The sequence below is a fragment of the Pseudomonas sp. Z003-0.4C(8344-21) genome (genome assembly GCF_900104975.1).
GTDB lineage: Bacteria > Pseudomonadota > Gammaproteobacteria > Pseudomonadales > Pseudomonadaceae > Aquipseudomonas > Aquipseudomonas granadensis.
This window is the reverse complement of the sequence record NZ_LT629756.1, coordinates 742673-800343: the sequence shown is the minus strand read 5'-3', so window position 1 is coordinate 800343 and position 57671 is coordinate 742673. Positions and strand designations below refer to the sequence as shown.

Annotated in this window: 50 protein-coding genes (2 of these 50 running past the window's edge); 26 read left to right on the top strand and 24 right to left on the bottom strand. The window is 60.8% G+C overall.

Annotated elements, in window-relative coordinates; genetic code table 11:
* Positions 1 to 52, top strand: the final stretch of a protein-coding gene (locus BLU24_RS03680) for a glutathione S-transferase (protein ID WP_093097633.1). It extends 578 nt beyond the left edge of the window; 52 of the gene's 630 nt are visible here — the last part of the coding sequence; its start codon lies off the left edge, out of view; it ends in the stop codon at positions 50 to 52.
* A 205-nt stretch (positions 53 to 257) separates the two neighbouring features.
* On the opposite strand, the gene creD is transcribed toward BLU24_RS03680, so the two are convergent.
* The 4 genes from creD to rloA2 all read right to left on the bottom strand — a co-directional run bounded on the left by creD (position 258) and on the right by rloA2 (position 4472).
* Positions 258 to 1625, bottom strand: a complete 1368-nt coding sequence (creD, locus tag BLU24_RS03670; RefSeq protein ID WP_093097628.1) for a cell envelope integrity protein CreD — start codon at positions 1623 to 1625, stop codon at positions 258 to 260.
* A gap of 176 nt (positions 1626 to 1801) precedes the next feature.
* On the bottom strand, positions 1802 to 3220 hold the full coding sequence (gene creC / locus BLU24_RS03665; protein WP_090286954.1) for a two-component system sensor histidine kinase CreC: 1419 nt from the start codon (positions 3218 to 3220) through the stop codon (positions 1802 to 1804).
* Positions 3220 to 3900, bottom strand: a complete 681-nt coding sequence (creB, locus tag BLU24_RS03660; RefSeq protein ID WP_093097625.1) for a two-component system response regulator CreB — start codon at positions 3898 to 3900, stop codon at positions 3220 to 3222. The genes creC and creB overlap by 1 nt, the downstream gene beginning before the upstream one ends.
* 68 nt (positions 3901 to 3968) lie before the next feature.
* Positions 3969 to 4472 carry a retropepsin-like aspartic peptidase RloA2 gene (gene rloA2 / locus BLU24_RS03655; RefSeq protein WP_090286958.1) on the bottom strand — a complete coding sequence of 168 codons (504 nt, stop codon included), beginning with the start codon at positions 4470 to 4472 and terminating at the stop codon, positions 3969 to 3971.
* A 280-nt stretch (positions 4473 to 4752) separates the two neighbouring features.
* Between rloA2 and BLU24_RS03650 the strand changes: the two genes are divergently transcribed.
* Positions 4753 to 5640: an acyltransferase gene (locus BLU24_RS03650; protein WP_093097622.1), complete on the top strand. Its 888-nt coding sequence runs from the start codon at positions 4753 to 4755 to the stop codon at positions 5638 to 5640.
* Between the two features lies 1 nt (position 5641).
* Here the strand turns inward: BLU24_RS03650 and BLU24_RS03645 are convergent, their stop codons facing one another.
* Positions 5642 to 6199, bottom strand: coding sequence for a DUF2780 domain-containing protein (locus tag BLU24_RS03645; RefSeq protein ID WP_093097619.1), 558 nt, complete (start codon positions 6197 to 6199; stop codon positions 5642 to 5644).
* 149 nt (positions 6200 to 6348) lie between these two features.
* Between BLU24_RS03645 and BLU24_RS03640 the strand changes: the two genes are divergently transcribed.
* From BLU24_RS03640 to BLU24_RS03625, 4 genes are all read left to right on the top strand, one after another.
* A complete protein-coding gene (locus BLU24_RS03640) occupies positions 6349 to 6984 on the top strand; it encodes a sigma-70 family RNA polymerase sigma factor (protein ID WP_093106415.1) in 636 nt (211 codons plus the stop codon).
* Positions 6981 to 7655 (top strand): anti-sigma factor, encoded by a 675-nt coding sequence (locus tag BLU24_RS03635; RefSeq protein ID WP_093097617.1) that lies wholly within the window; start codon positions 6981 to 6983, stop codon positions 7653 to 7655. The genes BLU24_RS03640 and BLU24_RS03635 overlap by 4 nt, the downstream gene beginning before the upstream one ends.
* Before the next feature lie 241 nt (positions 7656 to 7896).
* The gene (locus BLU24_RS03630; protein WP_093097614.1) at positions 7897 to 8076 is read left to right on the top strand and encodes a hypothetical protein; all 180 of its coding nucleotides are present in this window, start codon (positions 7897 to 7899) and stop codon (positions 8074 to 8076) included.
* Between the two features lie 77 nt (positions 8077 to 8153).
* The gene (locus BLU24_RS03625) at positions 8154 to 8366 is read left to right on the top strand and encodes a cold-shock protein (protein ID WP_093097612.1); all 213 of its coding nucleotides are present in this window, start codon (positions 8154 to 8156) and stop codon (positions 8364 to 8366) included.
* A 54-nt stretch (positions 8367 to 8420) separates the two neighbouring features.
* Here the strand turns inward: BLU24_RS03625 and fdhA are convergent, their stop codons facing one another.
* The 8 genes from fdhA to BLU24_RS03585 form a co-directional block, all read right to left on the bottom strand.
* On the bottom strand, positions 8421 to 9620 hold the full coding sequence (fdhA, locus tag BLU24_RS03620) for a formaldehyde dehydrogenase, glutathione-independent (protein WP_090286964.1): 1200 nt from the start codon (positions 9618 to 9620) through the stop codon (positions 8421 to 8423).
* Between the two features lie 202 nt (positions 9621 to 9822).
* The gene (purU, locus tag BLU24_RS03615; protein WP_093097610.1) at positions 9823 to 10680 is read right to left on the bottom strand and encodes a formyltetrahydrofolate deformylase; all 858 of its coding nucleotides are present in this window, start codon (positions 10678 to 10680) and stop codon (positions 9823 to 9825) included.
* Positions 10681 to 10951: 271 nt separating this feature from the next.
* Positions 10952 to 11584 carry a sarcosine oxidase subunit gamma gene (locus BLU24_RS03610; RefSeq protein WP_093097608.1) on the bottom strand — a complete coding sequence of 211 codons (633 nt, stop codon included), beginning with the start codon at positions 11582 to 11584 and terminating at the stop codon, positions 10952 to 10954.
* Between the two features lie 157 nt (positions 11585 to 11741).
* On the bottom strand, positions 11742 to 14759 hold the full coding sequence (locus tag BLU24_RS03605; RefSeq protein ID WP_093097606.1) for a sarcosine oxidase subunit alpha: 3018 nt from the start codon (positions 14757 to 14759) through the stop codon (positions 11742 to 11744).
* Entirely contained in the window at positions 14756 to 15085 is a 330-nt protein-coding gene (locus BLU24_RS03600) for a sarcosine oxidase subunit delta (RefSeq protein WP_016772830.1), read from the bottom strand. Before BLU24_RS03600 ends, BLU24_RS03605 begins: the two co-directional genes overlap by 4 nt.
* Positions 15086 to 15099: 14 nt before the next feature.
* Positions 15100 to 16350, bottom strand: coding sequence for a sarcosine oxidase subunit beta (locus BLU24_RS03595; RefSeq protein WP_003177603.1), 1251 nt, complete (start codon positions 16348 to 16350; stop codon positions 15100 to 15102).
* Positions 16351 to 16370: 20 nt separating this feature from the next.
* Positions 16371 to 17624 (bottom strand): serine hydroxymethyltransferase, encoded by a 1254-nt coding sequence (gene glyA, locus BLU24_RS03590; RefSeq protein ID WP_090286973.1) that lies wholly within the window; start codon positions 17622 to 17624, stop codon positions 16371 to 16373.
* A gap of 284 nt (positions 17625 to 17908) precedes the next feature.
* Complete coding sequence (locus BLU24_RS03585) at positions 17909 to 18619, bottom strand: TraX family protein (protein WP_093097604.1); 711 nt, start codon at positions 18617 to 18619, stop codon at positions 17909 to 17911.
* 126 nt (positions 18620 to 18745) lie between these two features.
* On the opposite strand from BLU24_RS03585, the gene BLU24_RS03580 reads away from it, so the two are divergent.
* Together BLU24_RS03580 and BLU24_RS03575 are read left to right on the top strand one after the other, a co-directional pair.
* A complete protein-coding gene (locus BLU24_RS03580) occupies positions 18746 to 19786 on the top strand; it encodes a threonine aldolase family protein (RefSeq protein WP_090286977.1) in 1041 nt (346 codons plus the stop codon).
* Between the two features lie 345 nt (positions 19787 to 20131).
* The gene (locus BLU24_RS03575) at positions 20132 to 20665 is read left to right on the top strand and encodes an REP-associated tyrosine transposase (RefSeq protein WP_093097602.1); all 534 of its coding nucleotides are present in this window, start codon (positions 20132 to 20134) and stop codon (positions 20663 to 20665) included.
* A 79-nt stretch (positions 20666 to 20744) separates the two neighbouring features.
* Here BLU24_RS03575 and gbcB read toward each other — a convergent pair whose 3' ends face one another.
* Positions 20745 to 21845 (bottom strand): glycine-betaine demethylase subunit GbcB, encoded by a 1101-nt coding sequence (gene gbcB, locus BLU24_RS03570; protein ID WP_093097600.1) that lies wholly within the window; start codon positions 21843 to 21845, stop codon positions 20745 to 20747.
* A gap of 296 nt (positions 21846 to 22141) precedes the next feature.
* Here gbcB and gbcA point away from each other — a divergent pair, with 296 nt between their 5' ends.
* The gene (gene gbcA / locus BLU24_RS03560) at positions 22142 to 23437 is read left to right on the top strand and encodes a glycine-betaine demethylase subunit GbcA (RefSeq protein ID WP_039757637.1); all 1296 of its coding nucleotides are present in this window, start codon (positions 22142 to 22144) and stop codon (positions 23435 to 23437) included.
* A 927-nt stretch (positions 23438 to 24364) separates the two neighbouring features.
* Here gbcA and etfB read toward each other — a convergent pair.
* The 6 genes from etfB to BLU24_RS03530 form a co-directional block, all read right to left on the bottom strand.
* Positions 24365 to 25135 carry an electron transfer flavoprotein subunit beta gene (gene etfB / locus BLU24_RS03555; protein ID WP_093097598.1) on the bottom strand — a complete coding sequence of 257 codons (771 nt, stop codon included), beginning with the start codon at positions 25133 to 25135 and terminating at the stop codon, positions 24365 to 24367.
* A 9-nt stretch (positions 25136 to 25144) separates the two neighbouring features.
* Positions 25145 to 26365, bottom strand: coding sequence for an electron transfer flavoprotein subunit alpha (gene etfA / locus BLU24_RS03550; RefSeq protein ID WP_093097596.1), 1221 nt, complete (start codon positions 26363 to 26365; stop codon positions 25145 to 25147).
* Positions 26365 to 28314, bottom strand: coding sequence for a dimethylglycine demethylation protein DgcB (gene dgcB, locus BLU24_RS03545; RefSeq protein ID WP_093097593.1), 1950 nt, complete (start codon positions 28312 to 28314; stop codon positions 26365 to 26367). Before dgcB ends, etfA begins: the two co-directional genes overlap by 1 nt.
* Before the next feature lie 113 nt (positions 28315 to 28427).
* Complete coding sequence (dgcA, locus tag BLU24_RS03540) at positions 28428 to 30488, bottom strand: dimethylglycine demethylation protein DgcA (RefSeq protein WP_093097591.1); 2061 nt, start codon at positions 30486 to 30488, stop codon at positions 28428 to 28430.
* Positions 30489 to 30503: 15 nt separating this feature from the next.
* The gene (locus tag BLU24_RS03535; RefSeq protein WP_005792152.1) at positions 30504 to 31034 is read right to left on the bottom strand and encodes a DUF5943 domain-containing protein; all 531 of its coding nucleotides are present in this window, start codon (positions 31032 to 31034) and stop codon (positions 30504 to 30506) included.
* Between the two features lie 105 nt (positions 31035 to 31139).
* Positions 31140 to 32117, bottom strand: coding sequence for a dipeptidase (locus tag BLU24_RS03530; RefSeq protein WP_007962626.1), 978 nt, complete (start codon positions 32115 to 32117; stop codon positions 31140 to 31142).
* A gap of 231 nt (positions 32118 to 32348) precedes the next feature.
* Here BLU24_RS03530 and BLU24_RS03525 point away from each other — a divergent pair, with 231 nt between their 5' ends.
* Both BLU24_RS03525 and BLU24_RS03520 read left to right on the top strand, forming a co-directional pair.
* A complete protein-coding gene (locus tag BLU24_RS03525) occupies positions 32349 to 32750 on the top strand; it encodes a lysozyme inhibitor LprI family protein (RefSeq protein ID WP_093106410.1) in 402 nt (133 codons plus the stop codon).
* Between the two features lie 47 nt (positions 32751 to 32797).
* The gene (locus BLU24_RS03520; protein ID WP_093097589.1) at positions 32798 to 33214 is read left to right on the top strand and encodes a DUF3010 family protein; all 417 of its coding nucleotides are present in this window, start codon (positions 32798 to 32800) and stop codon (positions 33212 to 33214) included.
* 143 nt (positions 33215 to 33357) lie between these two features.
* On the opposite strand, the gene BLU24_RS03515 is transcribed toward BLU24_RS03520, so the two are convergent.
* Positions 33358 to 34302: a GlxA family transcriptional regulator gene (locus tag BLU24_RS03515; RefSeq protein WP_093097587.1), complete on the bottom strand. Its 945-nt coding sequence runs from the start codon at positions 34300 to 34302 to the stop codon at positions 33358 to 33360.
* Between the two features lie 191 nt (positions 34303 to 34493).
* Here BLU24_RS03515 and BLU24_RS03510 point away from each other — a divergent pair, with 191 nt between their 5' ends.
* The 6 genes from BLU24_RS03510 to BLU24_RS03485 all read left to right on the top strand — a co-directional run bounded on the left by BLU24_RS03510 (position 34494) and on the right by BLU24_RS03485 (position 40024).
* A complete protein-coding gene (locus BLU24_RS03510; RefSeq protein ID WP_093097584.1) occupies positions 34494 to 35438 on the top strand; it encodes a choline ABC transporter substrate-binding protein in 945 nt (314 codons plus the stop codon).
* 119 nt (positions 35439 to 35557) lie between these two features.
* Positions 35558 to 36445: a 3-keto-5-aminohexanoate cleavage protein gene (locus BLU24_RS03505; RefSeq protein WP_093097582.1), complete on the top strand. Its 888-nt coding sequence runs from the start codon at positions 35558 to 35560 to the stop codon at positions 36443 to 36445.
* A gap of 138 nt (positions 36446 to 36583) precedes the next feature.
* Complete coding sequence (locus BLU24_RS03500) at positions 36584 to 37549, top strand: L-carnitine dehydrogenase (RefSeq protein WP_093097580.1); 966 nt, start codon at positions 36584 to 36586, stop codon at positions 37547 to 37549.
* A 228-nt stretch (positions 37550 to 37777) separates the two neighbouring features.
* The gene (locus BLU24_RS03495; protein WP_093097578.1) at positions 37778 to 38254 is read left to right on the top strand and encodes a thioesterase family protein; all 477 of its coding nucleotides are present in this window, start codon (positions 37778 to 37780) and stop codon (positions 38252 to 38254) included.
* A gap of 24 nt (positions 38255 to 38278) precedes the next feature.
* A complete protein-coding gene (locus BLU24_RS03490; RefSeq protein WP_093097575.1) occupies positions 38279 to 39442 on the top strand; it encodes a gamma-butyrobetaine dioxygenase in 1164 nt (387 codons plus the stop codon).
* A 318-nt stretch (positions 39443 to 39760) separates the two neighbouring features.
* On the top strand, positions 39761 to 40024 hold the full coding sequence (locus BLU24_RS03485; protein WP_016772808.1) for a hypothetical protein: 264 nt from the start codon (positions 39761 to 39763) through the stop codon (positions 40022 to 40024).
* Positions 40025 to 40136: 112 nt separating this feature from the next.
* Here the strand turns inward: BLU24_RS03485 and BLU24_RS03480 are convergent, their stop codons facing one another.
* Together BLU24_RS03480 and BLU24_RS03475 are read right to left on the bottom strand one after the other, a co-directional pair.
* Positions 40137 to 41240 (bottom strand): GlxA family transcriptional regulator, encoded by a 1104-nt coding sequence (locus BLU24_RS03480; RefSeq protein WP_090287006.1) that lies wholly within the window; start codon positions 41238 to 41240, stop codon positions 40137 to 40139.
* Between the two features lie 515 nt (positions 41241 to 41755).
* Complete coding sequence (locus tag BLU24_RS03475; protein WP_093097572.1) at positions 41756 to 43132, bottom strand: L-serine ammonia-lyase; 1377 nt, start codon at positions 43130 to 43132, stop codon at positions 41756 to 41758.
* Between the two features lie 436 nt (positions 43133 to 43568).
* Between BLU24_RS03475 and BLU24_RS03470 the strand changes: the two genes are divergently transcribed.
* The 3 genes from BLU24_RS03470 (at position 43569) to choV (ending at position 46614) form a co-directional block, all read left to right on the top strand.
* Positions 43569 to 44516 (top strand): choline ABC transporter substrate-binding protein, encoded by a 948-nt coding sequence (locus tag BLU24_RS03470; protein WP_090287010.1) that lies wholly within the window; start codon positions 43569 to 43571, stop codon positions 44514 to 44516.
* Between the two features lie 77 nt (positions 44517 to 44593).
* Positions 44594 to 45439: a choline ABC transporter permease subunit gene (gene choW / locus BLU24_RS03465; protein WP_016772805.1), complete on the top strand. Its 846-nt coding sequence runs from the start codon at positions 44594 to 44596 to the stop codon at positions 45437 to 45439.
* On the top strand, positions 45436 to 46614 hold the full coding sequence (choV, locus tag BLU24_RS03460) for a choline ABC transporter ATP-binding protein (RefSeq protein WP_090287012.1): 1179 nt from the start codon (positions 45436 to 45438) through the stop codon (positions 46612 to 46614). The genes choW and choV overlap by 4 nt, the downstream gene beginning before the upstream one ends.
* Before the next feature lie 246 nt (positions 46615 to 46860).
* Here the strand turns inward: choV and BLU24_RS03455 are convergent, their stop codons facing one another.
* A complete protein-coding gene (locus BLU24_RS03455) occupies positions 46861 to 48801 on the bottom strand; it encodes a BCCT family transporter (protein ID WP_231990216.1) in 1941 nt (646 codons plus the stop codon).
* Between the two features lie 484 nt (positions 48802 to 49285).
* Here BLU24_RS03455 and betI point away from each other — a divergent pair, with 484 nt between their 5' ends.
* From betI to mdtD, 6 genes are all read left to right on the top strand, one after another.
* The gene (gene betI, locus BLU24_RS03450) at positions 49286 to 49906 is read left to right on the top strand and encodes a transcriptional regulator BetI (RefSeq protein WP_093097566.1); all 621 of its coding nucleotides are present in this window, start codon (positions 49286 to 49288) and stop codon (positions 49904 to 49906) included.
* 61 nt (positions 49907 to 49967) lie between these two features.
* A complete protein-coding gene (betB, locus tag BLU24_RS03445) occupies positions 49968 to 51440 on the top strand; it encodes a betaine-aldehyde dehydrogenase (protein WP_093097563.1) in 1473 nt (490 codons plus the stop codon).
* A gap of 136 nt (positions 51441 to 51576) precedes the next feature.
* Complete coding sequence (gene betA, locus BLU24_RS03440) at positions 51577 to 53280, top strand: choline dehydrogenase (RefSeq protein WP_093097561.1); 1704 nt, start codon at positions 51577 to 51579, stop codon at positions 53278 to 53280.
* Positions 53281 to 53558: 278 nt separating this feature from the next.
* Positions 53559 to 55001, top strand: a complete 1443-nt coding sequence (locus tag BLU24_RS03435) for a TldD/PmbA family protein (RefSeq protein ID WP_093097559.1) — start codon at positions 53559 to 53561, stop codon at positions 54999 to 55001.
* Complete coding sequence (locus tag BLU24_RS03430) at positions 55001 to 56338, top strand: TldD/PmbA family protein (protein WP_093097557.1); 1338 nt, start codon at positions 55001 to 55003, stop codon at positions 56336 to 56338. Before BLU24_RS03435 ends, BLU24_RS03430 begins: the two co-directional genes overlap by 1 nt.
* A 145-nt stretch (positions 56339 to 56483) precedes the next feature.
* A protein-coding gene (gene mdtD, locus BLU24_RS03425) for a multidrug transporter subunit MdtD (RefSeq protein ID WP_090287025.1) crosses the window boundary here: on the top strand, positions 56484 to 57671 show its 5' portion. The gene runs 240 nt beyond the window's last position; only the first 1188 of its 1428 coding nucleotides appear in the window; the start codon lies at positions 56484 to 56486; the stop codon falls past the right edge of the window.

Sequence of the window (57671 nt, the reverse complement as noted above, 5' to 3'; positions counted from 1 at the left end):
TTTTGAAGTGAGTCAGCGACCGTCCATGGTCGCGACAATGCCCAAGCCTTAAATCGGCAGCGCCTGTTCCGGCCCCATCGCTGGCAAGCCAGCTCCCACATTGGATCGGGACAGATCGCTGACCTGTGTGTCGGTACATATCCTGTGGGAGCTGGCTTGCCAGCGATGGCACCACCTCGATTCCACTGGCAGAAATCCCACAATCCGCGTCACCAACCCGTCCTTCCAGCGCTGCTCTTCGCGCAACCCTACCCCGCTCATTCCACCACCCCCAGATCAAACTCCAGCGGCTTCGGCGGTTTCTGCGCAAGCGCATACCAGTCCAGCCGGCGCGTCAGCACCATGAACACCCCGAGCAGTCCGAACAGCAACAGAGAGCCCATCAGCAGCGCGTAATCCTCAGCGCTCAGCAATCCATAAAGCAGGCCATACAACGCTGCCAGCCCGGCGGAAAAACTCAAGCCGTGACGCACGCTGCGCAGCACATGGCAGACGTAAAAGCCGATCAGCAACACGCAACCACTGGCCGACAGCAGATAGGCCAGGGCAAAACCGATGTGCTCGGACAGCGACAACAGCAACAGGTAAAAGAACGCCAGCGCCACACCGACCAGCGCGTACTGCACCGGGTGTACCGCCAGGCTCTTGAGTACTTCGAAGAGGAAGAAACCGGCGAAGGTCAGGACGATGAACAGCAAGGCGTATTTGATCGCTCGGTCGCTTTTCAGGTACTGATCGACCGGGTCGATGAAGCTGACGCCAAAGCTGCGGCCGTTCAGCCCATCGCAGTCGCCGACGATGCAGCGGTCCATCGCCTCTTGCAGGTTGGTGGAGAAAAACGAGGTCTGCCAATCCGCGCTAAAACCCTCATCGTTGATTTCACGCTTGGCCGGCAGGAAGTTGCCAACGAAGCTTGGGTGCGGCCAGTTGGCCTTGAGGCTGACGCTGCTGGTCTTGCCCACCGGCAATACTTTCAACGAGCCGGTGCCTTGCAGGCGCAGGTCGAAGGCAAAGCTCAGTTGCGTAACTTTGTCGGTGTCCAGCGCTGGCAGCGTTACGTGCACACCTTCACCGATCCAGCCCACTTCCGACCCCGGGACAAAGTCTAGGCGCTGGCCATCGACTTCCAGTTTCAGGGCATTTTCGATGCCGCGGATATCGCTGATGCCTACCGCCAGGAATGGCAGGTCGAACTGGTAATCGGTGAAATTCTCTTTGATGCCCAATTGCGCCGGCACAGTGAAATGACCGTTGATGCGGTTGTCGGCGTGGAACAGCCGCGCCTCATAAATGCCGCGCTTGCGCAGCTCGGTTTCCACCTGTCCGTCGAGTTCGAAACGCTCCGGCAGAAAGTACAAGCGCCCACGTTCTTCGCCGACTTCTTCGTAGCGCTGATTGGTTTTTTCGTTGGTCTTCCAGGTGCGCACGACCTTGCGATACGGCACCACCATCACCGGCCCGCTCAGCTGCTGGCTATAGCTGGAGCTGCGGGCGATGTCATCGAGCACACCGTCGCGCAACTGTTGGCGCTCGTCGATGACGCCGTCGATCATCAGCAGCGGTATCAGCAACAGCAGGATCAGCAAGGCGATGGCGCCGAGCTTGATGGTCAGATTTCGGTTCATGGGACTCTCCCTGTTTGGATGGGGAGAGTCTGCTGAGATGGTGTGGGGGGTTTATGGGGAAATTATGGAGATTGTGTGGAGAATGCGCCGGCCCTATCGCGAGCAGGCTCACTCCTACAATTTGAAATGCGATCACCTGTAGGAGTGAGCCTGCTCGCGATGGCCGCGACTCGGTCTCAAGGCAGGCGCAATGAAACTTCCACACCGCTTTCGACATTGCGAATGCTCAGTGATCCATCATGCAACTTGACCACTTCTTCAACGAAGTTAAGCCCCAACCCGGTGCTCTTGCGCCCACTGTCCGGGCGCGGCAATGAGTAAAACCGCTCGGTCAGGCGCGGCAAGGCGTAATCGGGAATCGGCGCGGTTTCGTTGAACAGTCGCACCTCGATCTGCTCGCCAACCCGCTCGGCACTCAAGCGCAACAATCCCTGCGCCGGAGTAAAATCCAGAGCATTTTCCAGCAGATTGCCCAACGCCTGACGCAGCAGAAACGGCTCGCCAATCAGCAACAGATCTTCGCCAATCGCTTGCTCGACACGCAGTTGCTTGCCCTCGATCCGCGCGGCCTGCGCCCGCAGTAACTCTGCGACCAACAGCGCCAGCGGCACTGCCACACGCTCTTCCAGGCCTTGACGCTGTTCGACCTGCGCCAGATTGAGCAAGCGTTCGATCAGCTGCTGCATCCGCGCGCTTTCGCTGTCGATGTTGCTGACAAAGCGCAGCCGCTGGAGGGGAGGCATATCGCTTTGCAGCAACTCCGACGCGCCACGAATCGCCGCCAACGGACTTTTCAGTTCGTGTGTCAGCGTGTGCACATAGCGCTCGACATAGGCTTTGCCCTCAAGCTGAGTGCGCATCTGCTCCACTGCAGTGGCGAGCTGTTGCAATTCGCCGCCGCGGTAATGCGGCACTTCCACGCGCCGGCCCTCGCTCACCGCCTGGGCATAACCGGTCAGCCGGTGCAGCGCACGGCTCAACCACCACGACAGCAACGCGCCAAACAACAGGCCAAGGCCGATCAGCGCGGCGCCGTAAACCAGCAAGCGCCGCTCGGTGCGATCGACGTAAGGCTGCAACGAGCTGTTCGGTTTGGCCACGGTGACCACCCCGATGATCTTGCCGTTGTCGCGGATCGGCGCGCCGACGTGCATCACCGAGGAGTTCGGATCGTCAGGGTCGCTGCGGCTCGAGCGCGCACCGTATTCGCCGCGCAAGGTCAGGTAGACGTCATTCCAGCGCGAGTAATCCTGGCCGACCGCGACGCCGCTGGAGTCGAGCACGACGATGCCTTTGGCGTCGGTCACGTAGATCCGGTGGTTGACCTGATTCTTCGGCAAGCCCCAGATCGTCGCCTGCGGCTGGCGCTCGCCATAGGCGCGCAGCAATTGCGGCCAGCGGTTCTCGCTGAGGGTGCCGGCCTTGAAGTCGTCGCGCAGGATCTCCGCCATCAGGTTGGCGGTGTCGACCAGGGTTTCTTCGGTGGACTGGCGCACGCCGGGGCGGATTTCTTCCATTACCGTGTTGAGCACGAAATACCCGGTCAGGCCGACGAACAGCACGTACACCAAAAAAATCCGCAGCCCCAGCGACATCAGCTGTGCCCCGGGCTGTAGCTGTAGCCGAGGCCGCGATGGGTCTGGATCGGCTCGGCGTCGGCGCGCACCAGGCGCAGTTTGGCGCGCACGCTTTTGATATGGCTGTCGATGCTGCGCTCGTAGCCGGCGTCGGCGGCCACGCCCAGCGCGTCGAGCAGTTGCTCGCGGCTGAAGACCCGCTCGGGTTGTTCGAGCAAGCACTGCAACAGGCGGAATTCGTGACGGGTCAGGCTCAAGGTCTGGCCGCGATAGATGATCTGCACCCGATCGGCATCGATACGAAACAGTGCCGAAGCACCTTCGACCGCCGGGCGCGGCGCCATGCGTTTGAGGATGGCCTTCACCCGAGCGGCAACTTCACGCGGGCTGAACGGCTTGACCACGTAATCGTCAGCGCCGATTTCCAGGCCGACCACGCGATCGATCTCGGCATCCCGTGCGCTGAGAAACAGCACCGGCACTTCGCTGAAACGCCGCAGCTGTTTGCAGGTCTCGAAGCCGCTGATGTCCGGCAGGCCGATGTCGAGAATGAGCAGATCGGCCGGCGTCTGCCGCTGATGTTCCAGCGCCGCCGCGCCGAGGCTCAGCCATGTGGTGCTGAAGCCTTCGCCCTGCAGGGCGAAAATCAGCGTATCGGCAATCGCCGCTTCGTCTTCGACAATCAGGATATGAGGCATGGCGTCCGAGCCCGTAGGTTAAGTGCGCGAACGGTGCCCCAAGCCTGACGTTACGTCAATGAGACCACTTAGCAGTCCGGCTTGTCGGCAGTGAAGCGCCGCGCCGGATTCACTGCTGCGCCAAACTCACGCAAGGCCTTGGCACCGATCAGCAACGGATAGTTGAAGTGGCTGCGGTCGGTCAGGTTGACCTCAACGGTGCGCTTGACGTTGCCCAGACACAGTTCCAGATCGACCACCGGGCGCTTGGCGACGTCGGTGCTTTCGCCCTCGTCTTCTTCGTCCGAACGGCTCTTGATTTTGCTGATTCGCGCAACCTTGTGTTCGTAGACCTTGTTGCTGGCGTCCTTGGTGGCCAGGCGGAAACGCACCCAGTCGTCGCCATCGCGGGTGAAGGTTTCGATGTCCTTGGCTGACAGCGAGGCGGTCAGCGCACCGGTGTCCATCTTGGCCTTGAGCACTTCACCGCCGATTTCCGGCAGCGCGATGTATTCGTAGCGCCCGTACAGGGTCGGCTCAGCGGCCATGACCGGCAGGGCGACGAGGGCAAACAGTGCAAGGAGGGATTTCACGTAAGGGGCTTCCTTGGAAATTGAAGGGCGGCAGGCTGGGATTTTAGACACCCGTTGAGTCATTCGTTCGCTTCCCGGACCGCTTCGCGAGCAGGCTCGCTCCCACATTGAAATGCATTCCCCTGTGGGAGCGAGCCTGCTCGCGAAGAGGCCGGCAGCTTCAACACGACTCTTGAGCCAAGCATACCGACCAAAAAGTGAAACATTCGTCACCACCGATTTGGCCTGTCGCGCGAAGCTGCTTATCATGGCCCGCCCCTGACACTTTGTAGAGTTGCCTATGCGCCGCCTGCTCACCGGCTGTTTCGTCACCCTGCTGCTATTGCTCAACACCTTGATCCTGATCGGGCCGTTGATGGTGTTTGCCTTGCTCAAACTGGTCGCACCGGGGCGCTGGCGCGATTATGCGTCCGGGGCGGTGATGTGGATTGCCGAGACCTGGGCCGAGATCGACAAGCTGATCTTCCAGCTGTGCATTCCGACGAAATGGGACATTCGTGGCGGCGACGATTTGCGTCGCGACACTTCGTATCTGGTGGTCAGCAATCATCAATCGTGGGTCGACATCCCCGCGCTGATCCAAACCCTCAACCGGCGTACGCCGTTCTTCAAGTTTTTCCTCAAGAAAGAGCTGATCTGGGTGCCGTTTCTGGGGCTGGCATGGTGGGCGCTGGATTACCCGTTCATGAAGCGCTACACCAAAGCCTTTCTGGCGAAGAACCCGGAATTGGCAGGCAAGGATCTGGAGATCACCAAAGCCGCCTGCGAGCTGTTCAAGCGCCAGCCAGTAACGGTGGTGAATTATCTGGAAGGCACCCGTTACACCTTGGCGAAAAGCACACAGCAGACTTCACCATTCAATCACCTGCTCAAACCCAAGGCCGGTGGCGTGGCGTTTGTATTGGCGGCGATGGGCGAACAGCTTGATGCCATGCTCGACGTCACGGTGGTGTACCCGCAGGAGAAGATTCCGGGGTTTTGGGATCTGATCAGCGGCAACGTGCCGCGGGTCATCATCGACATCAGGACCCGCGAACTCGATCCCGCGCTGTGGCAGGGCGATTACGAGAAAGACCCGGTATTTCGCGAACGCGTCCAGAACTGGGTCAACCAGCTCTGGACCGAGAAAGATCAGCGCATCGCCGAATTGCGCAACGAGCGCCGTTGACTCAGCTGCCGGTGCCGGTGCCCCAGATATTGCCCAGGCTGCTCAGCAGCGAACCGCCGACACCCTGCTGACCGAGGTATTGCAGGAGCACCGGGGCAAACTGGCCGATCATGCCGCTGTCCATGCCAAGCGCACTGAACGCATTGTTCAGGTCGTTGCTGTCCTTGACGTTGCCCAAGGCGTTTTCCAGCCCGGCGGATTTGCCCGACGAACCGAGCAACGCACCCAACGCCGCCAGATTGCCGCTGCCACCGGACAACTTGTCGATCCCCGGCACTTCCTTGGCCAGTTGCGAATAGTCGGTGCTGCTCAACTGGTTCTTCGCCAGTCCGAGCATCGCACTGGTACCGCCCACTGCTTGCTCCGGCGTCACGTCCAGAGCACTCAGGGCACTGAGCAAACCGGCGGTTTCCGAGGTTGGCGCCGCCGCAGCGGCCTTGTCGCCACCCTGCATGCCCGAGACCGCACCGGCCACGTCATTCAGGCTGAAACCGGCAAACACCGGGCCGGCGGCCAGGGTCAGGAGCGATGCCAGGGCAAAACCGCGTGAACTCTTCATTCAGACATCCTCTCGAGCTGTGAAAACCACCCGGTCGACGGGCAGTAAAACTGCCGGTTTGACCGGGTATCCAGGCGCATGTTCCGGCGCGGCGCATCCATTTTCATCTGGTCTGCGTATATAAAACGTGAAATCCGGACGCCGACATGATGAATGGCACAAGCCCTGTCGCTGAACTAGCCTGTGAACAGTTCGAGCCTCGCCGTCGTGCGCTCACGCTTGTCTGGAGAATGGTCATTTCCATCGCCGACACCGATCAGTTGCGCCAGCTCCTCGCCCAGTGTTCGCTAGGGGATCGGCGTGCTTTTGAAACGCTGTACCGCAGCGTCGGCCCACGCCTGCACGGCGTGGCGCTGCGCTTCATGGGCCGCGCCGATCTGGCCGAAGAGGTGCTGCAGGAAAGCTTCGTGCGCATCTGGCACAACGCCTCGCGCTACGAGGCGCACTTGTCGGCGCCGCTGACCTGGATGATCAACATCACCCGCAATCAAGCCATCGATCAATTGCGCAAGCAGCGCGAGCGGCCGCTGAGCGAGGTTGAGCAAGACGCGCTGTCGGATGAAAGCCCCTCGGCGCACGAGCAATTGAACAGCGCCCGTGAAGCCCAAGCCTTAAACCGCTGCCTGGAAACCCTCGACGGCATGCAGCGCCAATCGATTACGGTGGCGTACTTTCAGGGATTGTCCTGTAGCGAACTTGCCGAACATCTGGCCACGCCCCTGGGAACCGTCAAATCGTGGATTCGCCGAGGCCTGGAACGCCTGCGCCGGTGCCTTGAAGCATGAACTACCAGACCCCTGCCCTGCGCCGCGCCCTCGCTGCCGATTATGCAATCGGCTTGATGCCCGCGCCGGCGCGGCGGCGCTTTGAACAGTTGCTTGTGGATGACGCGGCACTGCGCAGCGAACTGGCGCACTGGCAGGAAACCCTCGCCTCTCTCACCGAAGCACTACCGGAACGCCCCGTGCCCGACCGCGTCTGGCACGGCATCACCGCGCGCATCGAACCGCAAGTGCTGCACGTCCCCGAGAAACGGCCGTTGTGGAATTGGCTGCGGCTCACAGTGGCGGCGTGTTCCATCGTCGCGCTGGTGTTCATTGGCGCGCTGTACGACCGAGACGACGCTCGTTACAGCGCCACGCTGTTAAGCACGGATGCAAAACCGGCGCTAAAGGTCGAAGCGCATGCGGATTATCTGCAGGTCGAACCGCTGACACTTGCAGCGGTGGAGGCGGACCGCAGCCTCGAATTGTGGGCGATTCCCGACGGTGGCACGCCGATCTCGCTGGGTGTGGTTCCGATCGGGGGCAAGGGCAAGGTCGAGTTGAGCGAGGCGCAGAAAGGGTTGATCGGCAAGCCGATTACGTTGGCGGTAACGCTTGAGCCGAAAGGTGGGTCGCCGACTGGGCAGCCGACAGGACCAGTTCTCTATCAAGGCGCTTTAGCAGCCCTCTAATGCAAAGATCAAAAGAATCGCAGCCTTCAGCAGCTCTACATAAATCCTGTGCAGGAGCTGCCGGAGGCTGCGACTTTTTAGGCCATCAGTTGCTTAACTAGCAAATCGATATCTCAAAATCAACTAGAAACCTGTCAGATCTGACAGGTGTCCGAACGTCGGCGCTCGAATAAGCTTTTGGTGTGTAAACGGTACGAAGAAAGCGAGGTGCAACTACGGTCATTCAACGGGAGATACGGAGATGAAAAAGCAGTGCAGTCCGCGCGATCAACTGCTCGAATCAGATGTCCCGCCGATCATCTTTTGCATCAGTCCGGACGATCCGATCATCAAACATATCAAAGCGGGGCAGAAGGTGACTTATGACCTTGTGCGCGGGGACAACGGTCGTTATTACGCTGTAAATCTTAAATTGGCTTAGGCCGAGGACACGCTTGATAGCCCTCAACCTTGGTTTTGTACTGTTTTAGCCATTCCATAAAGTCAGGAAGCACGAACATGTCAAACAGACAAACCGGTACCGTTAAATGGTTTAACGATGAAAAAGGCTTTGGTTTCATCACGCCAACAAATGGTGGTGATGATCTTTTCGTCCATTTCCAAGCCATCCAATCGGATGGATTTAAAAGCTTGAAGGAAGGGCAAACTGTTTCTTATGTCGCAACGCGAGGACAGAAAGGAATACAAGCGGGAGAAGTTAAAGTCGAATAGGAGACATCAAGAAACGGCGCCTGAATGGCGCCGTTCTTGCGTTGCAATAAAACCCTACGCCGCACTAAACAACTTATGCGGATCAATCACAAACTTCTTCGGCACGCCCGCATCGAACTCGCCGTAACCTTCAGGCGCCTGGTCGAGGCTGATCACCTGCACGCCCACCACTTCGGCAATATTGATGCGATCCCACATGATCGCCTGCATCAGCTGGCGGTTGTACTTCATCACCGGAGTCTGGCCGGTGTGGAAGCTGTGCGACTTGGCCCAGCCCAGACCGAAGCGAATGCTCAGGCTACCCATTTTTGCCGCGGCGTCGACGGCGCCCGGATCTTCGGTGACGTACAGGCCCGGGATACCGATCTTGCCGGCAACACGGACGACGCCCATCAGTGAGTTGAGCACCGTGGCCGGGGCTTCGGCCTTGACGCCGTCGTGGCCATGACCGCGGGCTTCGAAGCCGACGCAGTCGACTGCGCAGTCGACTTCCGGCTCGCCCAGCAGCGCAGCGATCTGTTCGTGCAGCGGGGTGTCCTTGGACAGGTCGACAATTTCAAAACCCTGAGCCTTGGCGTGGGCCAGGCGGATGGTGTTGACGTCGCCGATGATCACCACCGCCGCGCCGAGCAGACGTGCCGAAGCGGCAGCGGCCAGGCCGACCGGGCCGGCGCCGGCAATGTACACAGTGCTGCCCGGGCCGACGCCGGCAGTGACCGCGCCGTGGTAACCGGTCGGGAGGATGTCGGAGAGGCAGGTCAGGTCGCGGATTTTCTCCATCGCCTTGTCGCGGTCCGGCAGTTTCAACAGGTTGAAGTCGGCGTATGGCACCAGCACGTATTCGGCTTGGCCGCCGGTCCAGTCGCCCATGTCGACGTAACCGTATGCGCCACCGGCACGCGCCGGGTTGACGGTCAGGCAGACGCCGGTGTGTTGCTCCTTGCAGGAACGGCAGCGCCCGCAAGCCACGTTGAACGGCACCGAAACCAGATCGCCGATCTTCAGGTTTTCGACGTCGGAGCCTTTTTCGATGACCTCGCCGGTGATTTCGTGACCCAGCACCAGACCGGTCTGCGCCGTGGTACGGCCGCGCACCATGTGCTGGTCGGAGCCGCAGATATTGGTGGAAACCACACGCAGGATCACACCGTGTTCGATCTTCCTGCCGCGCGGGTCCTGCATTTTCGGATAGTCGATTTTCTGTACTTCGACCTTGCCAGCGCCGAGATACACCACACCACGATTGCCAGACATGCTTTCACCTCACTGTTGTTTTTATGGAACCGCGTCGCCCCAAGAAGGGCAGCGCGTTGAGTGCTCGGGTTATTGCTTGTTGGTTTTGCGTTGTTTGTTATGGCCTCATCGCTGGCAAGCCAGCTCCCACAGGTTTCGGGTGGAATCAAATATTGTGTACGACACAAATCCCTGTGGGAGCTGGCTTGCCAGCGATGGCGGCCTAAAGAACGACCGTGCGATTGGCATTGAGAAACACTCTGCGCTCAATGTGATACCCAACCGCCCGCGCCAGCGTCAGCCCTTCGATATCGCGCCCCTTGGCAATCAGGTCCTCGGGGTAATGACTGTGATCCACCGCCTCGACGCCTTGGGCAATGATCGGCCCCTCGTCCAGATCGTTGTTGATGTAATGCGCGGTCGCACCGACCAGTTTCACGCCTTTGTTGTAGGCCTGGTGATACGGCTTGGCGCCCTTGAAGCCGGGCAGCAGCGAGTGGTGGATGTTGATCGCCTTGCCATCGAGCTTGCGGCACAGCTCCGGCGACAGCACCTGCATGTAGCGGGCAAGGATCACCAGTTCGGCGCCGGACTCTTCGATCACCTGCCAGACCTGCCGCTCCTGCGCCGGCTTGTCGTTGGGGTCGAGAGGAAAATGGTAGTAGGGAATCTGGTGCCAGTCGGCCAACGGCTTGAGATCCGGATGGTTGGAGACCACCGCGGCCACATCCATCGACAACTGGCCGATGCGCTGGCGATAGAGCAAATCGTTGAGGCAGTGATCGGCCTTGGACACCATGATCACCACTTTCGGCCGGTAGTTCGGCGCGGTCAGCTCGAACACCATGCCAAAGGCCTGACCGCGCTCGGCCAGGCCGGTGCGGAAGGATTGTTCGTCGAAGCCGTCGGGCTGGCGGAATTCCACACGAATGAAAAAGCGCCCGGAGAGACGGTCGTCGAACGAATGGTGCTCAGTGACGTAGCAGCCCTGCTCGAACAGAAAACGCGTGACCGCGTCCACGGTGCCGAGGACGCTGGGGCAGTCGGCGGTCAGAATCCATGTGTCTGGGGCGCGGCTCATGGTGCGGTGACTCCTGTTCATTGTGCGGGGTGTCAGGTTTTTCCCTCACCCTAGCCCTCTCCCAGAGGGAGAGGGGACTGACCGAGGTGTTCTTTCGAGCTACGCCGACGTGAAATACCGAGTCGTACTCAAGAGCAATTTCGAGCGAGACTCAAATCTCCCATACGCCAGAGATCGGCTCCCTTTCCCCCTCTCCTCCCTGGGGGAGAGGGCTGGGTGAGGGGGAAAAAATCTCCGGCCCTACACGCAAGCAAGCTCAACACAATTCACTTCAGGCCTGAACACTGAGGCCGTACTCGGCCGAAGCATCCTGCAACCACAACCACCAGTAATCCGAGAAGCTGCGGCGAATCAGCAATTCCCAGGTGTCTTCGGCCGTATGGCGGATCATCAGCTGCGACTTGGCGAACACCGTGCCCACCGCTTTGCCGACCGGAAAGTTGTTCGGGTGCACGTCGTAGCTGGTCGACTTCATCAGCACCTGACGCACGTTCGGCCCGCTCAGTTCGAGCAGTTGCTGGCCGCCGCTGACGTTGACGATTGCGATGTGCAGGTCGCCCAGCGCTTCGCGCAATTTCTGCTCGGCGGCGAACTCTTCACCGCTGGGCACGATCAGCAGCCATTCGTCCGGGCCCATCCATTGCAGGCTGGTTTCACCTTTGACGACGACGCTGAGGGCGCCGGGCAGTTCAATGCCCAGCGCCTTGTGCACACCGGCGGCGAAGGCGGCATCGTGGCCATCGCCACGAATGGTCAGGTGGCCGAGGAGTTTTTTCTCACGCACGATCACGCCGGCGTTCTTGCGTCCCTTGCCGACCAGGCTGGCGAGGTCGGCATGGTGCAGCGACGACTCGGCGCGCGCGCCGGTGGTCGGACGTTGCTGGTACACATTGGCTGTGGTCATAAAGCACCTTCTGAATTCTGACTTGAGCCCTGTGTAGGCAGATCTACCGCTATCGCGAGCAGGCTCACTCCTACAAGGGGTACGCGATCACCTGTAGGAGTGAGCCTGCTCGCGATGAAGTCACCGCGGTGCAACTGCACTCCCCAGGAGCCGACCATCAAATGTTCTGCCGCTCGCCCTTCGGATCGAAGAACACCGAAGAAACGATTTCCGCCTCGATCACGCTGCCATCGGCCAGCGGTGCAAACACCCGCTCGCCCATGCGCTTGAGACCGCCCTTGACCACACCCATGGCAAACGAATAACCGAGGGAGTTGTGCGCGTAGCTGGAAGTCACGTGGCCGACCATGCTCATCGGGATCGCCTGCTTGGTGTTGAACACCAGTTGCGCACCTTCCGGCAGCCATTTGGTTGGATCGACCGGTTTCAGGCCGACCAACTGTTTGCGTTGATCACGCACGCAGTCTTCACGGTTCATCCCACGCTGGCCGATCCACGAGAATGGTTTGGTGCGACCCACACACCAGCCCATGTTCAGGTCATCCGGGGTCATCGAGCCGTCGGTGTCCTGGCCGACGATGATGAAACCCTTCTCGGCGCGCAGCACGTGCATGGTTTCGGTGCCGTACGGCGTCAGGTTGTACTGCTTGCCGGCCTCGACGATTTTTTCCAGCACGCCCATCGCATAGTCGGCCTGGACGTTGACTTCGTACGACAGCTCGCCAGTGAACGAGATGCGGAACACCCGCGCCGGCACGTCACCCACCAGACCTTCTTTCCAGGTCATGAACGGGAATGCTTCGTTGCTCAGGTCGATATCGGTCACGGCACTGAGCAGCTTGCGGCTGTTCGGCCCGGACAGGGTCATGGTCGCCCAGTGGTCGGTGACCGAGGTGAAGTAGACCTTCATCTGCGGCCATTCGGTCTGGTGGTACAGCTCCAGCCATTGCAGTACGCGGGCAGCGCCACCGGTGGTGGTGGTCATGACGAAATGGTTGTCGGCCAGACACGCCGTGACACCGTCGTCGAAGACCATGCCGTCTTCCTTGCACATCAAACCGTAACGCGCCTTGCCCACGTCGAGCTTGGTCCAGGCGTTGGTGTACACGCGGTTGAGGAACTCGCGGGCATCCGGGCCTTGAATGTCGATCTTGCCGAGGGTCGAGGCATCGAGCAGGCCGACGCTGTCGCGCACGGCTTTGCATTCGCGCTTGACCGCGGCGTGCATGTCTTCGCCGTTTTTCGGGAAATACCATGGACGCTTCCACTGCCCGACGTCTTCGAACTCGGCGCCGTTCTTCACATGCCAGGCATGCAGCGCGGTGTAGCGCACCGGTTCAAAAATGTGCCCACAGTGACGACCGGCGACGGCGCCGAAGGTCACCGGCGTGTAGTTCGGGCGGAACATCGTGGTGCCCATCTGCGGGATGGTCACGTTCAAGGAGCGTGCGGCAATCGCCAGACCGTTGACGTTACCGAGCTTGCCCTGATCGGTGCCGAAGCCCAGCGCGGTGTAGCGCTTGACGTGCTCGACCGACTCGAAACCTTCACGGGTTGCCAGTTCGATGCCACCGGCGGTGACGTCGTTCTGCAGGTCGACGAACTGCTTCGGCGCACGTGCCGAGTTCTTCTCGTGGGGCACCTGGAACAGCGCCAGGGTCGGTTCTTCGACGCGGCTCAAGGCTTTCGGCAGCACGCCTTCGACAGTCTGGAAACCGGCTTCAGCAGCAGCGCGCACGCCACCTTCGAAACCGTCAGCCAGAGAATCGCCGAGCGCGTAAACGCCATTGACGCCACCCACGCACACGCGTTTCTGCGGCGCCTCTCCCGGTACGAAACCAAGGATGTCTTCACGCCAGATCGGCTTGCCGCCCAGGTGCGAAGCCAAGTGCACCACCGGGCTGTAACCACCGGAACTGGCAACCAGATCGCAGTCGAGCCATTCGCCCGGGCTGGTTACGGCATGCGCTTTCACATCAATCGCCGCAACACGGGCAGCGGTCACGCGCTTGCTGCCACGCGCTTCGATCACAGCGCTGCCGGTGAGGATGCGAATGCCTTTGGCGCGCGCTTCTTCCACCAGCGCACCGCGCGGATTGCTGCGGGCATCGGCGATGGCCACCACTTGCAGACTCGCATCGAGCCAGTCCAGCGCCACACGATAGGCGTGATCGTTGTTGGTCGACAGCAGCAGTTTTTTGCCCGGCGCCACGCCATAGCGACGCACGTAAGTCGACACCGCACCGGCAAGCATGTTGCCCGGCACGTCGTTGTTGCCGTAGACCAGCGGACGCTCATGGGCGCCGGTCGCCAGCACCACACGCTTGGCGCGGACACGGTGGATGCGCTGACGCACCTGGCCGATCGGCGCGCGGTCACCGAGGTGATCGGTGAGGCGTTCGTGAATGGTCAGGAAGTTGTGGTCGTGGTAACCGTTGACCGTGGCGCGCGGCAACAGCAGCACGTCCGGGGTGTTCTCAAGTTCAGCGAGGACGCTGGCGACCCACTCCATCGCCGGTTTGCCATCGAGGCTTTCGCGCGAGTCGAGCAGGCTACCGCCGAACTCTTCCTGCTCATCGGCCAGGATCACTCGGGCACCGCTGCGCGCAGCGGCCAGGGCAGCGGCGAGACCGGCCGGGCCGGCGCCGACGATCAGCACGTCGCAGTGCTGGTTCATGTAGTCGTAGGTGTCCGGATCGTTCTCGGTCGGCGAACGGCCGAGCCCGGCAGCCTTGCGGATGTACTTCTCGTAAGTCATCCAGAACGATTGCGGGTACATGAAGGTTTTGTAGTAGAAACCCGGCGGCATCAGCTTGCCGCCGACCTTGCCGAGAATGCCCATCATGTCGTTGTTGACGCTCGGCCAGCCGTTGGTGCTGGTCGCGACCAGACCCTGGTACAACGCCTGTTGCGTGGCGCGCACGTTGGGAATCTGCGTGGCTTCGGTGGCGCCGATCTGCAGAATCGCGTTCGGCTCTTCGGCACCGGCGGCGAAGATGCCGCGCGGACGCGAATACTTGAAGCTGCGGCCGATGATATCGACGCCGTTGGCAATCAGCGCGGCGGCCAGGGTGTCACCCTCGAAACCTTTGTAGGTCTGGCCGTTGAAGGTGAAGCTCAGCACTTTGTTGCGGTCGATCCGTCCACCGTTGGACAGGCGATTGGTCTGGCTCATACCTTCTCTCCCAGCGCCGTCGTGGCGGTTTTTGCAGTACCAGCCTTGTCGGTGAATTGTGGCTTCTCGCCGATCTTGTAGCTCTCGAGAATCTCGTAGGTCACGGTGTCGCGGGTGACGTTGAAGTACTGCCGGCAACCGGCGACGTGGTCCCACAGTTCGTGGTGCAGACCGCGCGGGTTATCGCGGAAGAACATGTAGTCGCCCCACTCCTCGTCGGTGCAGGCGTTCGGGTCCAGTGGGCGCGGGATGTGCGCCTGGCCGGATGCGTGGAATTCCTCTTCGGAGCGCAGTTCGCCGCAGTGAGGACAGAAGATGTGCAACATGGGGATTTCTCCTGTTAGTGGGCGACGGCAGCAGCGCCGTGTTCGTCGATGAGGGCGCCGTTGTGGAAACGGTCGATGGAGAAAGGTGCGGCCAACGGGTGCATTTCACCCTTGGCCAGGCTCGCGGCAAACACGTTGCCCGACCCGGGAGTGGCCTTGAAGCCACCGGTGCCCCAACCGCAGTTGAAGAACATGTTCGGTACCGGGGTTTTCGAAATGATCGGGCAGGCGTCCGGAGTGGTGTCGACGATGCCGCCCCACTGGCGGTTCATGCGCACGCGGGACAACACCGGGAACATCTCGACGATCGCTTGCACGGTGTGTTCGATCACCGGGTACGAACCACGCTGGCCATAGCCGTTGTAGCCGTCGATACCGGCACCGATCACCAGGTCGCCCTTGTCGGACTGGCTGATGTAACCGTGCACGGCGTTGGACATGATCACGCTGTCGATAATCGGTTTGATCGGCTCGGACACCAGCGCTTGCAGCGGGTGGGATTCGATCGGCAGACGGAAACCGGCGAGCTTGGCCATGTGCCCGGAGTTACCGGCAGTGACCACACCGACGCGCTTGGCGCCGATGAAACCCTTGTTGGTTTCGACGCCGATGCACACACCGTTTTCCTTGCGGAAACCGATCACTTCAGTCTGCTGGATCAGGTCCACGCCCAAGGCATCGGCGGCACGGGCAAAGCCCCAGGCCACGGCATCGTGACGGGCGACGCCGCCGCGACGCTGCACGGTAGCGCCCATCACTGGGTAACGGGTGTTCTTCGAGCAGTCGAGGTACGGAATCTCGTCTGCCACTTGCTTGGCGTTGAGCAGTTCACCATCCACGCCGTTGAGGCGGTTGGCGCTGACCCGACGCTCGGAATCACGGATGTCCTGCAGGGTGTGGCACAGGTTGTAGACGCCACGCTGGGAGAACATCACGTTGTAGTTGAGGTCCTGCGACAGGCCTTCCCACAATTTCATCGCGTGTTCGTAAAGGTGCGCCGACTCGTCCCACAGGTAGTTGGAACGGACGATGGTGGTGTTGCGCGCGGTATTACCGCCGCCCAGCCAGCCCTTCTCGACCACCGCGACGTTGGTGATGCCGTGTTCTTTCGCCAGGTAATAGGCGGTCGCCAGACCGTGCCCGCCACCGCCGACGATGACCACGTCGTAGACTTTTTTCGGCGTGGGCGTGCGCCACATGCGCTGCCAGTTTTCGTGGTGGCTGAGCGAGTGTTTGAAGAGGCCGAAGCCCGAGTAGCGTTGCATAGTCATTTACTCCAGAACGCTCAGCGATAAACCGGGAAGTCTGCGCACAGGGCCGACACCTGTTGGGCAACATTGGCCTCGACATCGGCGTCACCGAGGTTGTCGAGGATGTCGCAGATCCAGCCGGCGAGGGTTTCGCACTGGCTGACCTTGAAGCCGCGGGTGGTCACCGCCGGGGTGCCGATGCGCAGGCCCGAGGTCACGAACGGCGACTGCGGGTCGTTCGGCACGGCGTTCTTGTTCACGGTGATGTGAGCGCGGCCGAGGGCAGCATCAGCGTCCTTGCCGGTCAGGCCCTGACGGATCAGGCTGACCAGGAACAAATGGTTATCGGTGCCGCCGGACACCACATCGTAGCCACGCTTGATGAACACGCTGGCCATCGCCTGAGCGTTGTCGATCACTTGTTGCTGATAGGCCTTGAAGCCTGGCTCCAGCGCTTCCTTGAAGCACACCGCCTTACCGGCGATGACGTGCATCAGCGGGCCGCCCTGGGCGCCGGGGAATACTGCGGCGTTGAGCTTCTTTTCGATCTCTTCGTTGGACTTGGCCAGGATCAGCCCACCGCGTGGACCGCGCAGAGTCTTGTGGGTAGTGGTGGTGACCACGTCGGCGTACGGCAGCGGGTTCGGGTACAGACCGGCGGCGACCAGACCGGCAACGTGGGCCATGTCGACGAACAGCAGCGCACCGACCTTATCGGCGATCTGACGGAAGCGCGGAAAATCCAGAGTCTTCGAGTAAGCGGAGAAACCGGCGACGATCATTTTCGGCTTGGATTCGACGGCGAGACGCTCGACCTCGTCGTAATCGATCAGCCCGGTGTCGGTGTTGATACCGTACTGCACGGCGTTGTAGAGTTTGCCCGAGGACGACACTTTCGCGCCGTGGGTCAGGTGGCCGCCGTGGGCCAGGCTCATGCCGAGGATGGTGTCGCCCGGCTGGATCAACGCCAGGTACACCGCGCTGTTGGCCGACGAACCGGAGTGCGGCTGGACGTTGGCGTAATCGGCGCCGAACAGTTGCTTGGCGCGTTCGATCGCCAGCGCTTCGACCTTATCGACGTGCTCGCAGCCACCGTAGTAGCGCTTGCCCGGATAGCCTTCAGCATATTTGTTGGTCAGGCCACTGCCTTGCGCCTGCATGACGCGCTTGCTGGTGTAGTTCTCCGACGCGATCAGCTCGATGTGATCTTCCTGACGTTGCTCCTCGGCATTCATCGCCGCCAGCAGTGCATCGTCGTAACCCTGGATCTGGTCTTGCTTGCTGAACATCGCGTCTCTCCCAGCGGCATCTGTGCGCCATTCGTCTCGGTAAGGCACCGGCAATCGCAGCGGTGCCCTTTGATGCGATGGTATGACCGGCACAGACAGCTCAAATGCCTGCGCGCGCCACGCAAAGGTGCGTTTACGACATGGCTGGAAATGCGTTTTCCAGACTCGATCTCGAAAACACTGGAGAACCCTGTGGGAGCTGGCTTGCCAGCGATGGCGGTGTCATATCCGACATCGACGGGGGCTGACCCACAGCTATCGCTGGCAAGCCAGCTCCCACAGGGTTAAGCGGTGATTTGACGGATGAGTAGCAGCAGGAGGAAATGCGCGGGGTAAAGGGCGTACGCCCACCGGCGCATCGGTGGCGGCTGAAGATGTCGCCCCTGTCGCAACAGGAACATCCCCAGCATTGGCGCCAACAGACAAACCGCCAGACCAAGAATCGCCACGCGATTGCCGAACCGCGCCGATTCGAGCAATACCTGCCATTGATTGGCAGCGAGACAGATCAGGCCCGGCATCAGAGCGAAATACCAGGGGCGGCGAAACACCCACAGCATCGCGAAGGGCAGCAGAACGCCGAAAAAACCAAACATCAGTCGTTCTGAAAAAACCGCCGCGGCCACCAACGCAGCGGCTGCCAGCAGTCGCGATACCGACGAGGAGTCCTGCCACCCGCGCGCCACCAACAACCCCAGCGCCAGCGTCGGCATCACGTTCAACGTGTCAGGATCAGCAATGTACAAGCGATACGGAATTTCACTGACGGCGCTGAACAGCAACAACCAGCCCAGATAGCGCCACTCCATTTTTCGCGAACCGTCGCGCGAAAGATTCGCCGCCATCGCCAGGCAGAACCACGGAAAGGCCAGTCGCCCCGGCACGTACAGCCAATCGGCGGAAAAGCCGACATATCGCAGGTGATCGAGGACCATACTCAATAGCGCCAGCCACTTGAGCAGATCCAGCGCACCGTCGCGTCGGCTCAGGTGCATAATCGGCTCATAAACTGGTAATTTCCTGCACCCGACATCGCATGTGCTCCCCGGAAGATCTTCGGTAAAGTGCGCATCTTCATTGACCACGAGCCTTCACAAGAGTCTCGATTACGGAAGCCGGCCATGACCGACAAGAGCCAACAATTCGCCAGCGACAACTATTCCGGTATCTGCCCGGAAGCCTGGGCTGCCATGGAACAGGCCAATCACGGCCACCAGCGCGCCTATGGCGACGATGAATGGACCGCCCGCGCGGCCGATCATTTCCGCAACCTGTTCGAAACCGACTGCGAAGTGTTCTTCGCCTTCAACGGCACCGCCGCCAACTCGCTGGCCCTGTCGTCGCTGTGCCAGAGTTACCACAGCGTGATCTGCTCGGAAACCGCCCATGTCGAAACCGACGAATGCGGCGCCCCGGAATTTTTCTCCAACGGTTCGAAACTGCTGATCGCCGGCACCGAAAACGGCAAGATCACTCCGCAGTCGATCCGCGAAGTCGCGCTCAAGCGCCAGGACATTCACTACCCGAAACCGCGTGTGGTGACCCTGACCCAGGCCACTGAAGTCGGCAGCGTCTACACCCCGGAAGAAGTCCGCGCGATCAGCGCCACCTGCAAGGAGCTGGGCCTGCATCTGCACATGGACGGCGCGCGGTTTTCCAACGCTTGCGCGTTCCTCGGCTGCTCGCCCGCTGATCTGACCTGGAAGGCCGGCGTCGATGTGCTCTGCTTCGGCGGCACGAAAAACGGCATGGCGGTGGGCGAGGCGATTCTGTTCTTCAACCACAAACTGGCCGAAGACTTCGATTACCGCTGCAAACAGGCCGGGCAACTGGCGTCGAAAATGCGCTTCCTGTCGGCGCCATGGGTCGGCATTCTGGAAAACGGCGCCTGGCTCAAATACGCCCGCCACGCCAACCACTGCGCGCAACTGCTGGCCGAGCTGGTCAGCGACATACCCGGCGTCGAACTGATGTTCCCGGTCCAGGCCAACGGCGTGTTCCTGCAACTGTCGGAACCGGCCATCGCCGCGCTGACTGCGAAGAACTGGCGGTTCTACACCTTCATCGGCAAGGGCGGCGCACGCTTCATGTGCTCCTGGGACACCGAAGAAGAACGCGTGCGCGAACTGGCGCGTGACATTCGCGAAGTGATGTCGGCCTGATCCCCCTCCCCTGTGGGAGCGAGCCTGCTCGCGAAGAGGCCGTCATGATCGTTCCCACGCTCCCGCGTGGGAATGCCTCCCGGGACGCTCCGCGTTCCAGCCCCACCACCTTCGCCACACTAAACACCGCTATGACCCAGAGCTTCAGTGGCTGCATTCCCACGCAAAGCGTGGGATCGATCCCGCGTCAAAATGACGTTTCCCACGCACACCAGTGACTTCTTCCTCTAGCGCGATAAATCTGCACGCCCCACTCTGATCGTTCCCACGCTCCGCGTGGTAACGCCTCTCGGGACGCTCCGCGTTTCATCTCCTTCGCACCGCAAGATTCAAGGATCGAATCCCATGGGCCGCAGCCGCTACACGATTACCGAAGCCGACAAGCCGCACTTCCTGACCTGTACCGTTATGGAATGGTTGCCGTTATTCATTCGCCCATACATCGTTGAGCACCTGCTCCATTGCTGGCGCTATCAACAAACTCATCACGACTTGAAGCTGTATGGCTACGTGATCCTGGAAAACCACCTACACTTCGTCGCTCAAGCACCCGATCTGAGCAAATGCCTCAGCCAGTTCAAGTCCTTCACCGCGCGACAGATCATCAAAGATTTGCAAACCAAAGGCGCCGACAAAGCCCTGCAGCGTCTGCGCTTCAGCAAACGCGCGCATAAGCAGGATCGGGTTTATCAACTGTGGCAAGAAGGCGCGCACGCAGAGATGGTCTACAGCGAATCAGTGATGCGCCAGAAACTTGAATACATCCACAACAACCCGGTGAAACGCGGTTACGTGGATTTACCAGAGCATTGGCGGTATTCGAGTGCCAGGGACTACGCAGGAACTGAGGGACTGATCGAGGTTCAGCGCTTGTATTGAAATGGGACGCGGAGCGTCCCGGGCTGCATTCCCACGCAGAGCGTGGGAACGATCAGCTGTCGTGCGTGCGAGATGCCGATTAAAACTCAATCCGCACATCACCTTTAGGCACGCTGCAGCAAGAAAGGATGAAACCCTCGGCCTCGTCATCCTCGGTAATCCCGCCGTTGTGCTCCATCTCCACTTCGCCACCGAGCTTCATCACCTTGCACGTTCCGCAAATGCCCATGCCGCAGGCTTTCGGGATCATCAAGCCCAGCTTGGCCGCCGCCGCGTGCACGGTTTCGCCCGGTGCCACGCGGATGCTCTTGCCGGAGGCGGTGAATTCGACTTGATGCAGATCCGCCGCGTCGATTTCCGGCGCATCGGCTGCCTGCTCGGCCTGTTCCACCGCGTCGGCACGCGCTTCCGGTGGCGTAGCGCCGAACGATTCCTCGTGATAACGCGACATGTCGTAGCCGGCGTTTTCCAGCAGGCGCTTGACTGCGGTCATGTACGGCGTCGGGCCGCAGCAGAACACTTCGCGTTCGAGGAAGTCCGGCACCATCAGCTCAAGCATCTTGTGGTTGAGGTAGCCGCGATAACCGGCCCATGGCTCACCGAGGCCATGTTTCTCGCAGATCAGGTGCAGGCTGAAGTTGTCGATCCGCGACGCCATGTGTTCCAGCTCGCGGTGATAAATGATGTCCTTCGGCGAGCGCGCGCTGTGGATAAAGGTCATGTCGACGTTGGCGTTGGTGTCGTAGAACCAGCGCGCCATCGACATGCACGGGGTGATACCGACGCCACCGCTGAGGTACAGAACTTTCGGGCTCGGGAAATCGATGGCATTGAACAACCCGACCGGGCCATGCACCGCCAGCTCCTGCCCCTCGTGAAGGGTATCGTGCAGCCAGTTGGACACCTTGCCGCCCGGCACGCGCTTGATGGTTACCGAAAAGCTGTACGGCACCGAGGGCGAGCTGGAAATGGTGTATGAGCGCATGACCGGCTGGCCTTCGATTTCCAGCTCCAGGGTGACGAACTGCCCCGGCTTGAAAAAGTACATGATCGGCTGATCGGCCATGAAGCAGAACGTGCGCACATCCCAGGTTTCCTGGATGACTTTGACGCAACGGACAATGTGTCGGCCATTGGCCCAGGTCTGGGTGGTGACCGGATTCAGGAAGCTGTTGGACATGCTGTTCTCCACGGCCGACTGTCGGCCTCATGTCGGCGATTCTGCGTATAGCGCGGACCGCGCGTTTACCTATCCGCGACATTGACATACTTATCGCGACCAGCCCTTGAACACCGGGGCTTGCGCGTCGGGAACAGATTGCACCATGTCGCCCATGGATAAGGTTCGGGGCAGCGCCGGCCCCACACTCGCCCCAACACAAGACGACTTCTTTACACCTTGCGTAGCAACCGTTTTGCAGCACACCTGATCAGCCACTTTCGCCGGCCACGCAGAGGGCCATGAGGATTACATCGATGGACGTCACCGCAAAAATCAGCCTGGGCGATCCGCTGGAACCCGCACGCAAGGCCACCGCACAGATGCTTCAGGAGCGCGAGCGGACCTTTTCCCTGCCGCAGCCGTTCTACAGCGACGAGCGCCTGTTCGATATCGACATGCAGGAGATCTTTCAGAAAGAGTGGTTGATCGCCGGCATGACCTGCGAAATCCCGGCCAAGGGCAACTACCTGACCCTACAGATCGGCAAGAACCCGATCATCGTCATTCGTGGCGCCGAAGGCGTGGTGCACGCGTTCCATAACGTCTGCCGCCACCGTGGCTCGCGCCTGTGCACCAGTGAAAAAGGCAAGGTCGCCAAACTGGTCTGTCATTACCACCAGTGGACGTACGAACTGGACGGTCGCCTGCTGTTCGCAGGCACCGAGATGGGCGCCGACTTCGACATGAAGCAGTACGGCCTCAAACCGGTGAACGTGAAAACCGCCGGCGGCTACATCTTCATCAGCCTGGCCGAGAATCCGCCGGCCATCGATGACTTCCTGTCGACGCTCAACCATTACATGGAACCGTACGACATGGAGAACACCAAGGTGGCGATCACCACCACCTTGATGGAAAAGGCCAACTGGAAACTCGTCCTGGAAAACAACCGCGAGTGCTACCACTGCAACGCGTCGCACCCGGAACTGCTGAAAACCCTGCTGGAATGGGACGACGTCACCGATCCGCGCGCCGATCAGGCATTCAAGGACCACGTCGCCGCCTCCGCCGCGGCTTGGGAAGCCGAGAAGATTCCGTACGCCCACGCCAGTTTTGGCCTGCGCAACCGCATCGTGCGCATGCCGCTGCTCAAGGGCACCGTGTCGATGACCCTCGATGGCAAGCAGGGCTGCGCCAAATTGATGGGCCGGATCAAGAACCCGGACCTGGGTTCGATGCGCATCCTGCACCTGCCGCATTCGTGGAACCACTGCATGGGCGACCACATCATCGTCTTCACTGTATGGCCGATCAGCGCCCAGGAAACCATGGTCACCACCAAATGGCTGGTGCACAAGGATGCCGTCGAAGGCGTCGATTACGATGTGGAGCGCATGCGTCAGGTATGGGACGCCACCAACGATCAGGACCGTCGCCTGGCAGAAGAGAACCAGCGCGGGATCAACTCCACCGCCTACCAGCCGGGGCCCTACTCGAAGACTTATGAGTTTGGCGTGGTCAACTTTGTCGACTGGTACAGCGAGCGGATGTTGAACAACCTTGGGGCTGAGCCAGCACCGTACCTCAAAGGCGTTCCTGTTCAAGGCTAAAAAAAGTATCGTGAGCAGGCTCACGCCTACAGTTTGGAATGCGTTCCCCTGTAGGAGTGAGCCTGCTCGCGATAGCTATTTAACATTCACCACATCCCCAAACCTTAATTGCGCAAATTCTGATCAACCACCCCGCCAGCCATACCCTGCAAGCCCCCCAGCCTTCCGCAAACAAGTTATCCACATACCCACCCACAGCAATTGGGGGTAACTGTGGATGAAGTGAAAAATATCCTGCTGATTTGCAAAGAAAAACCGTGACTTATTCAGAATCATGGTTTCTGAAAACGGCTGATCACTTTTTGAACAGATCTCTACAGATCAGGTTTTTAAAGGCCTGTAGCGGGTAGCGAACACGTTATCCACAGAAGCGCCAACAGAGATCGGGGGTAACTTCGCTTATTCTGTGGAAAAGCGTGCAAGGCTGGGGAAAAGACCCGGTGCATGGCGCTTTTACTGCAGAACGGCATCATTTGATCAAAATTTGACCACCCCCTTGTAAGCCCCGTTTCATAAGGGGTGTAGAGGACAGCGAACATGTTGTCCACAGAAGCGCCAACAGGGATTGGGGGCAAGTTTTCGCACGGCTTTGTAAAAAACCTCTGAAAATCCGTAGGTTACACTGATCACTTTTTGATCATTGGGGTGGAAGGCTTGATTGGCTTGGCATGCAGGGAGGGGCGAACATGTTATCCACAGACTCGCCAACAGGGATTGTGGGTAAGCAGCCTACCCTTACCCCAGCCCTCTCCCCAAGGGAGAGGGAGCAGACCGAGTCGACTCGTAAAGGTACATCGAACAGAACGATCGAGGCGGTCTCAGTTTGGCCAAACCAAGGCCATCGCAACGTCGCAGGTCGATGTAATTGGCCAATTCACCACGGTAGGTCCCCTCTCCCTCCGGGAGAGGGCTAGGGTGAGGGGCTTTTCAGCGCACCACACCCTCTTCGATCAGCAATTTGAGGATGGCTTCGGCACCCGCCTGCGCGGTAACACCTTTCAAAACCTGCCCACCGCCACCACTGGCCTTCGCCGTGGCAGCCTTCATCCGGTCAGCCCCGCTCTTGGCCTTGATCACTTTCAAACGCTTGGGCCGTGGCTTGGCAGGCTGCAGCGTGGCGACGGCCAGGAGTTGGTCGTCCACCACCTCGACTTCATTGGCCTGCAACTCGCCCCGTCGCGCCGGCCCATAAGCACTCTGCCGAGGTTTCGGCCCAGCGTTATCCACAGTCGCCAGAAACGGCAGCTTCACCTTCAAGCGTCGACGCTGCCCACGCGGCAACGCTTGCAGCACCAGTGCCGAGCCCTCGTTGATCGACTCCACCTGTGCCAGCCCGACCACCAGTGGCCAGCCCAGGCCTTCGGCGAGCAGAAACGGCAACATCCCCGAACCTTCGCCGGTTTCCGCCTGGCTGCCGGTCAATACCACCTGCGCACCTGCATCACGCAGGTATGCGGTCAGCGCCGGCAACGCATCGGCGCCAGCCGGTTGTTCCAGCACGTGCATCTGCTCAAGACCCATGCCCAGATACGCGCGCAGGGCCGGTTCGGCGATGTCGCCGGCGTGCAGCACTTGCAGGTTATCCCCAGCCAGTTGCAGGCCCAGCTCGACCGCGCGGGCGTCCTGTTCGGCGCGCCGTGGCCGGCCGGAGGTAGGATGGGCGCCAATCGAGACCAGACTGATAACGTTCGTGTTCATAGGGTTTCCTTAAGCCGCATCGCGCTTGGCGTCGTTGCGGTAAGCCGCGACCGCTTCAATCAACGCTTGCAGAATCTCTGCGCTTTCGCCGATTACCGAAAGGTCGGCACGCTTGATCATGTCGCAACCCGGATCGAGGTTGATCGCCACCACCTTGTCGCAGGCGCCGATGCCTTGCAGGTGCTGGATCGCCCCGGAGATACCCACGGCGACATACACCCGCGCGGTGACCCAGGTGCCGGACGCACCGACCTGGCGATCACGGGCCATGAAACCATCGTCCACGGCGACCCGCGACGCGCCCTCGGTGGCGCCGAGTGCAGCGGCTGTTTCGTGGAACAGCGCCCAGTCCTTCACGCCGTTGCCACCGGAGAAAATGAATTCGGCTTCGGCCATCGGAATCGCGCCCGGGTCCACCGCCACCGCACCGAGATCTTCGATTCGCGCCAGGCTGCGCGCCACGCTTGTGGATAACTCTACCGGCAGTGCTTCGTGACGGGTTTCGCTGACCGGTTCGGCGCATTCGGCCGCCGCCAGGATCAACCGCTCGACCGGACGGGCCAAGTCCTGCAACCCGGCGCCAGCGCGGCCGATGCATTCCTGGTCCTTCACTTGCCAGACCCGCGTTGCCGGGCGTTCGCCCAGCGCTGCAGCAAAGCGTCGGCCGAGTTCGCCACCACCGCTACGACTGTCCGGCAGCAACCAGTGGCGCGGATTGAACTGGTTATCCACAGCCCGCAGCCCTTGCACCCGTTGTTCCGGTGCATAACCGCTGAATTCGTCGCCTTCAAGTACCAGCAAGCGATCGACGCCGGCGGTTTCAAAAGTGCTTTCCTTATGCTCGCCAAACACCACCGCCAACACCGCGCCGTCCGTGCCGGCCAGTTGATGAGCGAGGCCCAGCAGATCGCGGTCGTGGCTGCTCAAGCGGCCGCCAACCATGTCCGGCACCACGCAGATGTAGAACGCCGGCGCTGGTACCTGATGTAACGGCAATTGCACCTCAACCGCGGCCGAACGCTTGACCGCCCCGCCCTGCTGCGCGCCGCTGCGGTCAATGCGTTTGATGCCGTTGGGGCCGATAAAACCGATGCCGTGCAGATTCTTGCGGATAATGCCGTTAGGTCCCATCCAGTTGTGTTGCGCCGGTTGCATCGCCGCGTGCAGCGGATGCAGGCGGTTACGCGCGATCCATTCGGCGCGCGGGTCGCGGCGGATAATGTCGCTCATCAATGCACCTCCGCAGGTTCACGTTTGGCCGGTATCGCCGGTTTGCTCGGCGCGGCGTCTTCGAGCAACGCATCGGCCACCAGTTCGGCAATGTCCTTGATCAGCGGACGCGGTTCGACCACGCCTTCGAGCATCGCGGTGCACTGTGGACAACCCACGGCCACCAGTTCGGCGCCGGTCTCGCGGATGTCGTCCATGCGCATGTCGGGAATGCGCTGCTTGCCCGGAATATCAGTGATCGGCGCGCCACCGCCACCGCCGCAGCAGCGCGAACGGAAACCGGAACGCTGCATCTCTTTGACTTCGATGCCGAGCGCACGCAGCACTTCGCGCGGTGCTTCGTATTCGCCGTTGTAGCGGCCCAGGTAGCACGGGTCGTGATAGGTCACGCAGCTGCCTTTGTGCTGACCGAGGTTGAGCGCGCCAGCCTGGATGATCTCGGCCATGTAGGTGCTGTGGTGCTGCACCAGATAATGGCCGTCGAAGGCGCCGTACTCGTTTTTCAGCACATGGAAACTGTGCGGATCGCAGGTGACGATGCGGTTGAAGCTGTATTTGGCCAAGGTCTGGATATTGCGCTTGGCGAGCAACTGGAAGGTCGCTTCGTCACCGAGCCGCCGCGCCACGTCGCCGCTGTCGCGCTCCTCGAGGCCGAGCACGGCGAAGTCGGTTTTCGCCGCTTTCAGCACTTTGACGAAGGCACGCAAGGTGCGCTGGTTGCGCATGTCGAAGGCGCCATCGCCGACCCAGAACAGCACGTCGGTGGTTTTCTTCTCGCTGAGCAGATGGAGGTTCAGATCGGCTGCCCAGTTCATCCGCCCGCCCGGGGCGAAGCCGCCGGGGTTGTCGGTTGCAATGAGGTTTTCGAGGACTTCGGCGCCCTTGTTCGGCGTCGCACCTTTTTCCAGGGTCAGGTGGCGGCGCATGTCGACGATCGCATCGACGTGCTCGATCATCATCGGGCATTCCTCGACGCAGGCGCGGCAGGTGGTGCACGACCACAGGGTTTCGGCATCGACCAGACCGTTGACGATCGGCTGATGCGGATTGCCGCCATGTTCGCCCACGGGCTTACCCGGATACGGACTGCCAGCGAATTTGGCATCGGTGCCACCGGCGAGACCGACAACCATGTCCTGAATCAGTTTTTTCGGGTTCAGCGGCTGGCCGGCGGCGAACGCCGGGCACGCGGCTTCACATTTGCCGCACTGCACACACGCATCAAAACCGAGCAACTGGTTCCAAGTGAAATCCCTGGGTTTTTCCACACCCAGCGGTGCGTCTGGATTGCTCAGGTCCAGCGCTTTCAAACCGGTCGAGCGACCACCGCCAAAGCGTTCCGGGCGACGGTGCCAGGCCAGATGCAGCGCGCCGGCGAAGGCGTGCTTCATCGGCCCGCCCCAAGTCATGCCGAAGAACAGTTCCGACACGCCCCACAGCACGCCAACACCGAGAATGGCGGCGAGCACCCAACCGCCGAAGTTCTCCGGCAGGATCCCGGCCACCGGCAAGGTCACCAGAAAGAACGACGCGGAAAACGCCAGCAGGCTTTTCGGCAGGCGCATCCACGGGCCTTTCGACAAGCGCGCTGGCGGATTACGACGACGCAGGTACATGAAGATTGCACCGACGAACATCACCGCCGACATCAGCAGCAAGGCGTAGCCGAGGATGCGGTTATGCAGGCCGAAACCGTGCACCAGAATCGCCAGCACAATCGACGCCACCGCACCGCCGGCCGTGGCGACGTGGGTGTTGGCGATGTATTTGTCCCGCGCCACGACGTGGTGCAGGTCGACCATGTAGCGCTTGGGCATGGCCAGCAGACCGCCGAGCAGATCGACCTTCACCGCCCGGCCACGACGCCACATGTTCATCCGCCGCAGCGCGCCGAGGACCGCAAGGCCGATGGCTGCGAACAACAGGATTGGAAGAAGGGTGTTCAACATCAGAGTCACCTCTGGCGAGCGGCAAGCTGCAAGCTACAAGCGGCAAGAAAGAGCAGCATGGACCGGCTGTGCTTTTACTTGCAGCTTGCAGCTTGTGGCTTGCAGCTGAGCCGTCAAAAATCCTTACAGAGCCGAAGTGCGTCGTAAATGGCGGCGTGGGTATTACGCTGCGCCACGCAGTCGCCGATGCGGAACAGCAAGTAGCCGTCGCCCGCCTCGCTCAGCGAAGGCTGGGGCTGGATCGCGAACAGCGCTTCGACGTCGATCTGGCCCTTGTTGCGCGAGCCGTCCTTGAGGGCGTAGTAGATTTCCTCGTCCGGGCGCACGCCGTTTTCGACGACCACCTGATCGACCACCCGCTCCTCTTTCGCGCCGGTGTACTCGTTCTCCAGCACCGCCACCAGCTTGTCGCCTTCGCGGTAGACCTTCTCCAGCATCATGTCGCCGGTCATGATCACTTCTTTCGGATACATGCTGCGGTAGTAGGTCGGGAACGACGTACCGCCAATGGCCACGCCCGGTTTGATGTCGTCGGTGACGATCTCGACCTGGCTGCCCTTGTCGGCGAGGAAGTCGGCGACCGACATGCCGGTAAATTCGCAAATGGTGTCGTAGACCAGCACGTTCTTGCCCGGCGCGACCTTGCCGTCGAGCACGTCCCAGCTGCTGACCACCAGCCCTTCGGCGGCGCCCCAGTGCTCGTTCTGCTCAAGATACGGATGTCCGCCGACCGCCAGCACCACCACGTCCGGACGCAGGTCCATGATGGTTGGCGCATCCGCCGCTACGCCCAGGCGCAGATCGACTTTCAACCGCGCCAGTTCCAGCTGGAACCAGCGGGTGATGCCGGCGATCTGGTCGCGCTGCGGTGCTTTCGACGCGGTCGTGATCTGCCCGCCGATGAATTCTTTTTTCTCAAACAGTGTCACGTCGTGGCCACGCTCGGCAGCCACCCGTGCGGCTTCCATCCCGGCCGGGCCGGCACCGACGATCACCACTTTGCGTTTCGGCCCGGTGGATTTCTCGATGATGTGCGGCACGCCCATGTATTCACGGGAAGTCGCGGCGTTCTGGATGCACAGCACGTCCAGACCCTGATACTGACGGTCGATGCAATAGTTGGCGCCGACGCACTGCTTGATCTGATCGATCTGGCCCATCTTGATCTTGGCGATCAGGTGCGGGTCAGCGATGTGCGCGCGTGTCATGCCGACCATGTCGACGTAACCGCCCTCGAGAATTCGCGTGGCCTGGTTCGGGTCCTTGATGTTCTGCGCGTGCAGCACCGGCACCTTGACCACTTCCTTGATCCCGGCAGCCAGGTGCAGGAACGGCTCCGGTGGATAACTCATGTTCGGAATGACGTTGGCCAGGGTGTTGTGAGTGTCGCAACCCGAGCCGACCACGCCGATGAAATCGAGCATGCCGGTGTCGTCGTAATACTTGGCGATCTGCTTCATGTCCTCGTGGGACAAGCCGTCCGGATGAAACTCGTCACCGCACAGGCGCATGCCCACGCAGAAGTCGTCACCGACCTCGGCGCGTACGGCTTTCAGTACTTCGAGACCGAACTTCATCCGTCCTTCGAAGCTGCCGCCCCATTCGTCGGTGCGCTTGTTGACGCGCGGGCTCCAGAACTGGTCGATCATGTGCTGGTGCACGGCCGACAACTCGACGCCATCGAGGCCACCGGCCTTGGCCCGGCGCGCGGCCTGGGCATAGTTGCCGATCACCCGCCAGATTTCTTCCGGCTCGATGGTCTTGCAGGTGGCGCGGTGCACCGGTTCACGGATGCCCGACGGCGACATCAAGGTCGGCCAGTTGAAACCGTCCCAGCGCGAGCGCCGGCCCATGTGGGTAATCTGGATCATGATCTTGGCGCCATGCTTGTGCATGGCGTCGGCCAGATTCTGGAAATGCGGAATGATCCGGTCGGTGGACAGGTTGACCGAACTCCACCACTCCTGCGGGCTGTCGATCGCCACCACGGACGAACCGCCGCAGATGGCCAGGCCGATGCCGCCCTTGGCCTTCTCTTCGTAATACTTGACGTAGCGGTCGGTGGTCATGCCGCCGTCAGTCGCGTAGACCTCGGCGTGCGCGGTGCTGAGCACGCGGTTGCGGATGGTCAGTTTGCCGATCTGGATCGGCTGGAACATTGCTTCGAAAGCCATTTCACGGTCCTCGGCTTACAACGGCTTGACGGTGAACAGGCCGTCATCGTGGCCCTCTTCGGAGCCTCCGTAGACTTGTTCGGCCACAGTACGAATCTTGCTGCCACGGGCTTCGAGGATCTGGTCCATGGCGCCGGCAAACCAGCCGGTGAACATGTAATCGACCTTGCGCCCGACCTTGCCATAGACGTAGACAAACGCCGAGTGCTCGAGCTTGACGCTGGCGGTGCCTTTGTCGAGGTCGATGTCCTGAATCTTGAACAGACCCCAGCCGCGTTGCGACAGGCGTTTCATGTAGTGTTCGAACACCGCAACGCCTTCAAGTCCGTGGCATTCAGCTTCTTTTTCACACCAGTGCCAGGCGGATTTGTAGCCGGCCTTGTAGAGGATTTCGGCGTAGGCATCAGCACCCAATACTTCTTCGATGCCCATGTGGTTATTGACGAAAAAGTGCCGTGGCACGTAGAGCATCGGCAGGGCGTCGGAGGTCCAGACACCGGTCTCGCTGTCGACTTCGATAGGCAATTGCGGGGCGATCTTGGCCATGGAAACTTAACTCCAGAAAAATGATGGTTCAGTGTTGGCCGCGGCCCTCACCCCAGCCCTCTCCCTCAGGAGAGGGGGCAGATCGGCGGCGGTCTTGAGAAAGCGCTATTCGCCCCAGACGTCTTTCAGGACGTTGACCCAGTTCTCGCCCATGATCTTGCGCACCACGCGTTCGGAATGGCCGCGCTTGAGCAGGGTTTCGGTGAGGTTGGGGAATTCGCCGACGGTGCGGATGCCCAGCGGGTTGATGATCTTGCCGAAGCTGGTCAGGCGGCGGGCGTAGCCCTTGTCGTGGGTCAGGTATTCGAAGAAGTCCTGGCCGTGGCCCTGAGTGAAGTCGGTGCCGATGCCGATGGCGTCTTCGCCGACGATGTTCATGGTGTATTCAATCGCTTCGGCATAATCGTCGATGGTCGAATCGATGCCCTTGGCGAGGAACGGCGCGAACATGGTCACGCCGACGAAGCCGCCGTGGTCGGCAATGAATTTGAGTTCTGCATCGGACTTGTTGCGCGGGTGTTCTTTGAGCCCCGACGGCAGGCAGTGCGAGTAGCACACCGGTTTTTTCGATTCGAGAATGACTTCTTCGGAGGTCTTGGAGCCGACGTGAGACAGGTCGCACATGACGCCGACGCGGTTCATCTCGGCGACGATCTCGCGGCCGAAGCCCGACAGGCCGCCGTCACGCTCGTAGCAACCGGTGCCGACCAGATTCTGGGTGTTGTAGCACATCTGCACGATGCCGACGCCGAGCTGCTTGAACACCTCGACATAGCCGATCTGGTCTTCGAAAGCGTGGGCGTTCTGGAAGCCGAAGAGAATGCCGGTCTTGCCCTGTTCCTTGGCACGACGGATGTCGGCGGTGGTGCGCACCGGCATCACCAGGTCGCTGTTCTCGCGGATCAGCTTCTGGCTGGCGGCGATGTTGTTCACGGTCGCCTGAAAGCCTTCCCACACCGACACAGTGCAGTTGGCCGCCGTCAGACCGCCCTTGCGCATGTCTTCGAACAGCTCGCGGTTCCATTTGGCAATGATCAGACCGTCGATAACGATGCTGTCGGCGTGTAATTCGGCTGGGCTCATCAGGCGTCCCCTTGTTGGCGATTCATGCGCCGAATCGTCTGCCGGCGCTTTGGGGCCAGCATATGCCTAGGTGTCGGGGCGACCGGGTGCAAAAACGACAGGGGAATTGCCGAAAGCGTCAATCCGCGACAAAGGGTCGTGTGCCGCTCCGATCAGCTACCTGTTCAAGCTCGCATGCTTGCGCCAGAATCTGCCGCAGCCTGCACACACCAACGGATTAGAGCGACCCCAATGAAATCGATCCTCCTCGCCCTGGCACTGATTGCGACCGGCGCCCACGCCGCCGAAGAATCCGAGAACAACCCATGCGACGCGGTGGAAAACGACATCCAGACCCTGGAATGCTCCGCCTACAGCCGCACCACCGCCGAAGACCTGCTCAAGGACAACTACGCCAGCCTCAACGAACGCATGCAGACTGCGTACGGCAAGAACCCGACGCAACTGGCCGACATCACCGCCAAGTTGAAGACCGCCCAGCAGCAGTGGTTGAAGACGCGGGACGCCGATTGCGCAGTTGAAGCATTCCCGGCGACGGCTGGCAGCAAGGCTTTCACAATTGCGCAGAATGATTGTGTGGCGCGGATGAGTGATGAACGGTCGGAGTTTTTGGAGTCGATCGGGCAGGAATGAGTGTTTGAGCTGTAAGCTGAACCTCTTAAGTCAGTCTAAGGATTCCCATGAACATCTGCGGCATCGAAATCAAAGGCAGCGAAGCGATCATCGCCGTGGCCGCTCTCGACGGCTCGGCCTTGAGCCACGTTCCCCTTGCCACGAAAAAAATTGCCCTCGATGACGATGACGAAGCGGCCAACGTGAAGCTGTTCGCGGCGCAGGTGGCGTCTTTTGTGCGAGAGAATTCGGTGGACCGGATTGCGATCAAGAAGCGCAGCAAAAAAGGCGAGTTTGCCGGTGGGCCGACGACGTTCAAGATTGAAGGCGTGTTTCAGCTGCTGGACGGGTGTGAGGTGACGCTGCTGTCGCCGCAGACGATCAATGCGCAGGCCAAGAAGCACAATTTCGAACTGCCGGGGACGCTGAACAAGTATCAGCATGAGGCTTACAAAGCGGCATGTTCGGCGTTGGTGAAGAGGTAACCCGATTGCCGAAATCACATTGGAACCTGTGGGAGCGGGCTTGCCCGCGATGACGGACTGTCAGGCAATACTAATGTTGGATGTGCCGACCTCATCGCGGGCAAGCCCGCTCCCACAGGATTCTATGGCGTTGCGGAAGCCATTCAGGCCTGTGCGGTACGCCGGTCTTCGCGCGGGCAGCGGGCGAATTTTGCGCGGTAGCTGCGGGTGAAGTACGACGGCGACTCGAAGCCACAGGCAATGCTCACTTCGAGCACGCTCATGTCGGTCTGGCGTAACAGCTGCCGCGCCTTCTCAAGCCTTAACCGCAGATAGAAATTGCTCGGCGTGTCGTTCAGATGCAGCCGAAACAAGCGCTCCAGCTGCCGCCGGGTAACCTTGATCGATTCCGCCAGTTGCAGCGTGGTCAGCGGTGGTTCGCTGTGCTGTTCCATCTCGCCGATCACTTGCACCAGTTTCTTGTTACTGATGCCGTAGCGCGTGGCGACTTCCATGCGCTGGTGGTCTTTGCGCGGGCGGATGCGCCCGAGCACGAATTGCTCGCTGACCTGAATCGCCAGTTGCGGGCCGTGGGCCTGGGCAATCAGGTCGAGCATCAGATCAATCGAGGCCGTGCCACCCGCCGAAGTGATCCGCCGCCGATCAATCTCGAACAGCTCCTGGGTCACGCTCAGCTGTGGATAAGATTCCTTGAACGCATCGATCGCCTCCCAGTGCAGCGTCAGGCGGTGCCCGTCGAGCAGCCCTGCTTCGGCGAGGACGAAGCTACCGGTGTCGATGCCACCGAGCGTCACACCGTCGTTGTCCAGCCGACGCAACCAGTGCTCCAGCGTCGGCGTGATGAACTTCAGCGGTTCGAAGCCGGCCACCACCAGCAACGTTGCACCTTTCTTCAGCGGCTCCAGCGCGGCATCGGCGTTGACCGACATGCCATTGCTTGCCAGTACCGGCCCGCCGTCGGCGCTGAGCACATGCCAGCGATACAGCTCGCCACGAAAGCGATTGGCCACGCGCAACGGTTCGATTGCTGAAATAAAGCCAATGGCGGAGAACCCCGGCATCAGCAAAAAGTAGAAATCCTGGGACATGGGCGCACTCGGTTGGCGGACGCGTGGCTCGTTGATACGCCGTTTGCCGGCGGCATTCAAGCGTGCAGGTCGCTACAGTGCAAATGCCAGTCGCCGCAGTGCGCTTTTACCGGGCCGTTGCTGCGTAACTTGGCACCACCGGCGCGCCAGATGCCGGAAACCACAATAATCGAACTGCCGAGGAACCCGACATGAAACGACTGATCAGCAGCTGCGTTCTTGCACTCAGCGGTACCGCTTTTTTGAGCACCGGCGTCATGGCGGCCGAACCGGCGTCCTGCAAGAACGTGCGCATGGGCGTGGTCAACTGGACTGACGTAATCGCCACCAGTGCCATGACCCAGGTCCTGCTCGACGGCCTCGGCTACAGCACCAAACAGACCAGCGCCTCCCAGCAGATCATCTTCGCCGGGATTCGCGATCAGCGCCTGGACCTGTTCCTCGGTTACTGGAACCCGCTGATGACCCAGACCATCACCCCGTTCGTCGAGGCCAACCAGGTCAAGGTGCTTGAAGCGCCAAGCCTGAAAGACGCCCGCGCCACTCTCGCGGTGCCGACGTATCTGGCTGACAAGGGTCTGAAAACCTTTGCCGACATCGCCAAATTTCAGAAGGAACTGGGCGGCAAGATCTACGGCATCGAGCCGGGCTCGGGCGCCAATACGCAGATCAAGGCAATGATCGCCAAGAACCAGTTCGGCCTCGGCAAGTTCCAGCTGGTGGAATCGAGCGAGGCCGGCATGCTCGCCGCCGTCGATCGCGCGGTGCGCCGCAAGGAAGCCGTGGTGTTCTTCGGCTGGGCGCCGCACCCGATGAACGTCAACATTCAGATGACTTATCTGACCGGCAGCGAAGACGCCCTCGGCCCGAACGAAGGCATGGCCACGGTCTGGACCGTCACGGCACCGAAATACGCCGAGCAGTGCCCGAATATCGGCCGCCTGCTGACCAACCTGACTTTCACCGCCGAAGACGAGAGCCGGATGATGCAGCCGCTGCTCGATCATAAAGACGCCTTCGAATCGGCAAAGCAATGGCTCAAGGATCACCCGGAAGACAAGCAGCGCTGGCTCGAAGGGGTGACTACCTTCGACGGCAAACCGGCCGCTGAAAACCTGCAGCTGACCAGCAAATAAGCCTCTTTTGAAAAGCCCCTCACCCTGACCCTCTCCCATAGGGAGAGGGGATTTAACGACGCTACGCAGCCCCGAACAGGGCTGCGGACAGACCCATCACGCCCCAAGGAAACCGCACCATGAACCACGACGTCATCATCACCTGCGCACTCACCGGTGCTGGCGACACGACCGCCAAGAGCCCGCACGTGCCGGTCACCCCGAAACAGATCGCTGCCGCCGCCGTCGAAGCCGCCAAGGCCGGCGCCACCGTCGTGCACTGCCATGTGCGCGATCCGCAGACCGGCAAGTTCAGCCGTGACGTCGCGCTGTACCGCGAAGTGATGGAGCGCATCCGCGAGGCGGACGTCGACATCATCGTCAACCTCACTGCCGGCATGGGCGGTGACCTGGAAATCGGTGCCGGCGAAAACCCGATGGAGTTCGGTCCGAACACCGATCTGGTCGGCCCGCTGACCCGGCTGGCCCATGTTGAAGAATTGCTGCCGGAAATCTGCACCCTCGATTGCGGCACCCTGAACTTCGGCGACGGCGACACCATTTACGTGTCCACCCCGGCGCAACTGCGCGCCGGCGCCAAGCGCATCACTGAATTGGGCGTGAAGGCCGAACTGGAGATTTTCGACACTGGTCATCTGTGGTTCGCCAAGCAACTGATCAAGGAAGGCTTGCTCGACAACCCGCTGTTCCAGCTGTGCCTGGGCATTCCGTGGGGCGCGCCGGCCGACACCACCACCATGAAAGCCATGGTCGACAACCTGCCGGCCGACGCGGTGTGGGCCGGTTTCGGCATCGGCCGCATGCAGATGCCGATGGCGGCGCAAGCGGTGCTGCTCGGCGGCAACGTGCGGGTCGGCCTGGAAGACAACCTGTGGCTGGACAAGGGCGTGCTGGCGACCAACGGCCAACTGGTCGAACGCGCCAGCGAAATCCTCAGCCGCCTCGGCGCCCGCGTGCTTACGCCGGCCGAAGGCCGAAAAAAGATGGGCCTGACCCAGCGCGGCTAATGAACACCCATTTCCCTTGTAGGAGTGAGCCTGCTCGCGATGGCGTCGGTACATCCGAAGCATCTCCAGCGGTAGAACAACCGCTATCGCGAGCAGACTCACTCCTACAGATTTCGAGCCAATTTCAGGAAATCCACCATGCGCTTTATCACCGAAATCAAAACCTTCGCCGCCCTTGGCAGCGGTGTCATCGGCAGCGGCTGGATCGCCCGCGCCCTCGCCCACGGTCTCGACGTAGTGGCCTGGGACCCGGCACCGGGCGCCGAAGCCGCATTGCGCAAACGCGTGGCCAATGCCTGGGGGGCGCTGGAGAAAAACGGCTTGGCGCCGGGCGCTTCGCAGGATCGCCTCCGCTTTGTCGCGACCATCGAAGAATGCGTGCGCGACGCCGACTTCATTCAGGAAAGCGCCCCCGAGCGGCTGGAACTGAAACTCGATCTGCACAGCAAGATCAGCGCAGCGGCCAAACCCAATGCGCTGATCGGTTCGAGCACCTCGGGCCTGCTGCCGAGCGAGTTCTACGAGAGTTCGACGCACCCTGAACGTTGCGTGGTCGGGCATCCGTTCAACCCGGTGTATCTGCTGCCGCTGGTGGAAGTGGTGGGCGGCAAGAACACCGCGCCCGAGGCCGTTCAGGCGGCGATGCAAGTCTACGAATCCCTCGGCATGCGTCCGTTGCATGTGCGCAAGGAAGTGCCGGGCTTCATTGCCGACCGCCTGCTCGAAGCGCTGTGGCGCGAAGCGTTGCACCTGGTCAACGACGGCGTGGCGACCACCGGCGAGATCGACGACGCGATCCGCTTTGGCGCAGGGTTGCGGTGGTCGTTCATGGGTACTTTCCTGACGTACACCCTGGCCGGGGGTGATGCCGGCATGCGCCACTTCATGTCGCAGTTCGGCCCGGCGTTGCAATTGCCGTGGACTTATCTGCAGGCACCGGAGCTGACTGACAAGCTGATCGATGATGTCGTTGATGGCACCACTGATCAACTGGGCCGACACAGTATTTCGGCGCTGGAGCGCTATCGTGATGATTGTTTGCTCGCGGTGCTTGAGGCGGTGAAAACCACCAAAGAGAAGCATGGGATGAGTTTCAGCGAGTAATGCATATGGCATGACACTGCTGCCCTCACCCTAACCCTCTCCCTGAGGGAGAGGGGACTGACCGGGTTGGATGTTCGAGCTACGCCGATTAGCACTACTGAGTCGAACTCACGACTTGAAAAGCCTGAAGATCGGCTCCCTTTCCCCCTCTCCCCCTAGGGGGAGAGGGCTGGGGTGAGGGGGTAGCTTTTGACCTTAACGACCCATTAACTGCCGGAACCAAAATCAATGCCCCACCTCACCACCTACCAAACCAGAATCATCCCCGAGTGGGTCGACTATAACGGCCACCTGCGCGATGCCTTCTACCTGCTGATCTTCAGCTACGCCACCGACGCCCTGATGGACCGTCTCGGTATGGACAGCAACAACCGCGAAGCCAGCGGCCATTCGCTGTTCACCCTCGAACTGCACCTCAATTACCTGCACGAAGTGAAGCTCGACACCGAGGTCGAAGTGCGTACGCAGATCATCGGCCACGACAACAAACGCCTGCACCTCTATCACAGCCTGCACAAGGTCGGTGATGCGCAGGAACTGGCCGGCAACGAACAGATGCTGCTGCACGTCGACCTCGCCGGGCCACGTTCGGCGCCATTCAGTGCCGAGACCTTGAGTCACCTGCAAAGCATCGTCGCCGAGCAGCGGGACCTGCCCGCTCCTGCTTACGTCGGCCGCGTGATTGCGCTGCCGCCCGCCCGGTAAATCCCTCGATCATCAGGAGCCGCCATGCACACCGCTGCCGCTGTTGCCGATTTCCGTACTTATCCGTTGATCAGCGCGCTGAGTGGCGTGCAGGGTCTGGCGGATCGGGTTGTCATCAAATGGGCTGACGGCCGCGTCAGCCCGTTTCATCACGTCTGGCTGCGAGACAACTGCCCGTGCCAGCAGTGCGTCTACAGCGTGACTCGAGAGCAGGTGTACGAGATTGTCGATGCGCCTGACGAACTGCAACCGAGCGCCGCCTACGTTGACACCGAAGGCTGCCTGCGCATCGACTGGACCGATGGCCACCTCAGCCGTTTCGATCCAGGCTGGTTGCGTGCTCACGCCTACGACGACGAGTCTCGCGCTGAACGACTCGCCGCGAAACCCAAGCCTTTTCTTTGGCGCAACGATCTGCAATTGCCGGTGTTCGAATATTCAGCGCTGATGAACGACAACACCGCCCTGCTGCAGTGGTTGCTCGCCGTGCGTGACATTGGCCTGACCCAGGTGCGCGGCGTGTCCACCGAACCCGGTTCGCTGAAACTCATCGCCCAGCGGATCTCCTTCATCCGCGAAAGCAATTTCGGTGTGCTGTTCAACGTGCAATCCAAAGCGGACGCCGACAGCAACGCCTACACCGCCTTCAACTTGCCGCTGCACACCGACCTGCCCACCCGCGAGCTGCAACCGGGGCTGCAGTTTCTGCATTGCCTGGTGAATGACGCCGAGGGTGGCGAAAGTATTTTCGTCGACGGCTTTGCGATCGCCGATGCCTTGCGCCAGGAGGATCCGCCGCTGTTTCAGGCGCTGTGCGAAATCCCCGTGGAGTTTCGCAACAAGGACCGTCACAGCGACTACCGCTGCCTGGCCCCGATCATTGCCCTGGATGCATTGGGGCGGGTCGTAGAGATTCGCATGGCGAACTTCTTGCGCGGGGCATTTGAGACTTCAGTTGAGCAGATGCCGTTGCTGTATCGCGCCTATCGACGGTTTATCGCGATGACCCGCGAGCCGCGGTTTCGACTGATGCAGCGGCTCAATCCAGGTGAGCTGTGGTGCTTCGATAACCGCCGCACGCTGCATGCGCGCAATGCCTTTGATCCAGGGACCGGAGCGCGGCATTTTCAGGGCTGCTATGTCGACCGGGATGAGTTGTTGTCACGGATTCTGGTATTGCAGCGGTAGACCCTGTGGGAGCTGGCTTGCCAGCGATGGCGTCAGCACAGACAACCTGGACATTTCTGATTCACAGACAAAAAAACCCCGATCAAGCCGTGACAGGATCGGAGCTGAGGAGGGTACTGTCGAGAAGCTGCCAGGCGAGGGTGACCAAACCTTCGTGAAGCGAGCTGAGGCCAGTGTGCCTAGTCGACATTTTCGTCGGTTAGCCGAAAACGACCTGTTCATAGTCGTCCCGGCCACTGCGACAAAACGCCCTTGCCGCCTCCGGTCGGGGCCACCAGAATCGGGCCAGACCTCCGATGCCACAGAAGGATTTGCGTGATGATGTACGCCGATTTGATTGATCAGGAAGACCTGTTGGGCCAGCTCAAGGCGTTGGGCATCCAGGTGCCGAGCGGCACCACCGCCGAACAGGCCTGCGAGTGTGCAGTGCGCGGGCTGGACAACGTGCGCGCCTTTGAACTGCGCAAGATGGTCAAGGACATGTACACCAGCGGCGCGAGCATTCAGCCGGCCGTGCGTCAGGCGATCGACAAGCAATTGTTGCCGGCCCTCTCGGATTACCAGCAATCCCACAGCGCCTGACAGGCCGCCATCGCTGGCAAGCCAGCTCCCACAGTGATCCGGACCGACACAACATTTGTGTACTGCACAGACCCTGTGGGAGCTGGCTTGCCAGCGATGAAGCTGACGCGGTCTACAGCCTTACGCTGGCAAACGTCGATTCATTGCGCGCCTGACTCAACGCCGACATCGGTCCCGACAGCGGCGACATCACAATCGCCTGCGGCAGCGGCAGCATCGCCACTTGCTGGGTGGTGTTGGAGCCTACGCGTTCGTCACGCGGTGGAATGCCGAAATATTCGCGGTAGCACTTGGAGAAGTGCGGGGTCGAGACGAAACCGCACACCGACGCCACTTCGATGATCGACATCGGCGTCTGCTTGAGCAGTTGCCGGGCGCGGATCAGCCGCAGCTTCAAGTAATAACGTGACGGCGAGCAGTGCAGGTATTTCTGGAACAGCCGCTCCAGCTGCCGACGCGACACCGCGACATACACCGCCAGTTCATCCAGATCGATCGGCTCTTCCAGGTTGGCTTCCATCAGCGCGACGATTTCCTGCAACTTCGGCTGGTTGGTGCCGAGCATGTGCTTGAGCGGCACGCGCTGGTGATCCTGCTCGTTGCGGATGCGCTCGTAGACGAACATTTCCGAGATCGCCGCCGACAGCTCGCGGCCGTGATCGCGGCTGATCAGGTGCAGCATCATGTCCAGCGGCGCGGTGCCACCGGAGCTGGTGAAACGGTTACGGTCGAGGGTGAACAGTCGCGTACTCATGGCGACACGTGGGAAGGCTTCCTGCATCGCCGCCAGACATTCCCAGTGCACGCTGCAATCGAAACCGTCGAGCAGGCCGGCGCAGGCCAGCGCCCAGCTACCGGTACACACCGCGCCAAGACGCTTGGACTGGCGCGCCTGGCTTTGCAACCAGGACACATGTTCCCGGGTCACGGTGCGTTGAATGCCGACGCCGCCGCAGACGATTACAATGTCCAGTGGCGGAGCTTTGTGCATGGAGGCGTCGGGGGTGATTTGCAGCCCGTCACTGGCCCAGACCTGGCCACCGTCGACAGTGAGGGTGCTCCAGCGATACAGCTCGCGACCGGACAACTGGTTGGCCATGCGCAGCGGTTCAACTGCGGACGCCAGAGAAATCAGCGTGAAATTGTCCAGCAGCAGAAAGCCGATGGATTGAGGCGCACGGTTCTGGGGTTGGGCCCCGGAGTTGAACGACGTCATCGCGGTATCTCCTCACACAAAGCGGGTGATGGCCTCAGGCGGAGGCTCTTGTTATTGCCGGCGGTCTCACGAGAGAAGCAGGCTTTGTTATGACAGAGCAATTGCCATGCCTAAAATTGGACGGCCATTCAATAACTCCTGAAAACGACCTGCCGACGTGTCTATTCGAGACTTGCGAATGTGGCATTTCGAAGTGCCATCAAGCGCGGACAGGGCCCTGCCCTGCGACCTGTGAGCAGATCGGTAGCACTTGTGGGAACTGGCCTGCGGGGGATTTGCACGGAGTGTCACCGCAAGCACAGGCGATGGACGGTCGATTAGAGACTCAGCGGTCACGACTGACAACCGCTCTTATCTGATTGCGACGCGCCAAAAGGTGGCGCGGTTGAATTATGGTGTTCGTTTGCTGAGCAGTTTTGACTGGTCTGGCCCCATCGCGAGCAGGCTCACTCCTACAGGAGAACGCATTTCAAACTGTAGGAGTGAGCCTGCTCGCGATCGGGGCCAACTCGGTTTCAGCACTCAACCGCACTGACCGCCAACCCACCGCGCGAAGTTTCTTTATATTTGTCATGCATATCCGCACCGGTATCACGCATGGTGCGGATCACCCGGTCCAGGGAAATAAAGTGCTGACCATCACCACGCAGCGCCATCTGCGCCGCGTTGATCGCTTTCACCGCGGCAATCGCATTGCGCTCGATGCACGGCACCTGAACCAGACCACCGACCGGATCGCAGGTCAGGCCTAGGTTATGTTCCAGGCCAATCTCCGCCGCATTGCATAGCTGCTCAGGCGTCGCGCCAAGAATCTCCGCCAGCCCCGCCGCGGCCATCGCGCAGGCCGAACCGACTTCACCCTGGCACCCAACTTCCGCACCAGAGATCGAAGCGTTCTTTTTGCACAAGATGCCCACTGCCGCCGCGCCGAGGAAGTAGTCGACAACATTGGCGTCGGTGACCGCCTCGCTGAACTTCATAAAGTAATGCAACACCGCCGGGATGATTCCCGCCGCGCCGTTGGTCGGCGCCGTGACCATGCGCCCACCGGCGGCATTCTCTTCGTTGACCGCCAACGCGAACAGGTTGACCCATTCCATCGCGCTCAGCGTCGAGCCGATGACATTGGGTTTGTTCAGCTCCTGCAGACTGCGGTGCAACTTCGCCGCGCGCCGCCGCACATTCAAGCCGCCGGGCAAGATACCTTCGTGCTTGAGGCCTTGCTCGACGCAATTCTGCATCGCCCGCCACAGCTTCATCAGCCCGGCGCGGATTTCTTCTTCACTGCGCCAGACTTTTTCGTTGGCCATCATCAGTTCGGCAACCCGCAGGTTGTGCTTCTTGCACAGTTCCAGCAGCTCGACCGCGCTGGAGAAGTCGTAGGGCAATTCAGTGCGGTCGAGATCGACCACACCGCTGCTGGCCTGTGCCTCATCAACGACAAAACCGCCACCCACCGAATAGTAGGTGTCGCGATGCAATTCACCGTGATCGCCCTCGGCAACGATGGTCATGGCATTGGGATGGAACGGCAGGTTTTCATCGATCAGGCGCATGTCGCGCGCCCAGACAAACGGCACCGGCAGGCGACCAGCCAATAGAAGCGTGTCGGTTTCACGCAGCGCCTGAATACGCGGGCCGATCTGCGCCGGGTCAATGGCGTCCGGCCATTCGCCCATCAGGCCCATGATCACTGCGTTATCGCTGCCGTGACCGACGCCGGTGGCCGACAGCGAACCGAACAGTTGCACCTCGATGCGCCGCACCTGCTCCAGCTGATGCTTGTCGCGCAACGCCTCGACGAACAATGCCGCGGCGCGCATCGGCCCCACGGTATGGGAACTGGAAGGGCCGATGCCGATTTTGAACAGGTCGAAAACGCTGATAGCCATTGCTGCAGAGCTCCTGAGAATACCGGTCCGGGCGGCAAAAGCGCCCGCTGGCGGAGCTGCTACGCTCAAGCTGCGATCCGCCGAATGCCGGCATCATCGGGCTTTTGTCGGCGCGCACGGCGTCTGACACCGACGCACTCATGTCCAGCAGCGCCGTTACGTTTTCGCCCCGCAAATGCGCCGTTTTTATGCAGATCAGAAGGCCATCGAGGGCGGAAAAAAGCTGTAAGCGACGTCACCGACACTGGAAGCGACCATCCCTGTACTGGATACGACCCTCCCTGTAGGCGTCAGATTTTCACTGGTACATGATCGGGATGACTCGATTGCCAGGCGCTGCGGTAGAGCTGTCTTCAGAACGCCACCCAACCGCAACCCATAAGTGCGGTGGTCCACAGTCGGAACACTGCCAAAAAAAACACCAAGGAGTCCATCCATGAAAGGTTCCCCGTCGTTGTTGTTGGCCGCCCTGCTGAGTCTGCCGCTACTGGCGCAAGCCGCAGAACCGGCACAGTGCAGCCTCGTTAACTTCTCCGATGTCGGCTGGACCGACATCACCGCGACCACCGCCACCACCTCCGTTGTCCTCAACGCCCTCGGCTACAAGACCAAGACCACCATGATCTCCGTACCCGTGACCTACAAGTCGCTGGCCGACGGCAAGAACATGGACGTGTTCCTCGGCAACTGGATGCCGACCATGGAAAACGACATCAAGCCGTATCGCGATGCCGGCACCGTGGACACCGTGCGCACCAACCTCAAGGGCGCCAAGTACACCCTCGCCGTACCGCAAGCCCTGTATGACAAAGGCCTGCACGATTTCGCCGACATCGCCAAGTTCAAGAAAGAACTCGACGGCAAGATTTATGGCATCGAGCCGGGCAACGACGGCAACCGGCTGATCCAGAGCATGATCGACAAGGACGCCTTCGGTTTGAAAACCGCCGGTTTCAAAATGGTCGAATCATCGGAAGCCGGCATGCTCTCGCAGGTCGACCGTGCGCAGAAGCGCGACACCGCTGTGGTGTTCCTCGGCTGGGCGCCGCACCCGATGAACAAGCGCTTCAAGATTCAATACCTGACCGGCGGCGACGACTTCTTCGGCCCCGACTTCGGTGCCGCCACTGTGGCCACCAACACCCGCAAGGGTTACGCCGAAGAATGCAGCAACGTCGGTCAGTTGCTGAAGAACCTGGAGTTCACCGTCGACATGGAAAGTGAACTGATGGGCAACATCCTCGACGACAAGATGAAGCCTGACGCGGCCGCCAAGGCCTGGCTGAAAAAGAATCCACAGGTGCTCGATACCTGGCTCGCTGGCGTGACCACCATTGACGGAAAACCAGGCCTGGAGGCCGTGAAAGCCAAGCTCGCGCCTTGATCCGAGGGGCATCGCTTATGCCGGGCAGGCGTGCCTGCCCGGGCTGTTAATTTCCTTGCATGCGGACGTTCACTACCATGCTGATTGATCAGAAAATACCTTTAGGCCAGTACATCGCGGGCTTCGTCGAATGGTTGACGCAACACGGCGCCAACACCTTCGACGCAATCGCCGTGACCCTGGAAACGATGATCCACGGCGTGACGTTTGCGCTGACCTGGTTCAATCCACTGGTCTTGATTGGCTTGATCGCAATCATCGCCCATCTGATTCAACGCAAGTGGGGCCTGACCGCGTTCGTGGTCGCCTCGTTCCTGCTGATCCTCAACCTGGGGTACTGGCAGGAAACCATGGAAACCCTCGCCCAGGTGCTGTTCGCCACCCTGGTCTGCGTATTGATCGGCGTGCCGCTGGGCATCGTCGCTGCGCACAAACCGATGTTCTACACCATGATGCGGCCGGTGCTCGATCTGATGCAGACCGTACCGACCTTCGTTTACCTCATTCCTACCCTGACCCTCTTCGGGCTGGGTGTGGTACCGGGCCTGATCTCGACGGTGGTCTTCGCCATCGCCGCGCCGATCCGCCTGACCTACCTGGGCATCCGCGATGTCCCGCAAGAACTGATGGACGCCGGCAAGGCCTTCGGCTGCTCGCGTCGCCAGCTACTCTCACGGATCGAACTGCCCCACGCCATGCCGAGCATCGCCGCCGGCATCACCCAGTGCATCATGCTGTCGCTGTCGATGGTGGTGATCGCGGCACTGGTCGGCGCCGACGGACTCGGCAAACCGGTGGTCAACGCACTGAACACTGCTGATATTGCGCTGGGCTTCGAAGCGGGCCTGGCGATCGTACTGCTGGCGATCATGCTCGACCGTATCTGCAAACAACCCGACGCCAAAGTAGGGGGTGACGCATGAGCATTATTCGCTTCGAAGACGTCGATGTAATCTTCGCCAAGGACCCGCGCGAGGCACTCAAGCTGCTCGACCAGGGCATGACCCGCAACGAGATCCTGAAGAAGACCGGGCAGATCGTCGGCGTGGAAAAAGCCACGCTGGATATCAATAAAGGCGAAATCTGCGTGCTGATGGGCCTGTCGGGCTCGGGCAAGTCGAGCCTGCTGCGCTGCATCAACGGCCTCAACACGGTGAGCCGCGGCAAGCTGTTCGTCGAGCATGAAAACCGCCAGATCGACATCGCCTCGTGCACCCCGGCCGAGCTGAAAATGATGCGCACCAAACGTATCGCCATGGTGTTTCAGAAGTTCGCCCTGATGCCGTGGCTGACGGTGCGCGAGAACATCAGTTTCGGTCTGGAAATGCAGGGCCGACCGGAGAAGGAACGCAAGAAACTGGTCGATGAGAAACTCGAACTGGTTGGCCTGACGCAGTGGCGCAACAAGAAGCCTGATGAGCTCTCCGGCGGCATGCAGCAGCGCGTTGGCCTTGCCCGTGCGCTGGCGATGGACGCCGACATTCTGCTGATGGACGAACCGTTCTCGGCCCTCGACCCGCTGATCCGTCAGGGCCTGCAGGATGAACTGCTGGAGCTGCAACGCAAGCTGAGCAAGACCATCGTGTTTGTCAGCCACGACCTTGATGAAGCCCTGAAACTGGGCAGCCGCATCGCGATCATGAAGGACGGGCGGATCATTCAGTACAGCGTGCCGGAAGAAATCGTCCTTAACCCGGCGGATGACTATGTGCGCACCTTCGTCGCCCATACCAACCCGCTCAACGTGCTTTGCGGCCGCAGCCTGATGCGCACGCTGGACAAGTGCAAACGCATCAACGGCTCGGTGTGCCTCGATCCGGGCGGCGATTCGTGGCTGGACCTGGCCGAAGGCAACACCATCAAGGGCGCGCGGCAGAATGGCTCGGTGCTGAACCTGCAGAACTGGGCCCCAGGGCAAGCGGTGGAAGGCCTCGAGCGCAAGCCAACGCTGGTGGACTCCAACATCGGCATGCGCGACGCGCTGCAGATTCGTTATCAGACCGGCAACAAGCTGGTGCTGCACGATGACAATCATGTGGTGGGGATTCTGGGCGACAGCGAGTTGTATCACGCGTTGTTGGGCAAGAATCTGGGGTAATGCGCCAAGTGGGATAAAAAAAGGGATCGCGGTGAGCGATCCCTTTTTATTGGGTCAGGGAAAAGCCCCTCACCCTAACCCTCTCCCAGAGGGAGAGGGGACCGACCGAGTTGTACTTTCGAGCTACATCAACCTGAGAAATCGAGTCGAACTCAGGTCTTGAAAAGCCCCCGATCTGCTCCCTTTCCCCCTCTCCCTTAGGGAGAGGGCTGGGCGGGCGGCGTTCCGATGAGGGGGCTTTTGACTTTAGCTGTACACCCGGCCAAGGAGCTGCCGATGACTCTCAAACTGATCCAGCACATCCCGGGTAATCTGCTCCGGCGTAAAGCCCATCAAGTCGTAATCCTGGCTACCGTTGTGCAGATACACCTCAGCCCGGTAATAACGCTGACGCGCCTCATCCGATTGCGCTGACTCAGTCGGAGTCGCCAGATAACCTTCCAGGCTCACCTCGTAAACGAAAGGGTTGCCCTCTTCCATCTCGACGCGCACGCCCATGCAACGCTTGGCTTTACCCAGTAGCGTCTGCACTTCAATACCCTGATTGCGTAACTGCGCCGCTGCGTCTTCCAGCGCCGGTGTCACATGCTTGTCCATGAAACGCTGCACCACCGATTGGCTCGGTTGCAGGTCCAGCTGGGTCAGCCGCTCGCTGAAACCGCGGCGCCCACGCTCGGCCAGTTGCGCCTGCTCCTGTTCGATCTGCACGTCCTGACGCATCGCCTTGTGCAGGCCGAACATGAAGCACACCAGCACAACCGAGAACGGCAAACCAGCCAGCACCACCATGGTCTGCATGGCCTCGAAGTTACCGGCGAACAGCAGGCCGATGGTCACCAGAGTGATCACCACCGACCAGAAGATCCGCAGCCAGTGCGGCGCATCTTCGTCGACGTTGCCGCCCTTGCAAGACAGATTCGCCATCATCACCGCGCCGGAGTCGGCCGGGGTCAGGAACAGCACGAAGCCGACGAAGATCGACACACCGATCACGACCTTCGACGCCGGGTAATGCTCAAGCAATTGATAGATCGCCATCGACGGCTGTTCCAGCGCCGTCTTGCCCAGCTCCACCGCGCCGTGGTTCATCACCAGATCCAGTGCCGAATTACCGAAGATCGACAGCCACGCCAACGTGAAGCCCAGCGGAATCAGCAGCACGCCGGCAACCAGTTCACGCACGGTGCGACCACGGGAAATCCGCGCGATGAACATGCCCACGAATGGCGCCCAGGAAATCCACCACGCCCAGTAGAACAGCGTCCACAGGCCCAGCCAGCGATCGGACTTGGCGTTGTCGCCTTCATAGACATACAGGTCGAACGTCTTCAGCACCACGCCGTTCAGGTAATCACCGATGTTCTGCACGAAGCCATTGAGCAAGTGCAGAGTCGGGCCGAACAGCAGCACGAAGATCAGCAAGCCGCTGAACAAAACAATGTTCAGGTTGGACAGACGCCGGATGCCGTTTTCCACGCCGGACACGGCGGCGATGGTCGCCACGGTGCTCATGACGATGATCACGATCAACAGGTTGGTGTTGCTGTGCTCCATGCCGAACAGGTTTTCCAGCCCTGACGACACTTGCAGCGAACCGATACCCAGGTTGGTCACCAGACCCAGCAGGGTCACGAACATGCCGAAGCCGTCCACCGCATGACCGGCCGCGCCTTTGACCCACCGCTCGCCGACCAGCGGATACAGCGCCGAACGCAAGGCCAACGGCTGGTTATGCCGGTAGGCAAAGTACGCAACAGCCAGACCGACCAATGCGTAGATCGCCCAGCCATGCAGGCCCCAATGCAGGAAGGTCAGCTGCACCGCCTGACGCGCCGCGAGGTTGCTGGCCGACGTGCCTTCCGGCGGATTGAAATAGTGATCCAGTGGCTCGGACGCGCCGAAGTACAACAGCGAAATGCCGATACCCGACGAGAACAGCATCCCCGCCCAGGCGCCGTAACTGAAATCCGGGGTGTCGTCCTTGCTGCCCAGTTTGAGTTTGCCATACGAGGAAAACGCCAGACCGACCACGAACACCAGATACGCGGCGATCACCACCATGTAGTACCAGCCGAAGCTGCGCGACAACCAGGCCTGAGCGATACCCAACACTCTGCCGGCCTCTTGCGGGGCGATGATCAGAATGGCGGTCAACAACAGAATCAACGCGGTCGAGGTGTAGAACACCCAACCGTTGACCGTCACCTTCTCGGGCGGGGTCTTTATTAGCGAGGCAGAACTCATGGCACAAATGCTCCAGGCAGTGCGAGAGAAGAACACAAGGCATCACGGAACCCGACCAATCGGTTAGTTGGCAGCCGACCGGCGGGTGATATAAAGACACTCCGAAAAAAGCCCGAACCTGCCGAAATGGCGCGCTGATCGCTTTCGTGGCCCAAGTGTGCGGACGTTCATCCGAAACCTGGCCTCGAGCGTCTTGCCCTTTCAACACGTCCATCGAATCGCGAACCGCGCCATGCCCCACGCAGGTTTCGAGCCGTTTCAAGTGTCGGTTTTTATCGTCATTACACGTAGGAAAAAGCTGTAGGCAGCGACGAATTGTCGCAGATCTTATTCTTTGTTGATTGAACGTTCAATCAAAACAAAATAGACTGGCCCTCAATCCGATCGGCGTCATTCGCCCCTCGGAAGGCCTAAGGAGATGTGCAAGATGCCCAAGGTCGGTATGCAACCCATCCGCCGTCAACAACTGATCGAAGCCACGTTGCAAGCGGTCGATCAGGTCGGAATGGGGGACGCCAGCATTGCGCTGATCGCCCGTTTGGCCGGTGTCTCGAATGGCATCATCAGTCATTACTTTCAGGACAAGAACGGCCTGATCGCCGCCACGATGCGGTACCTGATGAGCGTCCTCAGCGAGAACGTCACCGCGCGCCGTCAGGCGCTGACAGATGACAGCCCGCGGGCGCATCTGCAGGTGATCATCGAAGGCAACTTCGACGCCAGCCAGGTCAATGGCCCGGCAATGAAAACCTGGCTGGCCTTCTGGGCCACCAGCATGCACCAGCCGTCTTTGCACAGGTTGCAGCGGATCAACGATCACCGTCTGTATTCCAACCTGTGCTGCGAGTTCCGCCGGGCGTTGCCGCTCGAAGAAGCGCGCAATGCCGCGCGAGGCCTGGCAGCGTTGATTGACGGTTTGTGGTTGCGCGGCGCGCTGTCGGGAGACGCTTTCGACACGGCGCAGGCGCAACGGATCGCTTACGAATACATGGATTTCCAATTGGCCAAGCAGGCAGGTCAGAGCACACAGAAACCGCTCGACGCCTGAACCCCACCGTAGCGTCATCGCGGTGGCCAAGGCCAACAACCAATGCACTTGCGAGGACACTATGGCCCGTTTCGAACTGCAAAAACTCTACATCGATGGCGCGTACACCGACGCTGGCAGCGATGCCACCTTCGAAGCCATCAACCCGGCGAACGGTGAAGTCCTCGCCCAAGTGCAACGCGCGACCAAGGAAGACGTCGAGCGCGCTGTGGTCAGCGCTGAAAAGGGCCAGAAAATCTGGGCCGCGATGACCGCCATGGAGCGTTCGCGCATCCTGCGTCGCGCCGTCGACATCCTGCGCGAGCGCAACGATGAGCTGGCCGCGCTGGAAACCCTGGACACCGGTAAATCCTTCTCCGAAACCAAGTACGTCGACATCGTCACCGGCGCCGACGTGCTGGAATACTACGCAGGCCTGGTGCCGGCCATCGAGGGTGAGCAGATCCCGCTGCGTGACACCTCTTTCGTCTACACCCGTCGCGAGCCGCTGGGCGTGGTCGCCGGTATCGGCGCGTGGAACTACCCGATCCAGATCGCTTTGTGGAAATCCGCTCCAGCTCTGGCAGCCGGTAACGCGATGATCTTCAAGCCAAGCGAAGTCACCTCGCTGACCACCCTGAAACTGGCCGAGATCTACACCGAAGCCGGCGTGCCAAACGGCGTGTTCAACGTCCTGACCGGCAGCGGCCGTGAAGTCGGCACCTGGCTGACAGAGCACCCGCGCATCGAGAAAATCTCCTTCACCGGCGGCACCGACACTGGCAAGAAAGTCATGGCCAGCGCTTCGGCTTCGTCGCTCAAAGACGTGACCATGGAACTGGGCGGCAAGTCGCCGCTGATCATCTGCGACGACGCTGACCTGGATCGCGCCGCCGACACCGCGATGATGGCCAACTTCTACAGCTCCGGTCAGGTCTGCACCAACGGCACCCGCGTGTTCGTACCGGCGCACCTGAAAGCTGCGTTCGAAGCCAAGATCGTCGAACGCGTTGCGCGCATTCGCGTCGGCAACCCGGAAGACGAAAATACCAACTTCGGTCCGCTGGTCAGCTTCGCCCACATGGAAAGCGTGCTGGCTTACATCGAGAAAGGTAAGGAACAAGGCGCACGTGTACTGTGCGGCGGCGGTCGTCTGACTGACGGCGAGTTCGCCAAAGGCGCGTTCGTGGCACCGACCGTGTTCACCGATTGCACCGACGACATGACCATCGTTCGCGAAGAAATCTTCGGTCCGGTCATGGCGATCCTCTCCTACGAAACCGAAGAAGAAGTGATCCGCCGCGCCAACGACACCGACTTCGGCCTCGCCGCCGGTATCGTCACCCGCGATCTGAACCGCGCGCACCGCGTGATTCATCAACTCGAAGCCGGTATCTGCTGGATCAATGCCTGGGGCGAGTCCGACGCAAAAATGCCGGTCGGTGGCTACAAGCAGTCGGGTGTGGGCCGTGAGAACGGGATCAGCTCGCTGAACAACTTCACCCGCATCAAATCGGTACAGGTCGAGCTGGGCGATTACGTCTCGGTGTTCTGAGGAGCCACAAGCGGCAAGTTTCAAGCTGCAAGTAAAAGCAGTTTGGGCTTGCCGCCCTCCCCGATTTCGAAGCCACCGCTCGCTGCTTTTCCTTGCAGCTAGAAGCTAGTGGCTTGTAGCTCCCGCAGGAGAATTTATGACTAAAGAATACGACTACATCATCATAGGCGCCGGCTCGGCCGGTAACACACTTGCCACCCGTCTGACTGAAGACGAAGGCGTCACCGTTCTGCTGCTCGAAGCCGGCGGTCCGGATTACCGTTACGACTTCCGCACGCAAATGCCGGCCGCGCTGGCGTTCCCGCTGCAGGGCCGCCGCTACAACTGGGCCTACGAAACCGATCCAGAGCCACACATGGACGGTCGCCGGATGGAATGCGGTCGCGGCAAGGGCCTCGGTGGCTCATCGCTGATCAACGGCATGTGCTACATCCGCGGTAACGCCATGGACTACGACGGCTGGGCGAAACTGCCGGGCCTGGAAAACTGGTCGTACCTCGATTGCCTGCCGTACTTCCGCAAGGCGGAAACCCGTGACATCGGCCCGAACGATTACCACGGTGGCGACGGTCCAGTCAGCGTGACCACGCCGAAAGCCGGCAACAACCCGCTGTTCCACGCCATGGTTGAAGCCGGCGTACAGGCCGGTTATCCGCGCACCGAAGACTTGAACGGTTACCAGCAGGAAGGCTTCGGCCCGATGGACCGCACCGTGACGCCGAATGGCCGTCGTGCTTCCACCGCCCGTGGTTATCTCGACGTCGCCAAAAAGCGCTCGACCCTGACCATCGTCACCCACGCGCTGACCGACAAGATTCTGTTTGAAGGCAAGCGTGCAGTCGGCGTGCGTTACTTGATTGGTGATGCTGAAGAGCGCGTGGAGGCCAAGGCGCGCAAGGAAGTCCTGCTGTGCTCCGGCGCCATCGCGTCGCCGCAGATTCTGCAGCGCTCCGGCGTCGGCCCGGCGAAACTGCTGGAAAGCCTCGATATTCCGGTGGTTCACGACCTGCCGGGCGTCGGTGAAAACCTCCAGGATCACCTCGAGCTGTACCTGCAATACGCCTGCACTCAGCCGGTCTCGCTGTACCCGTCGCTGCTCTGGTACAACCAGCCAGCCATCGGTGCCGAGTGGCTGTTCAACGGCACCGGCATCGGCGCCAGCAACCAGTTCGAGGCCGGCGGTTTCATCCGTTCGCGTCCGGAATTCGAATGGCCGAACATCCAGTACCACTTCCTGCCGGTGGCGATTAACTACAACGGCAGCAACGGTGTCAAAGAACACGGTTTCCAGGCGCACATGGGTTCCATGCGTTCGCCGAGCCGTGGCCGCATCCAGGTGAAATCCAAGGATCCGCGCCAGCACCCGAGCATCCTGTTCAACTACATGGCCACCGAGCAAGACTGGCAGGAATTCCGCGACGGCATCCGCCTGACCCGGGAAATCATGCAGCAGCCGGCACTGGACGCCTTCCGTGGTCGGGAGATCAGCCCGGGCATTGACGTGCAAACCGATGAGCAACTGGACAAGTTCATCCGCGAGCACGCCGAAACCGCGTTCCACCCGTCGTGCTCGTGCAAGATGGGCACCGACGAGATGGCTGTGGTCGATGGCGAAGGCCGCGTGCACGGCATGCAGAGCCTGCGCGTGGTCGATGCCTCGATCATGCCGATCATCACCACTGGCAACCTCAACGCGCCGACGATCATGATGGCCGAGAAAATCGCCGACAGGATCCGTGGCCGCAAGCCGCTGCCGCGCAGCAATGCTGCGTATTACGTAGCGAACGGCGCGCCGGTCAAAGGCAAGCCGATGCGTGATATCACCCCGGTTACTCAATAAGACATAACACCGCGTCACGGCTAATCGCTGGCAAGCCAGCTCCCACAGGGTTTTGCGTCGTTCACACATATTGTGTTCAGCAAAAAACCTGTGGGAGCCTGGCTTGCCAGCGATGAGGCCCTCATAGCCAGCACACAATTCCCCGCTGCACAGTAAAACCTCCTACACCCCCTCTTCACTTGATCCTACCCCCACGCAGGCCTACTCTAGACCTCGCGCAACCGTTTCATCCCTCCCCGCCGTCGCTGTGCCGCTTGCCCCTACAAGGAGGTTTCCGAATGTTCGATTTCCACCCCCAGCTCAAGCAGCGCTTCGCTGCCTTGCGCACGGGCGCCGAGTTTTTTTCCCTGCGCTATGTCCGCGAGTCCGGGCAGTACCTGTCGGTGCGCAAGAACGTCGCCGAACCGCCGAGCCTGAGCCGCGATGAGGGGGCGATGCTCACCGTGCGCGTCAACGGCGTCGAAGCTTATGCCGCGACCAACGACCTCTCGCAGCAAGGCCTGCAAACCGCGCTCGAGCGTGCCGAGCAGCAAGCCCGCCAGCTCAAGCCGCACGCCTTGCTCGACCTGCGCGATCAACCGCTGAGCAGCGATCGGGCTGATTATTTTTCGCCCAACCTCGAACAACCCTTTCCGTCGCTGAGCGAATGTTATGAGTTGCTCGGCGCGGAATCCGCCTCGGTGCCCAAGGATGAGCGCCTGGTGAACTGGCAAGTGAGCATCGGCATTACCCACGTCGAGCAGATCTACCTGAGCAGCGCCGGCGCCGAATTGCGCCAGGCCCAGCGCTTCGTGTACCCGAGCCTGGACGTCACCGCCTACGACGGCAATGACAGCCAGACCCGCAGCCTCGGCCGTGAGAATTTCGGCCAGCAGGGCGGCGCCGATGTGATCAGTCGCTGCGGCCTGGTCGGCGCCGGCCCGCAAGTCGCCGATCAGGCGCTGCAATTGCTGCTCGCGCCGAACACCCCGCAAGGCCCGCGCGATCTGCTGTTGATGCCCGATCAGATGATGCTGCAAATCCACGAATCGATCGGCCACCCGCTGGAACTCGACCGGATCCTTGGCGACGAGCGCAATTACGCCGGCACCAGTTTCGTCAAGACCAGCGACTTCGGCAGCCTGCAATACGGCTCCGAACTGCTCAACGTGACCTTCGATCCGGGCATTCCCGAAGAACTCGCCAGTTACGGGCATGACGACGATGGCAGTCGGGCGAGCAAACAATTTCTGATCCGCGACGGCTTGTTGCTGCGCCCCTTGGGCGGGGCCCTGTCGCAATACCGCGCCGGTCTCGACGGCGTCGCCAACAGCCGCGCCTGCAGCTGGAACCGCGCGCCGATCGACCGCATGGCCAACCTCAATATCGAACCGGGCGACCAGCCGCTGAGCCTGCTCATTGCAGGCATCGAGCACGGCATTCTGATGAGCACCAACCGTTCGTGGTCGATCGACGATGCTCGCAACAAATTCCAGTTCGGCTGCGAATGGGGCCAGTTGATCGAGAACGGTGAACTTAAAGGCGTGGTGAAAAATCCCAACTACCGGGCAATTTCCGCGCACTTCTGGAAAAGCCTGCGCGCCGTGGGCAACGCCGACACCGTCAAGGTGCTTGGTACGCCGAACTGCGGCAAGGGCGAACCGAACCAGGTGATCCGCGTCGGCCACGCTTCGCCGGCTTGCGTGTTCAGCAATATTGATGTGTTTGGGGGAGACGCCTGATGAGCATTTCGAAGAATCCGTGCGACGCCTTCAAGGTCATGGTCGATTGGCTGCGCGACAGCGTGCGCGAGCCGGAACAGTTCACCCTCAGCTACGCCGCCGAAGCCTCGGCGTTCGTGCGCTTCAATCACGCCAAGGTGCGTCAGGCCGGGCAAGTGCAACAGGCCAACATCGTCCTGAAGCTGATCAATGACGGTCGCCACGCCGACTTGCAGGTAACCCTGTCCGGCGATCAGGAAGGCGACCTGCGCAGGCTCAGCGAAGGCCTGCAACAACTGCGCGAAACCCTGCCGCTGCTGCCGCAGGACCCGTACCTGCTGCTCAACCACAACGGCTGGCAGAGCGAGAACGTGCAGGAGCATCCGCTGCCGGACACCGAGCAGGTGGTGGATGAAATCTGCGCTGCTGCTGAAGGCCTGGATCTCGTCGGTTTCTACGCCGCCGGGCCGATCAGCCGTGGTTTCGCCAGCTCATCGGGGGCGTTCGGCTGGCATCAGGCCAACAGCTTCAATTTCGATTTCAGCCTGTTCCATGAAAACGGCGAAGCGGTCAAGGCCAGCTACGCCGGGCATGACTGGAGCAGCGAAGGATTCGCCAAACGCTTCGCTCAGGCGCGCGAGCAACTTGAATACCTGGTTCGACCGTTACGCACATTGGCACCGGGACAGTACCGCGCTTACCTGGCACCGGCGGCGCTGGAAGAAATCATGGGCATGCTCAGTTGGGGCGGGTTTTCGGCACAGTCGATTGCCAGCAAGAGCAGCCCGCTGCAAAAGCTCTACGTCGGCGATCAGGCATTCAGCCCGCTGGTGTCGCTGGACGAGAAAGTCAGCACTTCGCTGAGTCCGGCGTTTTCCGGTGAGGGTTATCCGCGTAGCGACTTGCGCCTGATTGTCGAGGGCAAGGCCGGCGATCAACTGGTCGGCTCGCGCAGTGCCGCCGAATATGGCCTGGCGGCGAACGGCGCGGGCGGCGGTGAAATGCCCAGTGCGTTGAACATGGCCGCCGGTGACTTGTCGCAGGAACAGATCCTCCAGCAGTTGGGCACCGGGCTGTACATCAGCAACCTGTGGTATCTGAACTACTCGGATCAACCGGCCGCACGCATGACCGGCATGACCCGTTTCGCAACCTTCTGGGTCGAGAATGGCGAGATCCAGGCGCCGGTCAGCACCATGCGTTTCGACGACAGCGCCTACAACCTGCTCGGTTCGCAGCTGGAAGCGTTGACCGCCGAGCGGGAGTTGCTGCTGTCGGCGAGCACTTATAGCCAGCGCAATACCTCGTCATCGTTGCTGCCGGGGGCATTGGTCAGCCGACTGACCCTGACCCTCTGACACCGCAACACCTGTGGGAGCTGGCTTGCCAGCGATGAGGACATCAGATTCAACATCTGTTTGTCTGGAAATCCGCCATCGCTGGCAAGCCAGCTCCCACACTGACCGCGCTCGACCTTGAACATGCACTGAGACAAGAGGTTCCATGCCCAACCGCCCGCCTCTCGACGCCATCACCGCCCGCTGGTTGCCGTGGGTCGTCGCCATTGCGTTTTTCATGCAGTCCCTCGACGGGACCATCCTCAATACCGCTCTGCCGGCGATGGCCCGCGATCTGGCCGAAGACCCGTTGCGCATGCAGGGCGTGATCATTGCCTACATGCTCACCGTGGCCTTGCTGATCCCGGCCTCGGGGTGGATCGCCGACCGTTTCGGCACCAAGAAAATCTTCTTCGGGGCAATTCTGCTGTTCAGCTTCGGCTCGCTGCTCTGCGCCTTGTCCAGCAGCCTGAGCATGCTGATCGGCGCACGGGTGATTCAAGGCCTCGGCGGTGCGCTGATGCTCCCGGTCGGGCGGCTGGTGGTGCTGCGCGCCTACCCCCGCTCGGAGCTGGTGCGGATCATGGGTTTCATCACCATTCCAGGATTGCTCGGCCCCTTGATCGGCCCGACCATGGGCGGCTGGATGGTCGAGTACCTGACATGGCACTGGATCTTCCTGATCAATCTGCCGGTCGGTTTGATCGGTTGCTACGCGGTATGGAAGTTCATCCCCGACCTGCGTGGCAGCGAACGCACGCGCTTCGATAGCCTGGGTTTTTTGCTGTTCGGTGCGGCGATGATCCTCATCACCATTGCCATGGAAGGCCTCGGTGAATTGCACCTGCCGCACCTGCGGGTGATGTTGCTGCTGTTCGCCGGCATGGCCTGTCTGGCGGCGTACTGGTTGCGCGCCGGGCACATCGACAATCCCTTGTTCGCACCGTCGCTGTTCAAGACCCGCACCTTTGCCGTCGGCATTCTCGGCAATCTGTTCGCCCGTCTGGGCAGCGGCGCCCTGCCGTTTCTGGTGCCGTTGCTGCTGCAAGTGGCGCTGGGGTATTCGCCATCGCAAGCGGGGATGAGCATGCTGCCGCTGGCGGCGGCGGCAATGGTCGCCAAGTGGGTGGCGCGGCCGCTGATCGAACGCCTCGGTTATCGCATCGTCCTGACCGGCAATACCCTGGCGCTGGGGATCATGCTGGCGAGCATGGCGCTGGTCAGTGAGCAGACGCCGTACTGGCTGCTGCTGTGCCTGCTGGCGGTGCTCGGCGCGATCAACTCGTTGCAGTTCACGGCGATGAACACGGTGACGCTGATCGACCTCGACGACGCCAGCGCCAGCAGCGGCAAC

Coding starts and splice junctions, on each gene's coding strand:
- creD (WP_093097628.1), bottom strand. CDS start 1,625: ATGAACCGAAATCTGACCATCAAGCTCGGCGCCATCGCCTTGCTGATC.
- creC (WP_090286954.1), bottom strand. CDS start 3,220: ATGTCGCTGGGGCTGCGGATTTTTTTGGTGTACGTGCTGTTCGTCGGC.
- creB (WP_093097625.1), bottom strand. CDS start 3,900: ATGCCTCATATCCTGATTGTCGAAGACGAAGCGGCGATTGCCGATACG.
- BLU24_RS03650 (WP_093097622.1), top strand. CDS start 4,753: ATGCGCCGCCTGCTCACCGGCTGTTTCGTCACCCTGCTGCTATTGCTC.
- BLU24_RS03645 (WP_093097619.1), bottom strand. CDS start 6,199: ATGAAGAGTTCACGCGGTTTTGCCCTGGCATCGCTCCTGACCCTGGCC.
- BLU24_RS03640 (WP_093106415.1), top strand. CDS start 6,349: ATGAATGGCACAAGCCCTGTCGCTGAACTAGCCTGTGAACAGTTCGAG.
- BLU24_RS03635 (WP_093097617.1), top strand. CDS start 6,981: ATGAACTACCAGACCCCTGCCCTGCGCCGCGCCCTCGCTGCCGATTAT.
- BLU24_RS03630 (WP_093097614.1), top strand. CDS start 7,897: ATGAAAAAGCAGTGCAGTCCGCGCGATCAACTGCTCGAATCAGATGTC.
- BLU24_RS03625 (WP_093097612.1), top strand. CDS start 8,154: ATGTCAAACAGACAAACCGGTACCGTTAAATGGTTTAACGATGAAAAA.
- fdhA (WP_090286964.1), bottom strand. CDS start 9,620: ATGTCTGGCAATCGTGGTGTGGTGTATCTCGGCGCTGGCAAGGTCGAA.
- purU (WP_093097610.1), bottom strand. CDS start 10,680: ATGAGCCGCGCCCCAGACACATGGATTCTGACCGCCGACTGCCCCAGC.
- BLU24_RS03610 (WP_093097608.1), bottom strand. CDS start 11,584: ATGACCACAGCCAATGTGTACCAGCAACGTCCGACCACCGGCGCGCGC.
- BLU24_RS03605 (WP_093097606.1), bottom strand. CDS start 14,759: ATGAGCCAGACCAATCGCCTGTCCAACGGTGGACGGATCGACCGCAAC.
- BLU24_RS03600 (WP_016772830.1), bottom strand. CDS start 15,085: ATGTTGCACATCTTCTGTCCTCACTGCGGCGAACTGCGCTCCGAAGAG.
- BLU24_RS03595 (WP_003177603.1), bottom strand. CDS start 16,350: ATGCAACGCTACTCGGGCTTCGGCCTCTTCAAACACTCGCTCAGCCAC.
- glyA (WP_090286973.1), bottom strand. CDS start 17,624: ATGTTCAGCAAGCAAGACCAGATCCAGGGTTACGACGATGCACTGCTG.
- BLU24_RS03585 (WP_093097604.1), bottom strand. CDS start 18,619: ATGCACCTGAGCCGACGCGACGGTGCGCTGGATCTGCTCAAGTGGCTG.
- BLU24_RS03580 (WP_090286977.1), top strand. CDS start 18,746: ATGACCGACAAGAGCCAACAATTCGCCAGCGACAACTATTCCGGTATC.
- BLU24_RS03575 (WP_093097602.1), top strand. CDS start 20,132: ATGGGCCGCAGCCGCTACACGATTACCGAAGCCGACAAGCCGCACTTC.
- gbcB (WP_093097600.1), bottom strand. CDS start 21,845: ATGTCCAACAGCTTCCTGAATCCGGTCACCACCCAGACCTGGGCCAAT.
- gbcA (WP_039757637.1), top strand. CDS start 22,142: ATGGACGTCACCGCAAAAATCAGCCTGGGCGATCCGCTGGAACCCGCA.
- etfB (WP_093097598.1), bottom strand. CDS start 25,135: ATGAACACGAACGTTATCAGTCTGGTCTCGATTGGCGCCCATCCTACC.
- etfA (WP_093097596.1), bottom strand. CDS start 26,365: ATGAGCGACATTATCCGCCGCGACCCGCGCGCCGAATGGATCGCGCGT.
- dgcB (WP_093097593.1), bottom strand. CDS start 28,314: ATGTTGAACACCCTTCTTCCAATCCTGTTGTTCGCAGCCATCGGCCTT.
- dgcA (WP_093097591.1), bottom strand. CDS start 30,488: ATGGCTTTCGAAGCAATGTTCCAGCCGATCCAGATCGGCAAACTGACC.
- BLU24_RS03535 (WP_005792152.1), bottom strand. CDS start 31,034: ATGGCCAAGATCGCCCCGCAATTGCCTATCGAAGTCGACAGCGAGACC.
- BLU24_RS03530 (WP_007962626.1), bottom strand. CDS start 32,117: ATGAGCCCAGCCGAATTACACGCCGACAGCATCGTTATCGACGGTCTG.
- BLU24_RS03525 (WP_093106410.1), top strand. CDS start 32,349: ATGAAATCGATCCTCCTCGCCCTGGCACTGATTGCGACCGGCGCCCAC.
- BLU24_RS03520 (WP_093097589.1), top strand. CDS start 32,798: ATGAACATCTGCGGCATCGAAATCAAAGGCAGCGAAGCGATCATCGCC.
- BLU24_RS03515 (WP_093097587.1), bottom strand. CDS start 34,302: ATGTCCCAGGATTTCTACTTTTTGCTGATGCCGGGGTTCTCCGCCATT.
- BLU24_RS03510 (WP_093097584.1), top strand. CDS start 34,494: ATGAAACGACTGATCAGCAGCTGCGTTCTTGCACTCAGCGGTACCGCT.
- BLU24_RS03505 (WP_093097582.1), top strand. CDS start 35,558: ATGAACCACGACGTCATCATCACCTGCGCACTCACCGGTGCTGGCGAC.
- BLU24_RS03500 (WP_093097580.1), top strand. CDS start 36,584: ATGCGCTTTATCACCGAAATCAAAACCTTCGCCGCCCTTGGCAGCGGT.
- BLU24_RS03495 (WP_093097578.1), top strand. CDS start 37,778: ATGCCCCACCTCACCACCTACCAAACCAGAATCATCCCCGAGTGGGTC.
- BLU24_RS03490 (WP_093097575.1), top strand. CDS start 38,279: ATGCACACCGCTGCCGCTGTTGCCGATTTCCGTACTTATCCGTTGATC.
- BLU24_RS03485 (WP_016772808.1), top strand. CDS start 39,761: ATGATGTACGCCGATTTGATTGATCAGGAAGACCTGTTGGGCCAGCTC.
- BLU24_RS03480 (WP_090287006.1), bottom strand. CDS start 41,240: ATGACGTCGTTCAACTCCGGGGCCCAACCCCAGAACCGTGCGCCTCAA.
- BLU24_RS03475 (WP_093097572.1), bottom strand. CDS start 43,132: ATGGCTATCAGCGTTTTCGACCTGTTCAAAATCGGCATCGGCCCTTCC.
- BLU24_RS03470 (WP_090287010.1), top strand. CDS start 43,569: ATGAAAGGTTCCCCGTCGTTGTTGTTGGCCGCCCTGCTGAGTCTGCCG.
- choW (WP_016772805.1), top strand. CDS start 44,594: ATGCTGATTGATCAGAAAATACCTTTAGGCCAGTACATCGCGGGCTTC.
- choV (WP_090287012.1), top strand. CDS start 45,436: ATGAGCATTATTCGCTTCGAAGACGTCGATGTAATCTTCGCCAAGGAC.
- betI (WP_093097566.1), top strand. CDS start 49,286: ATGCCCAAGGTCGGTATGCAACCCATCCGCCGTCAACAACTGATCGAA.
- betB (WP_093097563.1), top strand. CDS start 49,968: ATGGCCCGTTTCGAACTGCAAAAACTCTACATCGATGGCGCGTACACC.
- betA (WP_093097561.1), top strand. CDS start 51,577: ATGACTAAAGAATACGACTACATCATCATAGGCGCCGGCTCGGCCGGT.
- BLU24_RS03435 (WP_093097559.1), top strand. CDS start 53,559: ATGTTCGATTTCCACCCCCAGCTCAAGCAGCGCTTCGCTGCCTTGCGC.
- BLU24_RS03430 (WP_093097557.1), top strand. CDS start 55,001: ATGAGCATTTCGAAGAATCCGTGCGACGCCTTCAAGGTCATGGTCGAT.